This window comes from Maribacter flavus (assembly GCF_008386635.1).
Classification (GTDB): Bacteria; Bacteroidota; Bacteroidia; order Flavobacteriales; family Flavobacteriaceae; genus Maribacter; species Maribacter flavus.
Genome location: NZ_VUOE01000001.1, coordinates 1,785,588 through 1,843,258 on the forward strand (window position 1 = coordinate 1,785,588; position 57,671 = coordinate 1,843,258).

Below are 57,671 nucleotides of genomic sequence, written 5' to 3' on the forward strand. Positions count from 1 at the left end.
GATTATTATGACCATGAGGCAAATAACCTTAGAAGGGCATTTCTTAAAATGCCCGTTGAATTTGGGAGATTATCATCCAGATACAATCTTAAACGAAGAATTCGCTACTATGGTTATAAGGTAAGGCCACATAAGGGAACGGATTATGCCGCTCCTATTGGAACTCCCATCCTTGCCACCGCTGACGGTACCGTAACGGAATCCACCAGGAGGGGCGGTAACGGTAAATATGTGAAAATCAGACATAACGAGACCTATTCGACCCAATATCTTCACATGAAAAATCAGAACGTGAAAAAGGGTCAGTTTGTACGTCAGGGCGATGTAATTGGCTGGGTGGGCATGACCGGTAATACCGGAGGCCCCCATGTTTGCTATCGCTTCTGGAAAAACGGGAGGCAAGTAGACCCCTTGCAGGAAGAACTTCCATTGGCGGAACCGTTGGCCGATTCCCTTCGACCGGATTATTTCGCCCATATAGAACCGATAAAGGAACAACTGGACTGTATAGTCTACCCAGAGAGGATTGAAGAAGATGATTTGTTAACACTTAATGAACTAAATGGCACTAAATAACATTGACCCAACTACCACCAATGCTTGGAACAAACTAAAAGAACATTATAAAACTTCGAATAACCTTCATATGAAGGAACTGTTCGGTGGGGATGAAAGTCGGGCCGAGCGATTCAGCGTCAGCTGGAACGATTTTCTCTTGGATTTTTCCAAGAACCGAATAACTACAGAAACGTTACAGTTGCTTTTGGATTTGGCAGATGAGGTAGAATTAAAAGACGCCATCGCCAAGTATTTCAACGGAGACGAAATCAATCAAACCGAAGGAAGGGCCGTATTGCATACAGCTTTGAGAGCCAAGAAAACCGATGCTGTCTACGTGGATGGTGTCAATGTGGTTCCCGAAGTATTCGAAGTGAAGCAACATATCAAGGAATTTACGGAGTCCATAATAAACGGTACCAGTAAAGGTTACACGGGAAAGAATTTTACCGATGTGGTAAATATTGGTATAGGAGGTTCGGATCTAGGACCGGCGATGGTGACCGAAGCCTTGAAATTCTATAAAAATCACTTGAACGTACATTTTGTTAGCAATGTAGATGGAGATCACGTTCATGAAATTTTGAAAACTTTACATCCTGAAACCACCTTATTTGTAGTGGTTTCCAAAACCTTCACCACACAGGAAACATTAAGCAACGCCACTACCATTAAGAAGTGGTTTTTGCAGCACGCTACCCAAGAGGATATTGCAAAACATTTTGCCGCCGTTTCTACCAATACCGAAAAAATTGCGGAATTTGGAATTTCAGAAGCGAATGTATTTCCTATGTGGGACTGGGTTGGAGGTAGATTCTCGTTATGGAGCGCCGTAGGTCTTTCCATCGCCCTGGCGGTTGGATACGAAAACTTTGATTCCATGTTACTTGGAGCCAACGAAATGGATGTTCATTTCAGGGAAGCGGAATTCAGGGAAAACTTACCGGTTATAATGGCACTTTTAAGTGTTTGGTACAATAATTTCCATCAAGCAGAAACAGAAGCCATAATTCCATATACGCAGTATTTAAGCAGATTCTCCGCCTATCTGCAACAGGGAATTATGGAAAGCAATGGTAAGAGTGTGGGAAGAAATGGAAAGCGCGTCGGGTATGGGACGGGGACCATTATCTGGGGGGAGCCGGGAACCAATTCCCAGCACGCTTTCTTTCAGTTGATCCATCAGGGGACCAAATTGATACCAACCGATTTTATCGGCTTCAAGCATTCTTTATATGGAGATACCGATCACCATAATAAATTGATGGCCAATTTTTTTGCCCAAACGGAAGCCTTGATGAACGGGAAGACCCTTCAAGAAGCAATATCGGAACTGAAGGATAAAGGAGTGCCTGAAAAAGAAATTGAACAATTGGTGCCATTCAAGGTGTTTGAAGGCAATAAGCCCACGAATACCATTTTAATAAATAAATTGACCCCAAAAAGTCTGGGTGCTTTGATTGCCTTATACGAGCATAAGATCTTTGTACAGGGAATCATCTGGAATATCTTTAGTTACGACCAGTGGGGTGTTGAACTGGGAAAACAACTGGCCGGTACTATTTTAAAGGATATAGAGGGTGATGGAATCACCTCCCACGATAGCTCCACATTGCGATTATTGCAATATTTTAAGAGTTAACCTACATAAATCATATTTAAAGATATTACTTTGTAACTTCTTCATAATCAGCTATTTTTTTATTTTTTTTGATGTAAGTTTATGGAGGTGATTTAACGTTGTCTTAACGTTGGAAGTCTAAAAATGGAAGACTTTTGCACCGGTTAATAAAACTAACAAATACTAGAAAAATGAAAAAAATCTACTTTGCAATTGCGGCATTTCTATTGACCGTGACTGCGTTTTCACAAGGGGTAACTACCTCGAGTATGCAAGGTACTGTCTCAGATGAGTCAGGTGAGTCATTATTTGGTGCGAACATCGTTGCGACCCATACTCCTTCTGGAACCGTATATGGTGCCATATCAAATGAAGAGGGAAGGTTTTACCTGCCAAACATACGTGTAGGGGGGCCATACACAGTAAAAGTAACCTATGTTGGTTTTCAGGATAAGACTTTTGAAGGGATTACCCTTGGTTTGGGACAAAGTTATAACTTAAAGGTTACATTATCTGAAGGTGTTGAACTAGAGGAGGTTGTCGTAACTTCTCAAAGAGGGGAGATTATTGACCCGGACCGGACAGGACCGGCAACAAACCTTTCAAGGGATAGAATAGACGCCTTGCCTACTATTAGCAGGAGCATTGAGGATTTTACACGTTTAACACCACAGAGTAGTGGGAATTCTTTTGCAGGGACTTCAAGCCGTTTTAATAATTATACCATAGATGGTAACATTTACAACAACAACTTTGGTTTGGGAAGTGCCCAATTTGCAGGTGGCAACCCTATATCGTTGGATGCCATAGAGGAAGTTCAAGTGAACTTGGCACCTTACGACGTTCGTTTATCCGGTTTTACTGGCGCATCCGTAAATGCCGTTACCAAGTCTGGAACTAATGAATTTAGAGGTTCCGTTTATTACCTATTACGTAATGATCAGATGCAAGGAGATAAGTTACGGGATGTTCAATTGGAACTTGGAGATTCCCAAAACGATATTAAAGGTATTAGCCTAGGTGGCCCTATTATTAAGGACAAACTCTTTTTCTTTGTAAGTTATGAAGAAGAGGAGGAGGCAGTTCCCAGTTTTCAGAGGAGGGCTTTGCGACCCGGTTTGGTTCCTGATGCACAGACCATCTCCAGGGTGCCTGCTTCTGAGTTGGACTTCATTCGTGAGAGTATGCAGAACCTATATGGCTACGAAACAGGGCCTTATGAAAACTACCCTTTTGCATCTGAGCAGACAAGGTTCAATGCTAGATTGGATTACAATTTGAACCAAAACAACAAGTTTTCTTTGCGTTACAATAGATATGAATCTTCTGCTGATGTTAGTATCAATGGAAATTCAAACAGGTTTGTAGCGACTCGCTACAGAAATACCAACCGTTTTGGGGTTGAGGCCATGACCTTTGCCAATGCCAACTATACCAACGATCGTTTAGTGGAGTCCTTGGTAGGAGAATGGAACTCCAAAGTTTCTGATAACATGTCCAATCAGTTGAATATTGGTTATACGGCCATCAGCGACCCCAAAAGGGGGATTCCTGGGGGACAAGCGTTTCCGTTTATCGAGGTCTTGGAACCGGATCCTTCTGGCAACTTACTGTATTACACTGCCTTGGGTAATGAACTATTTACCGTTGGTAACCTTTTGGAGAACAATGTCTTTAACGTAACGAATAACTTCTCAATCTACTCAGGAGACCATACTTATACTATAGGTGCAAACTTTGAGTATATGACATTTAAAAATGCCTTTAACCCTGTTTTCAATGGATTCTACAGGTTTACCAGCTATGACAGTTTTGTAGAGACTGTTATTAACCGTACTCCTGGAGCCTACCCGGATGCCTTTGCCAAAAGTTTTGCTTTGGACGGCTCAACTACACCGCCTGTGGATGAGGTTAAATTTGGGCAGTTTGGTATTTATTTCCAAGATGAGTATCAAGTAAATGATAATTTCAAATTAACGGGAGGCTTGCGCATAGATTTTCCTTTCTATGCAACCGATATTCCTAGGAATGACCTTTTGGATGACTTGAACAAGACCTTTACAGATCAAGATGGTAATACTTTTACTCCAGATGTAAGCCAGTTTCCTAAAGTTAGACCATTATGGTCTCCAAGAGTCGGCTTTAACTGGGACGTAAACGGTGAAGGGAAGACCCAAGTACGCGGTGGAACAGGTATATTTTCGGGCCGTATTCCTTTCGTATGGTTGAGCAACCAGGTAAACGGATCGGGCGTGGTACGTGGTGGTCTTGGCTTTGAAGGCCAGGATGCCGTAGACTTTTTGGGTCCTAACTATCAATTTAACCCAGATGTTACCTTTGGCAATCCTGCCAATCCTGGTCAAACGTTGTCAAATGAATTGAACTTGACGGATCCAGAGTTCAAGTTGCCACAAGTTTGGCGTACCAATATTGGTGTAGACCAACAACTGCCTTGGGGCATTACCGGAACCTTGGACTTTATTTATTCTAGGGATGTTGCAACACCTATCGTATATAATCCTGTTTTAAGGGAGCCCGATGGTAATTTGGCCGGTCCTGATCAACGCCCTTATTGGGACGGAGGCTACAGCAACGATGCTGATTTCCGAAACGTGTTCTATTTGACCAACGCATCTGAAAAGGCATTCTCTTATTCCTTGACAGCCCAATTGCAGAAGCAGTTTGATAATGGTTTTTATGCCAGTATAGCGTATACCGCTTCAAGAGCTAGAGATTTAGATACTGGCGGTGGATCTCAGGCAGGTTCTTTATGGCAAGCGCAAGTAAAAGAAGATAGAAACGATCCTGAACTTGGTTTTGCTCGTTTTGACCAACCCAACCGTTTTATTGCCAACCTAGCCTATCAAAAGGGAGGGACGACCATCAGTGTACTTTGGGATGGCGGTGAAAATGGACGTTATAGCTACACCTATTCTGGTAACTTTGGAGACAATGCGGATAGGTTGATGTACGTTCCAAATGATGCTTCGGAGCTTAATTTTGAGGAATATACTCTGGATGGACAGGTAATTACAGAACAAGCGCAAATCAATTTGTTGAACAATTATATTGATAATGATGAGTATTTGAGCGGTAAGCGTGGTGAAGTGACTGAGCGTAACGGTGCCAAATTGCCTTGGATTAATCGGTACGATATGCGCTTGACACAGGATATTGATTTGACAAAGAATGGCAAAAACAAGTTGCAGTTCTCCATGGACTTCTTGAACATAGGTAATATGTTCAACTCGGATTGGGGCGTGAGACAAACTTTCTTGCAAAGGAATATCTTGAACTATCGTGGTAGAAATGCTTCCAATGAGCCTATCTATAGATTCAACACTGTAGGAGGTACAACAGATTTCCCATCAGAAAGTTATAGGGTTCAAAACAATGTTCTGGACGCTTGGAGATTGCAAGTGGGCGTTAGGTACCTTTTCAACTAGTCTTTAATAAGTTAATTAAAACCCCGCTTTATGCGGGGTTTTTTATGCCCAAAAATCACTATTTTTAAAATTCATTTAAACCAACAGTATGTACGAAACCATTCAAATGCTGCATTCTTATCTGGCCTATGTAGCGTTGGCAATTTTATTAATTGCCGTAGTCAATGCCATAAGCGGATTAGTTAGCAAACGAGTTTTCACCATGAATAAAGATTTACGCTTAAGTCTCTTCACTTTGATAATCTGCCACATTCAATTATTGGTAGGCCTTATTCTGTACTTTATATCCCCTAGCGGATTGAACGCCATCCAGGAGTTTGGTATGGGCGGACTAACCTCCGCGGCTAGATTATTGGCCGTTGAACATCCCTTTATAAACATACTGGCCATTGCCGCCATAACCATAGGATGGTCCAGGCACAAGAAATTTGTTGAGGGCGATAAAAAGTTCAAGAGTATAGCCATTTTTTATGGAATAGGTCTGATATTGATTTTAAGTAGGATTCCATGGAGTCAATGGTTTTAAGAATTAGGGGCATGAAGAAATTAGTGGCTATCGTTTTATTGATTTTTTGTGGCAGTCTCCTTAAAGCCCAAAGTATTTCCTTGTTCAACGGTGAAAATTTGGATGGCTGGGAAGTTTTTGGAACCGAAAAATGGTATGTGGAAGACGGGCTTTTGATTTGCGAAAGCGGTCCGGATGCAGGCTATGGATATTTGGGCACTGAAAAGGAATATAAAAACTTCATTCTCGATCTGGACTTTAAACAGGAAGCCGATGGCAACAGCGGTGTCTTTATCAGATCCAGTGTTGAAGGAACTACCGTCAGTGGTTGGCAAGTGGAGGTCGCACCACCGGGCAAATTTACGGGTGGTGTTTACGAGTCCTATGGAAGGCAATGGTTGAAGAAACCAAAGCCTGAAAAGGATGTGGCCTTAAAATTTGGAGACTGGAACCACATGACTATCAAGGTAGATGGCAAACAAATAACCTCGTGGCTCAACGGTACGGAAATGGTTTCCTTTAAGGACCGAATAATTGGTAAAGGGGAAGGTTCCGTTCTTCTTCAAATTCACGATGGAGGGGGTATCAAGGTGAAATGGAAAAATATTGAATTGACGCCTTTGGATTAATAGATTTTATTAGGATGCTTATTTAACTTGAGTTTACTATAGGAATCGTCATCTATTCTACATTCATGATTTTTGGGTAAATTTCAGGTCTTGCTGTCACATCGAGCGGAGACTAGATGCGAGACCTACTTGAGCCTTACGGTTTTTATAAGAATTTCTCGATTACATTTATAGAGGCATTAAATGTCCTATTTACATCCACCTACAAATAAAGGAATTATAGTTTTGAACTCATATTTATTTGACTTTCCGTATCAAATGCACATATACAGGAAAATGGTCACTATATCCCCCAATATAACTTCCGCCAGCGTAGGTACGTAAAGGATAGTCCTTGTAGATTCCTTTTGGGTCGATCAAGTAAGGTGGATTGAAAACATCGGCCTTCCAAAACCGGTATCCTTTTGGGTTGTTGAGCAAGTTGGCGGTCAGGTATATTTGATCAAAAAGGTTCCATTTGTCCCTATAGGCCAACGAACCGATGCCTTTTTTGAATAAATTTTCCATGGGCCCAAAGAGGCCCGTTGAATCCAATTGTTTCTCCTTTCCCTTTACTTTCAATATTTTTTTAAAGCTGGGACTTATAGGGTCGTCATTAAAATCTCCCATACTTACAATTTTTGCATTGGAATCCAAATATCGCAGAGAATCTATAATTCTCTTGTTCAATTCAGCGGCCTTCAATCGATAAGGCCTGCTTCTAAGTTCTCCGCCACTTCTAGAGGGCCAATGGTTTACGATTACATAGATTTTTTCATTGTCCAAAAGCCCTTCTACTACCAATTGGTCCCGGGTATAGTCCCTAAAGCCTTCTTCATTAGTCAAAAGCAATCTTCTGCTTACAAAGGATATAGGGATAAAAGAGGACTTCGTATAGAGAAGCCCTACATCTATTCCGCGTTCATCGGGGGAATCAAAATGTACTATTCCATATTGCTTTTTTTGAAGGGCTGGATGGTTGATCAAATCCTCGAGTACCTTTCGATTTTCCGCCTCGCAGACACCAAGTATATCGGGACCCGATGGGTTATTATCGGAACCAATATCGAATATGACCTTGGAAAGATTTTCAATCTTTTTCCAATAGCGCTCTTCGGTCCAATTATCCTTTCCCGTGGGTGTTCTATCATCGTCATACACCAAACTGTCATTTATGGTGTCGAACAGGTTTTCTAGATTGTAGAAGGCAATGGTTCGTAATTGATAATTCTTTTGCATTTGTCCGAAGCTGAACAAAGTGTACAAGAGGGTTAAAAGTAAGCCGACCTTCTTCATGAGTTTCTTACTAATTTATTCAATCAAGTTTTAAAAATTTCAAAGTAAGGTATTTAGGTTACGATAATAAATGCCTCAATAAGGTGTCATTAGTACCGAAATATATGGTTTTTATACAAAAAATCGACTTAAGCAATTGTTTTTAAATATATTAGGGTTTGCACTAACCAACCATAATGTACAAGGGCATATTTCTTATACCGATTTTTGTCTTAATGAATACTGTTTTCGGACAAACCAGTTATTCCGTGTCTGGAACCGTCCTTACTTCTTATAACAATGTGGCAATTGAAGGCGCAAGCATCCGTATTGAGGGGAAATCCATAGAAGTTAGGACCAATGTGGATGGACAGTTCGCCCTTGAGACGGACCTTATGGGCGATTATATTCTAAGAATTACCTTTCAGGATTACGAATCCAAACGAATCCCAATAGTGCTTGACGGAAAGTCGCTTAATCTTGGCAGCATACTCCTTAAAAGGGATATTTCTGTTGAACAACAGGACAATCTAATCACCCTTACCGATGCAGAACTGCTGGACGATGAATCCACATCCAACACTTTAGGACTTTTGCAGGCAACCCGGGATGTTTTTCTAAGTAGGGCCGCATTTGATTTTGGTCAGGCTTTTTTTAGGGTTCGAGGGTACGATGCCCAAGAAGGGGAGGTGCTGTTGAACGGTGTCCCCATGAACAAATTGTTCGATGGTCGCCCCCAGTGGAATAATTGGGGCGGGCTGAACGATATTACCAGGAACCAGGAATACTCGAATGGGCTGGATGCTTCGGACTATACCTTTGGGGGTATTTTGGGCAATACCAATATCGATTTGAGACCCTCCGGATTACGACCGGGAACACGTATTTCAACATCGGCCTCCAATAGAACCTACGCGGGAAGATTGATGGCGACGTATAATTCCGGAATGAAGGAAAATGGATTTGCCTATGTACTGTCCGGTTCCAGAAGATGGGCGAAAGAAGGCTTCATTGACGGAACCCTGTACGATGCTTATTCATTAAGCGGTCAGTTGGAATATGAGCTCGATGACAACCACAGTTTTCTCTTATCCGGCATATTTACAAGTAATAGAAGGGGCCGGTCGTCCGCCATTACGGAAGAGGTGTTCAGTTTGATGGGTAACAAATACAATCCGTATTGGGGGCTACAGGATGGTAAAATAAGGAACTCTCGGGAACGCTTCATTTCAGAACCTATGGTGTTGTTCAATTATTTTTATAATGCCGATAAACTGGACCTATCCCTTGGGTTGGTCTACCAAAATGGAACCCATAAACGAAGCAGGCTGGGGTATTACAATGCCCCAAATCCAGACCCAACATACTACAGGTACCTGCCCAGCTTTTATGTCAACAGTCCTATTGGTGCGAACTTCATTAGTGCAGAAATGGCCAAGAATAGTTTTCTAAAAGATCCGCAATTGGATTGGCAAAACGTATACAGCGCCAATGCGAACTCGTCCCTGGGCGGCGAAGCTGTTTATGTACTCTATGACGATGTGGTTTCTGATGCCCAGTTTACGGCCAATTTGAACGGTAATTTCCAATGGGACCCAAACATAAAGGTCGATTTTGGTATCATGAACCGATATTTAAAATCCAAAAACTTCGCCGAAGTGGATGATCTGTTGGGGGCCGAATTTCACAGGGATATCGACCCTTTTTCCAATACCAGAAATGACATCGATTCCAATTTGGAAAAAAGGGAAGGGGATTTCTTTGGGTATAATTACGAATTTCAGGCTAATGAACTTAGGGCCTATTCGCAGATTTCGGCCGACTTGAACAAGTGGAAGTTCTTTTTGGCTGGACAATTCAATCGGAAAGCATATCAAAGAACAGGTAAATTTCAGAATGAACGGTTTCTGGAAAATTCTTTGGGCGCAAGCAGGAACATAACTTTTTCAAATTTTGGGGTCAAAGGAGGTCTTACCCACGCAATAACCGGAAGACATTGGGTCACTATGCAAGGGGCCTTCATCAAAAGGGCACCGTTGCTTCAAAATGTTTTCGTTAACCCAAGGGAGTCCAATGCCTTGGTACCCAACATGCGGACCGAAACCGTTTCCACTTTGGATATCAACTATTTCCTTCGTTTGCCCAATCTTACGGGTCGGATAACCGGTTATTACACCCGATTTCAAAACATTACCGATATCAACTTTTTCTTTGTGGACTCGGGTGTTGGATCGGATTTTGTCCAAGAGGTTTTGACGGGTTTGGACAAATTGCACCTTGGAACGGAATTGGGGCTGGAATACCAGGTATCCTCAACGGTAAAACTGTCATTGGTTTCCTCCATCGGAAAATATGTGTATGCCAGTGATCCTTTGGTGACCATTAATTTTGACACGGCATCGGCGGAGGAAGAACTGATCAATGTCCAGGGATTCCAGGATTTGGGGCCTGCAAAGCTAAAGGGCTATAAATTGGGTCAGGGACCACAACAGGCCTTTGCCTTCGGTATGGAATATAGAGATCCCAAGTACTGGTGGGTAGGTGTCACCGCCAATTACCTTGCGAATAACTATGCCAATATTTCCACAATAACGAGAACGGATAGCTTTGTTTTGAACCCTGAGACGGGGCAACGTTTTCCCGATGCAACAGAAGAAAATGTGGACGCGCTTTTGGAACAGAAATCCTTGGACAACTTTTATCTTTTGAATCTTGTGGGAGGAAAATCGTGGTTGAAAAACGGGAAGTACCTAGGTGTTTTCGCCAGTTTGAACAATTTGTTCGATACCACTTTTAGAACCGGTGGCTATGAACAAAGCCGCAATGGCAACTTTGGTCAGTTACGACAGGACAATTTGAGCGGTACCCCTTCTTTTGCCCCAAAATATTGGTATGGCTACGGAAGGACCTTCTTTTTAAACATAGCCCTAAGTTTTTGATGACACATCTTTCTAAAACATACTACCGGCTCATTGTAAAGACCATATTTTTACTTATGGTAGGTATGCTTTTTGCCTGCGTAAAGAACAAGGATTTTGAGCAATTGGAGCCTGCCTGTGAATCAAATCTGGTCGCGAACATCAGTATCGAGGAACTTAAGGAATACTATCAGGACGAAACGCTTCAAATCCAGGAGGATTGGGTCATCGAAGGATATGTGATTTCTTCCGATGCCCAAAACAACTTTTTCAGCGTACTGTATTTTCAGAACAGCACCAATAACCCCACCGATGGACTTCAGATAGAAATAGAAATGCTGGATTCCCATCTATTTTTTGAGGTTGGGAACAAGATTTTGATCAAGCTGAAAGGATTGTACTTGGGACGTACTAGAAATCAGTTTAAAATTGGCGGAGTATTTACCTCCTTTGGGAATGTTTCCGTTGGGCGATTGCCTTACAACCAAATCTTTGAGCATATCTTTGTAGCCTGTGGTGAAGGAGCCATTTTGCAACCGGATGTACTCACAATTCCGGACTTGCAGGATAACAATGCAGGCACGTTGGTGCAATTTCAAAATTTGGAGTTTTCAGCAGCGGAATTGGGCAACTTATTTGCCGAAACGGAGGCCGAAACGGAACGTCTACTTGTAGATTGTGAGGATAATGAGTTGATTTTGTTAAATAGTGGTTTTGCGGATTTTCAATCCATTTTGCTTCCCGAAGGTCGTGGAAGTATCACCGGGGTCCTCGTTAAGGACGGAAGTGACTTTAAGTTGGTTATAAGGGATTTGACCGATATTGAATTTGACCAAGAAAGGTGCGAGGATTTCGTGGACGAATTTACTTCCAACACTATTTTCTTTTCGGAATTGGCGGACCCTGATAACGATCCGGAAGCCAGATTTGTGGAAATATACAATTCAGATACGGCCCCATTATCCCTAAAAGGTTGGCAAATCCTTCGGTATACCAATGATAGTGAAACGGTGAGCTCCTCAACGGAATTAACGGGACATGTTATTGATGGGGAAAGTACGTTATTGATATCGCCCAATCCATTGGTTTTTGAACAAGTTTATGGATTTTTACCTGATGTGGATGCGGGAACCAACTCACCCGCGGATTCCAATGGTGACGACAACCTCGTCTTGGTCGATCCCTTTGGAACGGTGATAGATATTTTTGGCGTAATAGGCCAAGATGGTACGGGAACCGATCATGAGTTTGAGGACGGTCGAGCGGTACGAAATTTGGAAGTTAATGCAGGGAGTCCGGTATATATGTTCTCTGAATGGCAAATATTCAACGATTCCGGAGAGGCGGGTACGGTCAATTTGCCTCAACTGGCCCCAGACGATTTTTCACCAGGAATACGCTAACTTACGCTACCTTCTCTAAGGATTCGGCCGTTAAGGGTTTGACCAAATAGGCAGTTACGGAAGCATAGTTATGTGCCTTTGCCATATTCTCAGGGCTTACAAAGGAGCTAACAATATATACCTTAACATTTTCACGTTGGTGTTTGGGAATGTTTTGAAACTCTTCCAAAAAGGCCCATCCATCCTTGTTGGGCATGTTCAGGTCTAAAAATATGATTTGTGGAAGTGGAATGTTTTCAATCAAAAGTCCAATAAGACTATCTATGGCTTCCTGTCCATCTGCATACCAGAGAACGTTTTCACAAAACCCTATTTGCTTCATGAGTTTTTTTGTGTTGAAGGCAAAAAACTCATCATCATCAATTATACAACAGCTATCAATCCTACTCATGAAAATCGAAACTCAAAATCCAAGGAACCATATCAGGGAAAAATTATCCCTATTAAAGTATGGTTTGTTTTGTTCTAAAAATTGGCGTAAAACTAAGAATTATAACCACACCTTCACTGATAAAAATCAGGTTTTGAATGCTTTTAGTTAAATTGACAAAAATCATAAGCCTAGATTATAGAATAAAGTAGGCGACTTGTTAATTTTAATATGATATTTGAATATATGAGCTTTAAATCAGCGTTTATAATTAATATATTAAAAAGTATTTTTTGACAAAACCCTATTTTTTACCATACTAATGGAACACAATATTTACAATTATATCAGGAACGGAAATTTGGAAGGTGTACAAGATGCTTTAAACGATAATCCAGGGCTTGTTAGCTACAAAGATGAAAGGGGCTCCACTCCGCTGTTATTGGCTACCTATTACGACCGTTTAGAAATAACCAAATTGTTACTTGATTACGGGGCGGATATTAATGCGCAGGATGCTGCCGGAAACACCCCATTAATGGGGGTCTGTTTTAAAGGATATTTGGAAATTGCCAAACTTCTGATCGATAACGGGGCAAAATTGGATGTACAGAACACCATGGGGGCCACGGCTCTTGTTTATGCAGCCATGTTCGATAAATATGAGATTGCCAAGCTTTTAGTTAAAAATGGTGCCGACCAAAGTACAAAGGATCAGAGAGGTAATACGGCATTGAACCATGCGAAAACAAAAGGCAACCTTAAATTAATCGATTTACTGCAAGGGTAATTGAATGGGCAACTTCCTTAAAGTATAGTGTGAAGACTTGATACAACATGAAAAACGAACTTAAGATTACCCTAATACAATCTCCCATTATTTGGGAGCAGCCTGCCTTGAACAGGAATTCATTTGCCGCCAAGATCGATACTATAAATGATGTGGATCTAATCGTTCTTCCAGAAATGTTTACTACCGGATTTACCATGTCTCCCGAAAATTTGGATGTTGAAGAAGGAGGAATCACGGTAAATTGGATGAAGGAAATGGCCAAAAAAACAAAGGCCGCCATTGTAGGTAGCATCGTTTATACTGAAAACGGACTTCATTATAACCGACTTTTTTTTGTTACCCCAATGGGTGAGGTTTGGCAGTATGATAAACGACATACCTTTACATTGGCAGGAGAAAATGAAAAATATCAGGCCGGTAAGCAACATTTGATTATTAACTATAAAGGTTTCAAATTGAACTTTATGATCTGTTACGACCTAAGGTTTCCTGTTTGGAGTAGAAATACGTTGGATTACGATGTTCTATTGTATGTAGCGAATTGGCCCAAACCGCGGATTGAAGCCTGGGATACCTTGTTAAAGGCAAGAGCTATTGAGAATATGAGCTATTGTATAGGGGTGAATAGGATAGGTAGCGATGAAAAGGGATTGGAGTATGTTGGACATTCAGCGGCCTATGATGCACTTGGTCAACAATTGGTTTTTTCGGAGAAGGAAGAAATTCTTCAAGTGACAATTGATAAAAGACACATATCCAAAACCAGGGACAATTTAAAATTCCTTCAGGACAGGGATATGTTCCGGCTACTGTGAGTTAAGTATTGAAAATAACTTAATCAAGTCTTCCTCTTTTCTAGCGGATAATTTTTCTTTTTTAAGAATTTCCATAATGCTGGAAGGCAACTCTGATTTCATGGTTCGTTTGTTTGTGGGTAGTTCTGCCACCTGTCCTTCCTCTCTATTAAAATAGAATTGATGAACTATTTCGACTTTATCTACACTTTCAATATTTAAAAGTTTGGCGTCTGATGGTGCTTTGTTAATCTTAATATCGAAAACCTTATAAAGATTGTATTTTCCTTGAGCAAGGATTTCAGCAAAAATTGGCTTATTTCTTTTTCCTAGGTGAAGGGGGACTAAATTCTTTCCATTTAATTGAACTTTTATTCCTTTTGTGGGATACAACGCCGAAATTTCCTTATCCTTTAAAATTTCTATTTCACCGTGATAGACATTAAAGCGCGCTAGTATTTTTATTCTTTTTTTATTTGATAAATCTATAATGGTACCTTGTTCCCATTCTTCACTTATGTAGATACTACCCACAATCTTATTACCGCTTATTTCAGAAACTCTTAAAAAAGGAACGTCTAAATTTCCTGTTTGAAAGGTTCCTCCTTCTTCATTTACTAAATTAGGTTGCGACCATGTAGAGACAATGGTAAATAAAAAATGGATTAAAAAGAAAATTCTATTCATTTGATAAGTAATTAATTAAGAATTGTAAAAGTAATGTTCTCTATCCAGTTGGCGCGCATCTCAATGGTAGTAGGGTAATAGGACACCTTTTCTGGCTGAATTCTTTTGAGGTAGTTTCCCGTATCCCATTGTCCATTATTGTTTGTATCGAAAATGGCTCGGATTAAATATTTTCCGGGACTTATATGATTAAACTCAAAAACCTTAGGTTCTGTTGCAATCTGCGTCCTTTGCACCTCGCCTTTTTCGTTGGTCAGTTCAAGTATTACTGGGTATTCTATAGATTCACCAGTTAAATTAACAGATAGGTTTCCGTAGTCCGCATAACTCTTGGTGTTCAGGTTAAAATTGATGGAATCGTTTGTTGTACCGAAAAAGTCCACAATAGCACCAGGAATCATCTGAACTTTATATTTTTCATTCGCATCCACCTTGAACTCAATATTAACCTGATTTTCCAAAGAGTCCAGGACCGCGGTGTGGATTACTTGTAAAGTATCCTGCTTGAACACCTCAATTTTTGTAGTGTCTAAGGATTCTATGGGCGTGTTCGCCAGTAGTGAAAAGCGTTCCCCAAAGTTCAATGTACCAGTACGGCTGGGAGTCAATTTAAGGGAATCAATGCCCACCTTCCTACTTTTCACCTTAAACGTATCTATAAGTTTTAGGCGCTCGTTCTTCACTGTAAACAACAGGGAATCCATATCATACGGTGTAAACCAAAAGTTCAGGGTATCCTTATCCCTTTCTTTTAGGATTTTTGTTTTCACGGTATCCGGAATAGGGGAAATGGTATTCAGTTCTATATCCTTCCCATCCCCGTAATATCCAAAGCTGATTTTATTTTTTGCCGCATAAGTGGGAACGGCAATACCGTAGTCCGGGACTTCCCTAAAAAGATTTATAAGGTAAATGGAATCCGTTGGTAGCCGGACGGTATCCTTAATAAACCCGATTTTATCCGTATTCTGGTCAAAAACGTTGTTTTTGGTCTGGTCCTTTATCGCAAAAAGGGCATAGATTCCTTCCTTTAAGTTTTTCAAATTAAAGATGATCGTACTGTCCAAGGTGTTGGTAATGTAATTGGGAGGTCTTTTGTAAACGGTAGAATCTGTATAACTGGAATCGATACTGTAAAGCATTACACTGATAAAATCATCGGCCTCTTTGTTGAAAGCGTCCTTCACAACACCTTGTAGTTCCAAGGAGTCAATGTAGTCGCCCGTGGAAAAAACATAGGTTAAGAATGGGTTTGGATTTCCTTCGTTATTGTCTACGATACTTTGCCCAAAATTTATGGTATAGGTCGTATTTTCCTTTAATGTATCCTGTACGACAATTTCAACAAATTTGTTGGCACCACCCTGAGGGCTTAACAATGGCTGATATTTTAAGGGAGGTGAAACAATCAATTGCTCCTGTACTTTCTCCAATTTTACAAGCTCATCAAAATAGAGACGTATTTTTTTTCCTTCAAAGTTGGTACTCATGTTCTCAGGTTCGGCACGTAATAGAACAGGGGGAGTAACATCTTTTGGCCCACCTGTGGGCGTTCCTTTTCTTGCACATTGATAGAATGCCGTAATTGAAAGTAAAATGAATATGTAACCTAGGATTCTACGGAACATGGAACAAAATTATAGGACAAAGAAACAATATATTCCCCAGATATTACTCCACGACCGCAATGCTCGCTATAAATAGGGTGGTACCTTCTATTTTTAATAGCGCTTCACCACATAGTTCCATGGTAGCTCCTGTGGTAATCACATCATCGACCAATAAAATGGTCTTGTTCTTTAAAATTTCGGTATCGGTTACGGTGTAAAGGGATTTATTGTCGTACCATCTGGCCAATCTGTTTTTCTTGGTCTGTGTCCTTGTGTTTGCAGTTTTGGTCAGAACTTGGTCTAAATATTCAGATCCAATATGTGCTGCCAATCGTTTTGCGAATAAGGCCGTTTGGTTATAGCCTCTTTTTTTAAGTCTTTTCCTGTGTAAGGGAACAGGGATTACAAAATCTATTTTTGGAAGGTAGTCGTTTTCCTTTAGGAGTTGTCCGTACCAATCCCCCAAAAACGCCCCAATGTGCTCTTGATTTTTATATTTTAGGTTATGAATAAGGTTTTTTACGATGCCATAATCCGAAAAATGAAGGAAGGAACTCGCTTTTTTTATGTTAATTCTACCATAAAAGATACGATCTACAGGATTTTCTTCGTTAAAGGTGTAATCGGTGAGTGGCAATTGGTGTCGACAAACGGTACACAATAGCTTCTCTCCTCTAATTAATCTGTCATTACATCCAAAACATGCGTGAGGGAATAGGAGGGTGTTTATATCATTTGCTATATTTGACAGCTTGGCGAGAAACATTTCTTGCTTCATTATTTAACCTACTAAATGCCCATTTATTGGATGGACAATCAAGATACTAAATTCAATTATAAAATAATACTTGCCGCTATGGCCGCTGTTATAATTGGTATCCTAATTGCCTTTTACTACAGTCATGCACAATCCAAATCTGAAATAAGTTTCCTAGAACAACAAAAGGATGTTCTGGTGAAGGACCTTACATTGATGAAGGCCGACTTGGACCGACTTTCTGCGTTGAACGAAATGAACGATATAGAGCTTCAAGATGCGAAGTTCCAAGTGCAACAACTTAAGGATTCAGTAGGGAGGCTAAATTTTACTATCGACAGGCTTAGGGAATTTAAGTCGGAACTACGAAGACTGGAAGCCAAAAACGATAGTCTAAAGCTTAAGAACAATTTTCTTAGGTATAACAATTTGCTGTTGACGGACAAATACGACGAGGCCAGAAAGCAAATTGAGCTTTTGCAGGCGAACAGCAACAGTCTGGCAGAGGCAGAGGCCCTACAGCGAAGAAAAATCATGGAACTCAATCAGCAGCTAAAGGTCAAGAACTACCTAAACATGGACTATTCAGAAGGTAGCGGTTTCAGGTTGAGGGGGTCCCGTCCCGTTGGTACCAATAAGGCATCTACCATTGAAAAACTTCGTGGTTGTGTTACCGTGTTGGCAGATCCGGACGTAGCCCGATCCGAGAAAGTTATCTATCTCCAATTCTTGGATCCTAACAAACAGATTGTAGAGGACAATGCCAATACGATTACGGTAAATGGTAATGTTTATAGTAAAAGGGTTGAATTTCAATATTTTGGAGAAGAAACCTCCATCTGTGATTACGTAACCGTTCCGGAAGGCTCCTTAAAGGAAGGAACCTACACATTAAACGTTTTTGAGGACGAACGCCTAATTACCTCCTCAGAATTTCAATTAAAATAAATTCCCTTCTTTTTGGCTAATATTCTATTTTTGCCGCATGGCAAATCAAGAAGATATTTTTAAGAAGGTAATTTCCCATGCAAAGGAATATGGTTATGTATTCCAATCCAGTGAAATTTATGATGGTTTAAGCGCCGTATACGACTATGGCCATAACGGTGTAGAGCTTAAGAACAATATACGTCAGTATTGGTGGAAGGCCATGGTTCAATTGAACGAGAATATTGTGGGCATCGATGCAGCCATATTCATGCACCCAACTACATGGAAGGCATCTGGGCACGTAGATGCCTTTAATGACCCGTTGATAGACAATAAGGACTCCAAAAAACGATACCGGGCAGATGTCCTCATTGAGGATTACGTAGGTAAAATCGATGCTAAAATAGAAAAGGAGGTCGCCAAGGCCGAAAAACGTTTTGGTGAAAACTTCAACAAACAGAAATTTTTGGAGACCAACCCTAGGGTAGTCGAATATTTGGAACAGGGGAAAAGTATCTTAAGCCGAATGGCAAAGTCCCTGGAGAAAGAAGATTTGGCCGATGTTAAGGCCTTGATCGAGGAATTGGATATTGCATGCCCAATGTCTGGATCCAAGAATTGGACGGACGTAAAACAGTTCAACCTCATGTTCGGGACCAAGTTGGGCGCTAGTGCGGAAAATGCCATGGACCTATACTTGCGACCTGAAACGGCCCAAGGAATTTTTGTAAACTTTTTGAACGTACAAAAGGCGGGAAGAATGAAGATTCCGTTTGGAATTGCCCAAACAGGAAAGGCCTTTAGGAACGAGATTGTCGCAAGACAGTTTATCTTCCGTATGCGGGAGTTCGAGCAGATGGAAATGCAGTTCTTTATACAACCCGGAACCCAACAGGAATGGTACGAACATTGGAAGGAACATCGAATGAAATGGCACCTTTCCCTAGGTATGGGAGAAGACAACTATAGGTTCCATGACCATGAAAAATTAGCCCACTATGCGGATGCGGCTGCGGATATTGAATTCCGTTTCCCTTTTGGGTTCAAGGAATTGGAAGGTATCCATTCCAGAACCGATTTCGATTTGGGAAGCCATGAAAAATACTCAGGAAAGAAACTACAGTACTTTGACCATGAGACCAATCGAAACTATGTTCCATACGTACTGGAAACGTCCATTGGTCTAGATCGAATGTTCTTGGCGGTCTTCTCCAATTCGCTTCAAGAGGAGGAATTGGAAAACGGTACTTCTAGGACCGTTTTAAAACTTCCGGCAGTTCTGGCACCTACCAAAGCCGCTATTTTGCCGTTGGTAAAAAAGGATGGATTACCGAAGGTAGCGCAACAGATTATGGATGAACTTAAATGGGACTTCAATGTAACGTACGATGAAAAAGATGCCGTGGGCAGACGCTACAGAAGGCAGGATGCGAATGGCACCCCATTTTGTATCACTGTGGACCATCAGACTTTGGAAGACCAAACGGTTACCATTCGTCATAGGGATTCCATGGATCAGGAACGCGTTGCCATTTCAGCATTGAAAGGGATCATTCACGAGGCCGTGGATATGCGTACCTGGCTTCAAAAAATGGAGGCCTAAAGGGCGTAGGCCACATTAAGTGCGCCGTAATAGTTCCGGCCGTCTCCCGGATAATAATAGCGAGGTTCCGCACCGCCAAATCCCTGTGTGTTTATCAGCACCGAACGTGCATAGAGTACATCGAATGCATTATTGACGCCAAAGTCCACGCCCAAGGTGAATTTTGGCGTTAGTTTTTTCCGATATCCGGCTCGGAAATTCACCAAATTGAAGGCATCGCTATAAACATCGTTGGCATCCGTTAAGGGAATACTACCTACGTGTTGGTAGATAAGGTTGAGGTAAAAATGGGTAAAGAAGCGATTTTGGAGGCCCATGGTCAACCGATGTTTTGGCACACCGGTCAACTCGTTACGGGAATAGTCAATGCCGCCGTCCACAAAATCCGTGAACCTATGGTGGTTTAGATTGTAGTTGACAAACGGATTTACCTGAACTACAGAGGTGGATGAAAAAAGCGAGTAGTCCACTCCAAGCTCCACGCCTTGGTGCTTGGACGACCCGGCATTTTTTTCAATAAATTGGTCGTCCCCTACCTGTTCCCTGATCAATAAATTATTGATATCCATTTGATAGAGGGTCAGGTTGATACGCAGTCGGTTTTGATCAAAAAGAAGATTGGTTCCAATTTCGTAGTTTGTGCCGGTTTCCTGTTTGATATCTGGATTGATGATGCCTTCCGGGGTCAAGGTACGTTCAAGGCTAGGATTCGTAAAACCCCTACTAATGTTGGCATACAATTCCTGATTAGTGCCTAAGGAATAGTTTAGGGTTAGACTCGGTAGCAGGATAGGGTCAAAATCCCTGCTTCCACTATTGTTTGCGTTCCCAACATTGAACCTGTCCTGAAGATCGAAGGCCGTTTTGTTGAGGTTGAGGCCCAATTGCGCCGAGAATGCATTTGTAAATGGATATTGTAATGAAGTAAAAACGTTCCATTGTCCCCTAAATTCCTTATTTCGGGCAAACTGCGCGCCTTTTAAACTGCCGTTCCCATCGTTTTCCTGATATAGATTTTCAAACTCGTCCCAATCATATTCATCCTTGTAAAGTTCCGCTCCAAAGGAAAAATCGGCATTTTTTTCAAAGAGGGTTAAATCCCCTGAAAACAGGGTTCTAAACCCAAATCCATTGGTAATTTCCTCCAAGATGCCAAAAGGTCGCGCTTCTGTCTTATCCAAATAACTGTAAAAGAAACTGGTGGTATTATTAAATCGGGCCGAAAATTCATGGTTTAGGGATACCCCCAAAAGTGTCTGGTTGTTCGTTTCGTAACCGCGGGAGGCCCTCCAGGTAAACGTGGCCTGCGTAGGGTCTTCGTTGAATGCCGTAATTCCCAAGGAACTAGGTATTTGGGCCGTGTAGTCGATATGGTTCACCAATAGTGAGAGCTTGTTTTTGGGATTCAGTTGATAGGATGTATTAAGGAGGAATCCGTCGCGCTCAAAGTTGTTGTTTTCGCGGTATCCATCGGTTTCCAAATGGCCGTATTGCAGGTTCAAACGAAGTTTCCCATCGAAATGGTTAAAGGCCAGATTATTTTTTAAAAGGTTAAAGGAACCTAGGGTAAAGTTGTTACTAAAATTCGTGGACCTTCCCAAAGCTTCCTTTGGAGTGAGGATAATGGCACCCCCAAGATTGGTCCCAAATTCCGTTCCCTTAGGTCCTTTCACTACTTCTATTTGGCCCAAATTCTCCAGGTCATAAGCCTCAATGGTGGACGAACCCGTTCCGTTGGTCACGGGAATCTCGTTGTAGTAAAGCCTGAGTTTATCCGTGCCGAACAACGTTCTGGCGCCTATGCCCCTAATGGTAATCCTGTTGGTGTTCAAGGCACCGGAAAGTACATAGACCCCGGGGATTTGGTTCATGGAGGATACAATGTCTACCGGACTATAATTTTGAAAGGTTTTGGCCGATATTACTTCCGATGGCGTAATACCCATCACCTTTTTGTTCTTCAAAGCATCAATAAGGATCACTTCTTCCAGTTGGGTGATACTGTCCTTGTTTATGGGATCTTGGGCCTTTGCAAACAGTGTGGTTAATAGAACTAAGAAGGGTAGGTATTTCATCAATCTTCGCATAAAATGCGAAGTTATGGTTTAAAATCTAAAACCAATAGAGAGTCCGCCCCTAAACATAAATGCATTTTGAAAATCTTCCGGGTTTATATTTCGGCCCATACCTCCATGGATTTCCAAGGTAAAACGGTCGCTTCGGGTGACCCACTTATTACCTATTCCTAGACCTAGGGCGGTAGTGCCATAGTCGTTGTTTCTAGCTCCCAAGGTTGTACTATCCACATCATTTTTACCGGTGTAATACAGTCCAAATACTTCGGCAAAAAAACCGCTTCGGGGTATATAGCCAAAATAAGCGCGAAGGTTAGGTCCAATGCCAAAGTTACCGTTGTAATCGGTCGCATCGCCATTAAAATAAAGGGTTCCCCCAATACTCGTATCCTCGGTAAAAAAATATTCATACGAACCTTCCACCGTGGAGGTGGCCAAAAATTGACCAATATTGAATTTTATTTCGTGATTCTTTTCAAATCTGGGATAGGCCTGTGCCATTATAGAGCTGGTAAAACCTAGACTCATAATCAGGCATAAAAAATATCTCATGACGTATGTTTTCTAATTCTTAGAGTGGTAATCAAAGGTCGTTCCAAAGAGGACAAAGTTAGGATTTAGGTAGCCATACTTGGGAATATTTGGGTAGGCTTTTCTATTTTTGGCCCAAAGGCACTTATGATGAAGATCGTTTCCTACAATGTAAATGGTATCAGGGCGGCATTGCGAAAGGATTTTTTACCGTGGTTGAAAGCGGTGGATCCAGATGTGGTCTGTCTTCAGGAAACAAAGGCGAACAAGGAACAGTTGGATTTATCGCTTTTTGAATTGGCCGGATATCCGTACCATTATTGGTTCAGTGCACAGAAAAAGGGCTATAGCGGGGTTGCCATCCTGTCCAAACAAAAACCGGATGAAGTGCTCTACGGTACGGGTATAGACTATATGGATTTTGAGGGCCGAAATATTACCGCCCATTTTGGGGATGTTGCCGTAATGAGCATGTACCTGCCATCGGGTACCAACTTAGCCCGTCTGGAACACAAACTGACCTATATGTCAGACTTTCAAAAGTTTGCGGACGAGTTTCGGAAAAAACATCCAAATTTTATTGTTTTGGGGGATTACAACATTTGCCACAAGGCCATCGATATTCATAATCCTGTGGGTCTCCAGAACGTGTCGGGTTTTTTGCCGGTGGAAAGGGAATGGATTGGAAATTTTATCAAGAGCGGTTTTATAGACAGTTTTAGGCATTTCAATAAGGAACCTGAAAATTATACTTGGTGGAGCTACAGGGCGAACGCCAGAAATAATAACAAGGGATGGCGTTTGGACTACGGAATGGTTTCTGAACCCCTAACCGAAAAATTAGAACGTTCCGTTATTTTATCCGAAGCCAAACACAGCGATCATTGTCCCATTTTACTGGAACTTAACGTTTGATTTAAACAACTTCAAGGCGAGTACCGTTCCTATTTCGTAATTTTAAGATTTTAAATCGATAACCTGCCGCATTTAATATGAAATATACCCACCTTCCCCATACCGATATCGAAGTCAGTAAAATATGCCTAGGCACCATGACCTGGGGCAACCAAAATACCGAAGCCGAAGGGCATGAACAAATGGATTATGCCCTTGACCAGGGAATCAACTTTTTTGATACCGCCGAACTCTACCCTATTCCGGCACATCCGGATAGACATTCGTTGACCGAAAAAATCATTGGAACCTGGTTCAAGAAAAACGGTAATAGGGACAAGGTCATCCTGGCCAGTAAAATTGCCGGAAAGGCGGATTTTACCAAATTTATAAGAACGACTGGTTTTACCCGTGCATCCATCATCGAAGCCTTGGAGGGAAGTTTAAAACGACTCCAGACGGATTATATAGACCTATACCAATTGCACTGGCCGGAAAGAAACACGAACTATTTTGGTCAACGGGGCTATACCCACCAGGTAACCGATTATTGGGAGGACAATATCCACCAAGTTTTGGAAACCTTACGGGATTTGATGCGCGAGGGGAAAATACGCCATGTAGGCATTTCCAATGAAACACCCTGGGGCACCATGCGCTTTTTGGAAGAAAGCAAAGTCCATGCCTCCCTGCCTAGGACCATTACCATTCAAAACCCATATAGTTTGCTTAACCGTTTGTTCGAAGTTGGCTTGGCCGAAATTTCCATGCGTGAAAACATTGGCCTACTGTCTTATTCCCCATTGGGCTTTGGGGTGCTTAGTGGAAAGTATCTAGGCGATAGGTTGCCGGAAGGATCCCGAATCGCCTTATTTCCCAACTACAAAAGATACAGCTCCGATACTGCAGTAAAGGCTACCCAGAAATATTATGAACTGGCACAGGAACACAATATTTCCTTGGCCCAAATGGCTCTGGCCTACGTGAACACCAGACCCTTTCTGACAAGTAATATTATTGGTGCCACCACCATGAAACAGTTAAAGGAAAATATTGGAAGTATCGATATTACCTTGACTTCCGAAATCATGGAGGGCATCGAAAAAATTCATAACGAACATCCTAACCCGGCACCATAATGATAGACTTATTGATATTTCTTCGAGTAGGCTTTTGGCAAGTGGCCTTGATCATCGTGGTCATAATTATCATATTGACCCTTTCTAGGATTATGAGGGATAAGAGGTAGTATTTTGTTCTGAGGAATTGAATATCATAATTTTTTTTAGCATTCATTTAATAAAATAGATGTGGTATAGAAGCAAAGATTTTATAGTAGGTAGTATTTTTTTGATGTTGACTATCGTCTTTATTATGATTTCAATGAATAATACGCTCTTTTTTGATTGGGTTTTTGAACGACATCATAATCAATGGAGTTGGTATTTGCGGCCTTTATTTTTGCTTCCATTTTGTTATTTCGCCTACAAGAAAAGCTTCACAGGTATGATGATTTCCATCTTTGCCCTGTTCACAAGTATGTTTTGGTTCCCTAAACCTGAAATTGTAAGTGAAGATGTGATTGCTTTTTTAGAATTTGAGAAAGAGTATCTGTATGGTGATTGGAGTGTAAGTAAACAGCTCCTGGCATTGACCATTCCCATTTCCCTTATTGCATTAGGAATGGCTTTTTGGAAGCGAAGTATAGTAATGGGTATTGGTGTAGTCGTTCTTATGGCAACCGGAAAAATGGTATGGAGTATTCAAAATGCTGGCGAATCTGGAAAATCCATTTTTATACCCGCCATACTTGGTCTTTTAATTTGTTGTGTTCTGATTTATTATGGATTCAAAAGGCTGGAAAAGAAATAACGTACTTCTGGAACATCAAAATATTATTTGGTAAAAGGATTCTTCACCTTTAAACCAAACCTTCTTTTTTCTCATCCAAACAAATTACGTACCACATCCTCAATCTTGGCTGTCAACTGCACCTTGATTTTGGTGTTTTTTAATCCAATTTTATTGTTTTTGGAAACGAAGATGTTGGTGTAGCCCAGTTTTTCGGCTTCCAAAATGCGCTGCTCCACCCGTTGTACAGGTCGGATTTCCCCGGCCAGTCCCACTTCCGCGGCAAAACAAATACCCTTTTCAATGGGAATGTCCTCGTTGCTGGATAGTATGGCGGCAATGACCGCAAGGTCAATGGCGGGGTCGTCTACTGAAATTCCTCCTGTAATGTTCAGGAAGACATCCTTCGCACCCAATTTAAATCCGGCCCTTTTTTCCAACACGGCCAAAAGCATGTTCAAGCGTTTGGCGTTATATCCCGTGGTGGAACGTTGTGGGGTTCCATAGACCGCCGTACTTACAAGCGCCTGTATTTCAATCAACAAAGGTCGCATACCCTCTACCGTGGAGGCAATGGCGGTGCCGCTCAGGCCTTCATCGTTCTTGGAGACCAATACTTCGGAGGGATTGTTCACTTCCCGGAGTCCGCTGCCCTGCATTTCATAGATGCCCAATTCTGCCGTAGATCCGAATCGGTTTTTTAGGGAACGAAGTATTCGGTATACATAGTTTCGGTCGCCTTCAAACTGCAGGACGGTATCTACCATGTGTTCCAAAATTTTGGGTCCCGCAATGGAACCGTCCTTGGTAATATGGCCGATCAAAATAACGGGCGTATTGGTTTCCTTGGCAAATTTGATAAGCTCCGCTGTACATTCCCTGATCTGCGAAATACTCCCCGCGGCCGATTCAATATAATCCGAATGTAAGGTCTGAATGGAATCGACGACCACAATATCGGGTTCCGTAGCCTCAATTTGCTTAAAGATATTCTGGGTCTTGGTTTCCGTGAGGATATAACAGGTTTCGCTATTGGGATGGATGCGATCCGCCCGCATCTTGATCTGTTTCTGGCTTTCCTCACCGGAAACATACAGGGTTCTGTACGGCAGTTTCAGGGCAATCTGTAAAAGGAGCGTACTTTTTCCCACGCCCGGTTCTCCGCCCAAAAGTACCAAGGCCCCTGGTACGAGACCACCCCCAAGCACTCTGTTGAATTCTTGGTCGAACGTGTTGAGTCGGAGTTCCTTTTCAACACTTATTTCATGTACCAACAAGGGTTTGGAGGCCCTTTTGGCTGTGGAATTGCTAGGTTTCCAACTGGTTTTCTCATCTTTTTGAACCACTTCCTCAACGACCGTATTCCATTCCTTGCAAGCGGAACACTGTCCCACCCATTTTGCATATTGCGTGCCGCAATTCTGACAAAAGAAAGCGGTTTTAGTTTTGGCCATTGGTAACTTCCTTGATTCGCGCTAAGGTACCAATACCATTTCCAATTTAAAAATGAGCCAATTTACTTTTTCATTTTCCCTATGCCTTCATTGTGAAAATTGCAAAGAACCTTGGCTATTAGCAATATCCATGGCTTCGACAATGAAAATAGCAACCGCGTAAATTTTGGCACATTCCTCAACAACAATTGGTATGTGAAGTTTAAAAAGGAGAATCCGTTATTCCTCTTCGGATTGTTTTTTCTTGAATTCCCAGATGGCCATAAAAAAGGAGGCCCATGCCAAGAATAGGGAAAGAATGCTCAACACCAATAGTTTATCGCCTTTAAGGCCATAGTAGGTAAAATACACGCCAGCACAGGCGTAGTATTTAAAGATGCCTTTAAACATAATTGTAGGTTGTAGGTTAGATTTGGGATCTAAGTTTATATTTGGGTTTGCGGTTTTTGGTGTAGGTTAGAAACCAAAATCCGCTTTTAATGCGTCCATTTTTTCCAATGCCATTTCTTTAGTTAAAAAATCGATTTCATCCATCTGAAAAGCCTTTTCAAAGGTCTTCAATGCTTTTTTGGGCTCTCCCAATTGCTCGTAATATTCTCCTTCAAAATAAAAGCCCAACATGGTATCTGGATATTCCTTTTTGCATAATTCCGAAAGCGATTTTAAGGATTCCAAATCTTCTTTCTTTCGGGTGGCGGCATAGATGGCCATGATGTCGTTCAGTTCCACCGGCTTACTAAAGCCGAACAAATCCACAATGCCCTGATACTTGTTTTCAAGATATTGGTATACGGGTTCATCCGAAGTCAAAATTTGGGTTTTATATTCCTTTGGGCTTATCGGCTTGAACATGCCAAATACATTATCGAAGGCCTTTCCAATGCCGTAGGTAGCGACGGAAATATGGTCTGCTTTATCGTATTTGTCAAAGAAATAATGGAGGGTTTCCTTGTTCAAGGCCCTTATCCCGGTATCCAATGCCATAATTTTTTGAGTATCGTCAGTTTGCTCGCCTTCAACGATCAATTGATAGAACATTTGTTTATCAAAGGTGTTTAAACGCGATGGCACCCTGCTTTCCATTTCTGGGGCCAAGGTAGGGGAGATGCTTACATAGGCATCAAAGACCGAGTTGTCCTTGAAAAGCCAATAATTCTGAAAGTTTGCTGAAATATCGTACCCGAATATCATTTTAAAAGGCGCGGTGCTGTAATTTAAATCCAAATAGGGAATCAGCTCCATTCCTATGAACTCATAGAATTTTTTTCCTTTTTCGCTGGGAAGTCCGTTTTCTGGATCAAAGGCACAATCCTCCAAACGGATGCCGTTTTCACTTTGGTTTACGCCAACAACGATACTTTCTGGCATGCCGTGAAACCGACTGTAATATTTTGAAGTGGCCACTACCTGATCAAACAGGTAATTGGCATCCAAGACGACAATTAAAGGATATTTCTTGTTTTCATCCATATTTGGAGGAAAGTAGTATTGAACATCCCTTCTTTCCTGAAGTTTGAAGGATTCAAAAATTTCTTGGGTGGTTTGGGCCTGGGCAAAAGACACCAATAGAAGTGTCAGAGTAGGAATAAAATGACGCATAATAGGTTATTGGACAGAAGATTTGGTTATTTATTTCTGTTCAATAACGGTAATAGGATAAAAGATATTGCACCAAAGACGATGTTCATGAGGGTTTGTGCGATCCACATAATCCACCCAAAGGCGTCCCCGGATACGGAGCTTATTCCAAAGAGCCCCAAAGCCTTGCTCACCAATATGGGGAAAAGTCCCACACCGCCATTTGTGGTAGCCATGGCGAAAGCTCCAAAGACAAAGGCGACCATGATTTCATTAAGGGACAGATGGGCGGTTTCCGGCACTGTAAATTTTATGACCCACATCATACCAATGTAGCACGCCCAAATGAGGATAGTATGAAAAACGAAAGCCCATTTTTTCCTCATTTTAAAAATGCTGAAGACACCATCCAACAATCCTTTTATAAACATCTTGATTTTTTTGGCGATTGCGTTTTTTGATTTTTTGATGAACAAAAAGAAAATCAGGACTGCCGCGAATCCTGCAATTCCAAGGATTATCAGTCCGCTGGCATTGAATCCGCGTTGTTCAAAAAAGGTGATGATAATATCAGTCTGTAAAAAGAGCGTGATTATGACCACGATCAATAGCATGATCAAATCGATAACACGTTCCGTAACGATGGTTCCAAAGCCTTTTTCAAAGGGAACGCCTTCATAAGTGGTTAAGGCCGTTGCCCTTAAAATTTCACCGGTGCGCGGCACCCCTAAATTGGCCAGATAGGCCATAAAGATCATTAAAATATTGTTGATCAACTTTGGTCTGTAACCCAAAGGTTCCAACAAATAGTTCCATCGAATGGCCCTTGAAACATGACCTATGATACCCAAAAGCAATGAAATGGAAACCCAGAAAACATCGGCTTCCTTGATGTAAAAAAGAATCTGCTCCCTGTTTTCCGGTGAAGTCTTTAAATACCAATACAGTACTAAAAACACCCCAATAAGTATAGGCACGATCAGTTTAAGGGTCTTTTTCAAGGATGGGTTCACAATGTTTGGGTATGGACGTCTAAAGTAAGCAAGTATTCTTCATTGAAATGACACTTGAACGAAAAATGTAGAAAATGGTCCTGGCAAACCTATTTTAAAAGGTTGGTCTTTTCATCCGGGAATACAAGGCTAGGATTAAAGGTTTTGGCTTCCTCTAAGGGCATCCAGGCATAGGTAATCAGAATTAAGACGTCCCCAACCGCTACTTTTCTGGCCGCGGCTCCGTTCAAAGTAATTTCGCCACTGTTTCTGGGTCCAGGTATGACGTAGGTTTCCAAACGCTCCCCGTTGTCGTTGTTTACGATCTGAACTTTTTCTCCTTGTATAATATTGGCAGCATCCATCAAGTCTTCGTCAATGGTAATGCTCCCTATATAATTTAGGTCGGCTCCGGTTACCTTTACACGATGAATCTTGGACTTTACTACTTGTACTTGCATGGGACAAAATTAGTCAATTGAGTGCTATATTGTCAATTAGCCTTATATCTTCGGCATAAACGGCAATAAACGCCCTATATTTTTTATTCTTTACTTTTCTTTTTAACGGGCTCAGTGTTTCCACATCGGCAATCTCAAAATATTCCATTTCAAAATCCTCCTCTTTAAGAAACTGGTTTTTTACCCATTCCTTCACTTTTAAAGCACTTTTCGTGCCAAATTTTTCCTTGGCAGTTTGCAATGTCTTAAAGATGAACCCGGCCTTTAGTCGTATGTTTTCGCTTAACCTTTCATTTCTGGAACTCATGGCCAAACCGTGGTCTTCTCTTACAATTGGACAGGGGATAATATTCACGGGTATTTTCTGTATTTCCACGAGTTTTTTAATGATGCGGAGTTGTTGAAAGTCCTTCTCGCCAAAATAGGCATTGTTTGGTTGGATCAAACTGAACAACTGTTCCACGATGGTGCCCACACCATTAAAATGGTCGTCCCTAAATTCCCCTTCCATCACGTTGTCCAATCCTTGGAAATCATATTTTTTAGGCCTAACGGATTGCGCATAGATTTCTTCCACCGATGGAGCAAAGACGATAATATCCGGATCAACACTTTCTATAAGTTCTAGGTCCTTGGAGAGGTCTTTGGGATAATTTACAAGGTCTTCCTTATTATTGAATTGTGTTGGGTTGACAAAAATACTAACTACTACCCGGTCATTTTCCTGTACGGCCTTTTTGACCAGGGCAAGATGACCTTTATGTAGTGCACCCATGGTAGGAACAAGTCCCAATGTGTTTGAAGAAGGGGTGCGATTTAAAATTTTATCAAGTTCCTTTTTTGTCTCGATAGGGCGCATGCGAAATCGTGATTAGCGAGCAAACTTACTATAAATACTGGTAATCTCTATATTTTTTGTAATTTTGCACCTGCGTTTCCGTGAAAAATAAAATATAGTTTTTATGAATGGTAAAAAGGTATTGTTTGTATCTTCTGAATTAGTCCCTTACCTCCCCGAAAATGAAGTTTCACATATGTCCTATGAGGCACCCAGAATGGTAAACAGTAACGGGGGCCAAATTAGGATTTTTATGCCCAGGTACGGTAACATTAACGAAAGAAGGCATCAATTACACGAAGTTATCAGATTGTCCGGCATGAACCTGGTCATAAACGATATGGACATGCCATTGATAATTAAGGTAGCTTCCATACCTAGGGAGCGCATACAGGTGTATTTCATAGATAACGAGGAATATTTTAAAAGAAAGGCAACCTTTGCCGATAAAAAGGGCGAGTTGTTTCCGGATAATGATCAGCGGGCCATATTTTTTGCAAAAGGAGTGATGGAAACTGTTAAAAAACTGAATTGGTCTCCAGATATCATTCACGTGCATGGATGGATGGCTAGTTTGTTGCCGCTTTATCTTAAAAAGTATTATGCGGATGAGCCTCTTTTCGCGGATAGTAAAATCGTACTCTCCGTTTATGGTAAGACTTTTGAAGGTGAGCTGGATAAGGACATGATCAAGAGAATTGCTTTTGATGGAATTCCAGAGGAAGAAATCGCCTCCTTGGAAAGCCCCTCCTATAATAATTTGTTAAAAGTTGCCGTCGATTATTCCGATGCCATTATTTTAGCCTCGGAAGAAATTCCAGAAGACCTAACAACACATATTTCCAATCAAGAAAAACCTGTGTTAGAATATGTTCCAATCCAAGAATTTGAGGAAGCATATGCTAATTTTTACAACACGGAAGTTTTAAAATAATCTGAATGAACATTTTTCATAAGCGGGCTTTACCCCTATTATTTGGGGTTTTCATAATATGTACGATATTTTTTTCCTGCGAACAAGACCTCACTACCATAGGTGCAGGAGTAACAGGTGAAAACCCATTTTCAACAGGAAAAGAGGTGTACGATGTCTTTGCATATAACCGCAATATTGAAGCGGTAAGAACAAATAAACTGCCGATTTACCAACTTGGAATCTACAATGATCCCGTTTATGGCAAGACAACAGCTACTATTACATCGCAGCTAAATTTACCAACTACCAACCCCACATTTGGGGTGCTTTCCCAAAGAATCGAGGATGATGCTGAAAATGACGACTCGGCGACTACCATTAATGAACAGGAAACCGTGAAGGAAGTCTACCTTTATATCCCGTATTTAACCAAGGCGATTTCAAGGGACACTGATAATGATGGTGTAGCCGATGAGTTTGATGATCTTCCTGAGGATCCAACGAATGATAGTGATGGTGATGGAGCCACAAATGCTGAAGAAAGAACGGCCAATACAGATCCCTTGGATGACCAAAGTGTGGATTTGGATTTGGATGGACTCAACGACACTGATGATTCCCAAATATTTGCAAATAATTTTCCCACTACGGTAGATTTGGACAGCATTTATGTGAATGCAAAGAATTATGATGATGTGGTCAAACCTGTAGCCATAGGTTTAAAAGTTCAGCGTTCTACATATTTTCTAAGGGATTTGGATCCTAACACCAATTTTCAAGAAGCGCAACAATATTATTCTAGCCAACAATTTGCACCAACCTTCGTTTCAGACGTATTGTACGACTCGGATATGGATGGAGAAATTACTGTAGATAACAGGGAAATATTAATACCTGGCGAGGATGATGAAGATACGGAAGATACGGATGAGTCTTTAATCTTTACGAAATTGGACCCTGGTATTCGCGTGCCTTTGGATACCGAATTTTTTCAGGATAACATTTTGGATATGGAAGGTAAGCCTGAGCTTTTGAGTCAGTCGAATTTTTCGGAATTTATTAGAGGTATCCATTTATCATTATTGGAATCGATTGGCGATCCAACACTATTGCTGTTGGACTTGACACAAGCCAATATTACCATCAACTACTCTTATCTAGCTTACGACTCTGAACTGGGCGAGGCGGAAGAACGTGAGGGCACATTTACCTTAAACCTATTGACGGGCACTGCTGCAGCTGGTTTTTCAGGAAATGCCGTGAATACTTTTATGAACGAAAATTATCCACAAGATGTTTTAGATTCCTTTGATTCCAAAATGAATGCATCCAGAATATTCTTGAAGGGGGGTGCAGGTATCACGTCTGAAATAGAACTTTTTGAGCCAGACAACGCCGAAAATATATTGGAGCAAATACGGGCCAACAATTGGATAATTAACGAAGCCAATCTTGTATTTTATGTGGATAGGAGTTATCCAGGTATGGGTGCTGAACCTGCAGAACCACCCCGTCTCTATTTGTATAATTCAGAAACTAATAGTCCTTTGTACAATGTGAACACAGAACCACTACCAAGTTCCCTAAATCCACTTGCAACATACCCAAATTATGATGGGGTCCTTGTGGAGGAAAATGGCCTTGGGGTAAAATATACGGTTAGAATCACGGACCATATAAATAACCTTATCGTTAGGGATTCTGTAAATAGTACATTGGGTTTAACGCTTACTACGAATATTCAAATATCAAATGTCACAAATGCCATTTTTGCCAATGGTGTTGAAGAGGATATTCCCGTGACCTCCAATCTAACACCCTTAGGTACTGTTTTGTTCGGGAGTAATATCCCGGAATCCGACCCAAATTATGATAAAAGATTAAGGTTGGAAATAAGTTATACTAGAACGGAGTAGGTACTTTATAAGAGCCTATCAGATTTTTTTCATTTAATGTATACACTTTAAAGGATTTATTCGTTCAATAAACTGATAACTTATTGAACTTTTGTTCGTTGGATTAAATTTGAACTACTTTTATAATTTAATAATATAATATGTGCGGAATAGTCGGCTACATTGGACATAGGGATGCCTTCCCAATAATCATAAAAGGATTACAGCGCTTGGAGTATCGGGGATATGATAGTGCTGGGATTGCCTTATTTGATGGCAGTCAAATCAATTTGGTAAAGACTAAGGGCAAGGTCGAGGATTTAAAGCAGAAGGCTAACAGTATTTCCCAAGAAGGTTCTATAGGTATCGGTCATACAAGATGGGCAACGCATGGGGTACCCAACGACGTGAATTCCCATCCACACTACTCCAATTCCGGTGATTTGGTCATCATACACAATGGAATTATCGAGAACTATGAATCCATTAAAAAGGAGTTGACCAAAAGGGGATATACTTTTGCCTCGGATACGGATACGGAGGTTTTGGTAAATCTTATTGAGGAAGTGAAGAAAACAGAGGATGTCAAATTGGGCCAGGCCGTCCAAATAGCTTTGAACCAAGTAGTTGGGGCATATGCCATCGCAGTTTTCGATAGAAGGAAGCCAGATGAAATCGTAGTTGCGAAATTGGGAAGTCCTTTGGCTATCGGAATAGGGGAGAATGAATTCTTTATAGCTTCCGATGCGTCCCCTTTTATCGAATTCACAAATAACGCCGTCTATTTGGAAGATGAAGAGATGGCCATAGTACGACTCGGTAAGGAGATAAAACTTAGAAAGATCAAAAATGATGCCGTTGCCTATCCACGGATTTTAGAACTTCAAATGAATTTGGAGGAAATTGAAAAAGGAGGCTACGATCATTTCATGTTGAAGGAAATATATGAACAGCCAAGGGCCATAAAGGATACCTATAGGGGAAGACTCTTGGCCGATCAAGGAATCATTCGCATGGCAGGAATCGACCAGAACTTGGAAAAGTTCATGAATGCCAATAGAATCATTATTGTAGCCTGCGGTACCTCTTGGCATGCCGGTCTTGTGGCAGAATATATTTTTGAGGATTTGGCCAGGATTCCCGTTGAAGTAGAGTACGCTTCGGAATTTAGATACCGAAATCCTGTTATTACGGAAAAGGATGTGTTAATTGCCATTTCCCAATCCGGTGAAACTGCAGATACCTTGGCAGCCATAAAGTTGGCCAAGGAGAAAGGAGCCTTTGTTTTTGGGGTATGTAACGTTGTAGGTTCCTCCATAGCGCGCGAATCAGATGCCGGAGCCTATACGCATGCCGGTCCAGAAATCGGGGTGGCATCCACAAAAGCCTTTACTACCCAGATTACGGTATTGACTTTGTTGGCCCTAAAACTGGCCAAGGAGAAAGGAACTTTTTCGGAAACAAAGTTCCACGAATTCCTTACCGAGCTCGAGACCATCCCTAATAAGGTTGAAAAAGCACTGGAGGCGAATCCTTTGATCGAGGTTATTTCAGATGTATACAAGGACTCTTCCAATTGTCTTTATTTAGGTAGGGGGTACAATTTTCCGGTTGCCTTGGAAGGTGCTTTGAAACTTAAGGAAATCAGCTATATTCACGCGGAAGGCTATCCTGCTGCAGAAATGAAGCACGGTCCTATTGCCTTGATAGACGAACAAATGCCCGTTTTTGTTATTGCAACAAAAAAGGGACATTATGAAAAAGTGGTCAGTAACATCCAGGAAATAAAATCCAGAAAGGGAAAAATCATAGCGATCGTTACCGAAGGTGATGAGCAAGTAAAGGAATTGGCGGACCATGTTATTGAGGTTCCAGAAACCTTGGAAAGTCTTTCACCTTTATTGACTACCATACCCTTACAATTACTTTCATACCATATAGCGGTCATGCGAGGTTGTAATGTAGACCAACCAAGAAACTTGGCCAAGTCAGTTACTGTAGAGTAAAATCGAATTTAATAAAATCTAAAGGACGCAATTTTGCGTCCTTTTTTTATTGGTGGAATACTAAAACCATCAAAATCGGCATCGTAAATTATCAAAATAATACTATGCATGCATAATTTTTTTCAAATTCCTATTTTTCATATAAAATTATCTGTATCTTCATCACACTAAAATTCTAACTCAAATTAAGAATGAGAACAATACTACTGTTAGCATTGGTTTTGTTTGGGGCATCAGGCTATGCACAAACAACGATCAATGGAAATGTCGTTGACCAAAACGGCGAACCGATTCCAGGTGCCAATATCGTAATTGTAGGCAAGGCAATTGGGACCACAACCGATTTTGATGGTAATTTTATATTGCAGACATCAGAAGAGCCCCCCTTTCAGTTAAGTATTACCAGTATTGGTTATACTGATGGACTCGAAAACATTACTTCCAACAATCAAACACTTCGGGTAGTTCTTTCCGAAGCACAGACGTTTTTGGACGAGGTGGTAATTTCCGCTTCGCGAACCCCGGAACGGATTTTTGAATCTCCGGTAACCGTAGAAAGAATGGGTATCGAAACCATAAAAAATACGGCTTCGGCCGATTTTTACAGTGGGCTTGAAAACCTAAAGGGTGTAGACGTGAACACCAATAGTTTAACATTTAAATCGGTCAACACTAGAGGTTTCGCAACATTCGCCAACACCCGTTTTATGCAGTTGGTGGATGGAATGGACAATTCCACGCCCGCCTTGAACTTTCCTATTGGAAACTTGGTGGGTATGATTGAGACCGATGTGTTAAGTGTGGAACTATTGCCAGGAGCTGCATCGGCTTTATATGGAGCCAATGCTTTCAATGGGATTCTCTTTATGAGAAGTAAAAGTCCCTTTGATTATCAAGGGATTAGCGTATCGGTAAAACAAGGGGTCACTTCCCAGGAAGCCGCTGGAACAAACTCCTACACGGATGTTGGGGTACGTGCCGCCCATAAGTTTAGCGATAAGTTTGCCATTAAATGGAATTTTGGGTATTTGGACGGTACCGACTGGGCAGCGACCAGTACGGTCGACAAGTTTGTTCCGGGCCGTACAAGGGATGCCTTAAATTATGACGGTATCAACGTATATGGGGATGAGGTTTCTACGGATATAAAGGACGTGGCCGTAACCTTGGAGGGATTGGGAATTCTTCCTAACGGTGCGAACGCCTTGGTGCCTTCCGTGGAGGTAAGCCGTACAGGGTATAACGAAAGCGATTTGACAAACTATACTGCCCGAAGTATTAAATCCGATTGGGGACTTTATTATAGACCGATAGAGGGCAACAACCTGGAACTTTCCTATGTTGGTAAAATTGGCACGGGAAATACCATATACCAAGGTACCAACCGATATAATATTGCGAACTTTTTCCAGGAGCAGCACAAGTTGGAACTTAGAAACGATAATTTCTTCCTTAGAGGTTATTTAGTTTCGGATAAAGCTGGCGATTCCTATGATATGGTTTTTACAGGAATCAACATAAACCGATCTTGGAAGGATGACAACACATGGTTTGGCGAATATACAGGTACTTTTGTCCAAGCGACCTTAGCCGGTGCCACCGAGGAACAGGCCCATGCCGCCGCAAGGGCACAGGCAGAATCCGGGAGATATTTACCCGGTACCCCAGAATTTCAAGCGGCCTTTGATCGAGTAATAAGAAATCCTGATCTTTCCAGAGGTTCTCAGTTTAGGGACGCCTCAAAGTACTATCACTCAGATGCGAACTATAACTTTGGTCATTTATGGGACTGGGCAGAAGTTCAAATCGGTGGTTCATACAGGCAATACAGTTTAAATTCTTTTGGAACTATTTATACGGACGCTGATGGCCCCATCGATTATTCGGAATTTGGTTTGTACACCCAAGTTCAAAAGAAAATTGAAATGGCCAATGAAAAAAGCTTAAAATTGACTGCCTCCGTCCGATATGATAAGAACGAATTCTTTGATGGATTTTTCTCGCCTAGGTTTTCTGCGGGTTATTCCTTAAATAGAGACCATAACATTAGGGCTTCTATCCAAACAGGTTTCAGAAACCCAACGACCCAAGACCTTTTTATTGGCTTGGATGCTGGTAGAGCCATTTTGGTGGGTGCCGCACCTGATAATTTGGACAGGTATCAAAGAACTTTTGAAGTAAGTGGAGGTGGACAATTGTTGGGCCAGCCATCAAGTATCGTCCAAACTGGTAGGGCCGCTTATGAAAATTCATATTCAGCGGAATCGGTTATAAGATTGTCCGAAACTGGAAATCCTGCGGTTTTGGAAATAGCCAATCCTGATGTGGTACAGCCCGAACAAGTTACCTCGGTAGAAATAGGATATCGAGGCAAGGTAAAAAAATTGGTTATAGATTTTAGTGCTTATTACAATAGCTACAGTAACTTCTTGGCACCAGAAAATGTTATCGCACCTTATTACGGTACCGTAGGTGATGGCGCGTTGTCCGTAGCCGCTATTTCTAATGGTGACTTTCAGACCTATCAGGCCTATACCAATTCAGATGTGGATATCAATTCTTATGGGGCGTCTTTAGGACTAACGGCCAAAGTCTTAGGAGACTTTGACCTTAGCGGAAGTTATACCTATGCCAAATTGGATTTTGATAGGGTCGCTAATCCTGACTTTCAAGTAGGCTTTAACACACCAGAGCATCAGTTTAAGGCCTCTTTTGGTAACGCGGAACTGTTCAAAAATTTTGGTTTCAATGTTAACTACAGGTTCAGCGATGATTACTACTGGGAGGCCACTTTTGGTAATGGGGTCGTTCCGGAATTCCATGTGGTGGATGCACAGATTAATTACACTGTACCTAGCATAAAATCTACCTTTAAGATTGGTGGTAACAACTTGTTGGGCGATGAATACTTTACTGCCTTCGGAACCGGATTTATCGGGTCCATGTATTATCTGTCATGGACAATCAACAACTAAAAATGAAATTTAAATTCCGTTTAGAAATGAAAAGAATAACCTATATATTTTTATCCTCCCTTCTATTGGTCTTTACCAATTGTAACGACCCGGAGGATGTATATCTGGACCCAATTATTGAACCTGAAGCCAAACCGGAACTTACGGCAGGCTCAGCTGATTTTTCAAATTATGTTTCTTTGGGAAATTCCCTAACGGCCGGTTTTACGGATGGAGCCTTGTTCCAAGCAGGCCAAAATTTCTCAACGCCCAATATTCTATCCCAAAAGTTTGCCATGGTAGGTGGTGGTGATTTTGTACAGCCACTAACCAGCGATAACTTTGGTGGGTTGGCCGCAGGCGGTAATCGAATTCAAGGACCAAGATTGGTGTTTGGTGGGGCCGGACCTGTACCGCTGGAGTCGGTTATTGGTCCTGTTACCGTAGGGACTGATATAGCATTGAACAATCCAACCGGGCCTTTCAATAATCTAGGTGTACCTGGGGCAAAAAGTTTTCATTTGTTGGCTCCCGGATATGGGAATTTGGGCAATGTATCCCTTGGACTTGCCAATCCTTACTTTGTGAGGATGACCGGTTCAAATCCAAATATCAGTGTTTTGGAAATGGCGGCAAGTCAGTCCCCAACATTCTTTTCCTTATGGATCGGGAACAATGACGTTCTTGGCTATGCCACTACGGGAGGTGATGGCACTGACCCAATAACCCCGATCGATGGCCCACCGGGGGTTGGTTTTGCAAATACCTATGGCGCCCTGATCCAGACATTGGCAGCTACTGGCGCTCAAGGTGTGGTTGCAAATATTCCAGATGTTACAAGTATACCTCATTTTACTACGGTACCGTTCAACGCATTAGATCCATCCAATCCTGATTTCGCGGCCCAAATCCCGACATTGAACACCATTTTTGGTGCCTTAAATCAGATTTTTACAGCTTTGGGCGCTACGGAGAGGATTATAAGCTTCTCTACAACAGAGGCAAATGCCGTGGTAATACGGGATGAAAGCCTTACCGATTTTTCGGCCCAGATAACAGGGGCTTTAAATGCCAACCCAGGTTTCCCTATTTTCGTACAACAGTTTGGCTTGCCTGCACAGGCGGCTCCTCTGGTTGCAGGTCTGTTGGGTACTACCTATGGTCAGGCGAGGCAGGCCACTGCGGATGATCTTTTTGTGCTGCCCAGCAGTACGGTTATTGGAACGGTCAACATGGAGGCGGCAGGTGCCTTGGTGGCCCAGGGTCTATCGGCTACTTTGGCCGGCCAGTTCTCCGTTGAGGGAGTAAGTTTGCCTTTGGCGGATAAATGGGTGTTGACTCCGGAGGAACAGACTGAAATTGCGAATGCGACCGACGCTTTTAACGCGATTATATCGGCAGCGGCCAGTCAGGCAGGCTTGGCATTCGTGGATGCCAATGCTTTGTTGAACCAACTGGCAAATGGAGGCATCACGAGCGGGCAATATACCTTGACCGCAAGTTTGGTAACTGGAGGCGCGTTTTCCTTGGATGGTATCCATCCAACGGCCAGGGGATATGCCTTGATCGCCAATGAGTTTATGAAGGCCATTGATGCTACCTATGGTTCCAACTTTGAGGATTCAGGAAACTTGGTAAATGTTGGGGAGTATCCTACCAATTTTTCGCCTACGCTTCAATAAGTATTGGGTTTAAAAAAGTAACAAAAAGATGCATTTAAGTGCATCTTTTTTGTTTTGTAAAAAACCCAAAAAAACAATTTTTGTTTAAAATTGAAAGACATATCTTTGCAGCCTGAAAATCAGAGCATTTTTTAAGTAATATATAAACAGATTAGTAATGTCAAAAGTTACAGGCAAAGTTTCGCAAATCATTGGGCCCGTGGTGGATGTAGAATTTCAGTCGGGAGAAGATCTTCCTAAAATCTACGATTCCTTGGAGATAACCAATAAGGACAATTCAAAATTGGTTTTGGAAGTTCAATCACATGTTGGGGAAAACACCGTTAGGACAATTTCCATGGATTCTACCGATGGACTTAGCAGGGGGACTGAGGTGGTTGCAACAGGAGCCGCGATTCAAATGCCCATTGGGGACGATGTTTACGGACGTCTGTTCAATGTTATTGGAGATGCTATTGATGGTTTGGGCAATTTGCCAAAAGAAGGAAAAAATGGTCTTCCCATTCACAGGGAAGCACCAAAATTTGAAGACCTTTCAACCTCTACAGAGGTTTTGTTCACGGGTATTAAGGTGATCGACTTGATCGAACCTTATGCGAAAGGTGGTAAAATTGGTCTTTTTGGAGGTGCCGGTGTAGGTAAAACCGTTTTGATCCAGGAATTGATAAACAATATCGCAAAGGGACACGGTGGGCTTTCCGTGTTCGCTGGAGTTGGTGAAAGAACCCGTGAAGGAAATGATTTGCTTCGTGAGATGCTGGAATCAGGCATTATCAAATATGGTGAGGACTTCATGCACTCCATGGAAGATGGTGGATGGGACTTGTCCAAAGTGGATAAGAAGGCCATGAAGGATTCCAAAGCAACGTTTGTTTTCGGTCAGATGAACGAACCACCGGGAGCACGTGCACGTGTGGCGCTTTCCGGGTTGACAATTGCCGAATATTTCCGAGATGGTTCAGGGGAAGGACAAGGGAAAGATGTATTGTTCTTTGTAGATAATATCTTCCGATTTACACAAGCTGGTTCTGAGGTATCTGCACTATTAGGCCGTATGCCCTCAGCGGTAGGTTACCAACCAACTTTGGCCACCGAGATGGGTGCTATGCAAGAGCGTATTACTTCAACCAAAAGGGGTTCCATTACTTCTGTTCAGGCGGTATACGTACCTGCGGATGACTTAACGGATCCCGCTCCTGCTACGACATTTGCACACTTGGATGCAAATACCGTACTTTCCAGAAAAATTGCGGAGTTGGGTATCTACCCTGCCGTGGATCCCTTGGATTCTACGTCCAGGATTTTGACACCTGAAATTTTGGGTAAGGATCATTATGCATGTGCGCAACGTGTTAAAGAGTTGTTACAGCGTTATAAGGAATTACAGGATATCATCGCCATTTTGGGTATGGAGGAATTGTCCGAAGAGGATAAATTGGCCGTAGGTAGGGCCAGACGTGTACAGCGTTTCCTTTCCCAGCCGTTCCATGTGGCGGAACAGTTTACGGGTATCCCAGGAGTTTTGGTAGATATAAAGGATGCTATCAAAGGTTTCAATATGATTATGGATGGTGAATTGGACCACTTGCCAGAATCGGCATTTAACTTGAAGGGAACTATCGAGGATGCTATTGAAGCAGGAGAAAAAATGCTTGCCGAAGCGTAGATTGTTAATAGTTTAAAGTTTTTGGTTCATAGATTTTGATACTTGAGCTTTTAACTTAAAACTTAGAACTAGAGAAGTATGTATTTAGAAATAGTATCGCCCGAAGCAACTTTATTTTCCGGAGAAGTAATATCCGTAACCGTACCGGGAATCAACGGCGAGTTTCAGATGTTGCAGAACCACGCCCCTATTGTATCCCTTTTACAGGAGGGAAAAGTGAAGGTAAAGGGCACTATGCATATCGAGGAGGACTATGCTTCCAAGTTCACTAAGGACCAAGATGGGAATACGGTTTTGGAGATTTCCAGTGGTACCGTGGAACTTAAGGACAATAAAGTAATCGTATTGGCGGATTAATCCTCCCCTAACCCCTCCAAAGGAGGGGAACTGGAAATAAAAAAACCAACTCGAAAGAGTTGGTTTTTTTATATTACGATATTAAATTGTTTAATTCTGACTAACAAGGACAAACTGGAAATAATTGAAGGCAGGCCACCTGTATTACAATTGATCATGGGTGCTTTGGCCTTTAGCCTTTTAATTTTTTTCCTAAGTATTTTTATAACGGGACATAATTTGTTACGACCTGGATTTGTTTATCAAAAATTTCAGGTAGGGAATTTGTACATGGCTATAGTTATGGCCGGAATGGGTGTACTTTTAAGTAAAAGTACCAGCATAGTTTTGGATAAAGCAAACAAAAGGCTTCAAACGCGTTGGCATATAGGTCGGTTTGGATTTGGAAAATGGGAGGAATTGCCCCCTGTTGACTATATTTCTGTTTTTAAAGCGCATAAAACACGTTCCATCAACTTTGACAGAAAGGCTCCTGTAAGATATGAAGTGAATTTATGGTTACAAAGAGGAGGCCGAAAACGTGTCTATTTTAGCTATGATGATGAGGTTGCATTAAATATGTGCGATGAAATCGCAAAATTTTTAAAAGTGGATCTTTGGGATGCATCTGACCCGCATGATAAGAGGAAGGTCTTGACGGAAGGCCTTTAAGATTAGAAAGATACCTGGCTAATTGTTTTTTTTTGCAACATCTGGATTCCCTTTATTCACCTCCAATCCCAAAAGACCAATTCCCAGGAAATATCTTCGGATACGTGGGTTTGTAAAATTTCAAAGCCTACACTCAAATGGGCGTTCAAGGAACGTTGGTTGTTGGTGGCAACTTCGGTAAGGAGGCCATCGTAGTCTTTCTCAAGTGCTTGGCGGTAATAGGTATACATACCCCTAAAAACCCCTTGTGCCCTATATTCCTTAGCAACACAGATTTGTCCCATGGCCAAATACTTTTTTCCGGGTAAGAGGGTATCCGCCGTTTCGAACATCGGGGCCAGTAGCAGAATATCGGTACCGAAGTTCCGTGTCATGCATAAGGCGTAACCTATGACTTTATCATTGACTTTTGCAATGATATGTGGACAATCCGTATTCATCCGCTTTAACAAATCAAATGTATGGATGACGGTTACAAAGCCCTCTTGTTGCTTTTCCTCATCGGTTAGTGAATCCAAAGCATTTTTCTGTTGAAGCAATAATATGCCCCGCAATTCCTCGTCCGCAGTGGCACGACAGTAATTTATATCCATTTATGGCAGTTTCAACCATTCTTTTCTAGCATTGCTTTGTTTTTTGGTAAGTGCTTCGTCTTCCTTGGCAACTATCGTGTACATGGAACTTGGTCGCAAGGTTACATTTGTACTTTTTGGAAGGCCAAATCTTTCAAAATCAACTTTTAGAACGTCTTCAGGCTTGAACTGTGATATAAAGGCATCGAACTGCATGCCATCGGGGAATTTTTCCCCGTTGATGGCCATAATGACATCCCCTTTGTCCAAACCGGCTTCGTAAGCGGGACTTCCCATTTTGGGGTTTGTGGTAATCTCGCCATTTCCATCTCCGTTCAATCGTGCCGAGATACCCAGATATGGGATATTGGGATTAGTGGTAAGATCAACCCCAACCCTGTCAAAAAGGGATTCGTAATCCGGCATTTCACTCTTATAGATATAGGAACCAAAAAAGGCTTCCCCAAACTCCTTTCCGGCATATTCGTTTAATGTATTCTGTAAGTCTTCAATTGTATACGGTGTTTGTGTCTTGCCATATTTATTCCAGACAAGCTTCATAAAATCATCCAGGTTCAGCCCTCTTTCCCGAAGCGATAGATCCAGAGCCAATCCAAGAACGCTTCCGTACGAGTAGTAAGAAATAAACGTGTTTTCCCTATTTACGGGGTCTACTGAAGTAGCAGCGTCCACAAACGGAGCCTGATAGCTCATTTCAATGGGATTGAAGAATTGGGTGGCGGGCGATTTCCAAACGTAGTTAAAGGTTCCCGTTAAACCTTCTATATATTCCTTTGGCGAAATCAATCCGGCCCGGCACAATATAAGATTCGTGTAATAGCTGGTAAAACCTTCGGCAAACCAAAGGGCCCCGCTCATATTCGCTTCTTCAAAATCAAAGGGTTCCAGCGATTGGGGCCGAATCCTTTCCACGTTCCAAGCATGGAAAAACTCGTGGGAAACGGTTCCAATGTTGCCTTCCATACCACCGTTGGCCAATCCTCTTGTGCTGGTTAGAATGGTCGAATTTCGATGCTCCATGCCATCGCCCGAAGCATTTGGAATGTAACAGGCAAGAAAGGTATATCGGCCGTAATCGAAATCAGGCAATTCCCCATAGACTTCTTTCTCGGCAAGGACTACTTTCTTGACTTTTTCAAAATAGGTCTCGAGCTCTTCCTCGGTGCCATGATGGTGTAGTGCCAATTGTATGGTTTGCCCATCGACCTGAAATTCCTTTAAACCAAAATTGCTGATTTCCACAGGGCTGTCCATAAAATACTGTACGTTGGGTGCGGCATAGGTTGTACCGGACACCAAGGGCAATTGCGTAGCCACCTTCCAATTCAGGTCTTTTCTTATAATAAAGCTTACTTCAATGTCCCGAAGTTCCAAGCTTGGCGCATACATGAATGTGGCCGGAATATTCAAATGGGCATGGGTTTCATCCACTTGGGAATACGTGCCGTCCCCACGATTGGCGAATAATAGATACTCGATTTTAACGGTACCGTCATGACCCATAACTTGCCACTGATATGGATCCGGTCTATGTACTTTGAGCAAATTTCCTTTACCGTCATACGCCTTAAACCCATAGATATTCTTGGCAAACTCATGCAAGGCATATCTACCCGGGGAAGTTCTACTCATACGCACCGTGAGGGTATCTGTAGTGATGTTTGGAAAAGTGGCCGTTATGAAGGCTTCATGGTGCACGGCGTTCTCAAAAGAAATGGTATAGCGATTGGTCTGGGAATTTAATTCAATCAGACAAAAAATTGAAAGCAGAATTAAAATTGGATTGCGCATAGATATCTTTTCAGCTAATATACTGAAGCTAACCCTTATCTATTTTGCCCATTAATAAAATGTTTAAATTCTGACCTTATTAGAATACAACACTATATATACTTTAAATAGTTTTTGTATTTAAATGGCCTTCTTAGGCTTTAAATGAATCTGAGGAAGAATTGACTTTTGATCTATCCGAAACTAAAATTTCCAAGACAATTTTTAGTATGAGGTTTGCCAAGGACCAAAGAAAATTAGTGGGAATTTACTTAATAATCATCTTTTGTTATGGAATTATTCGATTTGATATTATAGAACGAATTCTCAACTATATCCTTAATTATGGAATCAATTTCTTGTGCAGACTTAACAATGAAATCCAGAATCTCCTCCTTCTCCTTTAAAGTAAGATCATGGTCTTTTATTAATTCTATCAACCCCATTATTCTTGCCACTGGGGCCCTAAAAATATGTGATTGCGTCCATGCAATTTCCTTTAACCGCTTATTCTGTTCCTCTATGGCCTTTAGATATAAGACACGTTCCGTTACATCCCTTGAATTTGCCACAATCCCATTTAAGGCGGGCTCGTCCATTTGATTGGTAGCTATAGTCTCAACCCATCGCCACTCATTATTCTTATTTTTAAAACGAAAGGGGTCAATAGTGACTTGAGATTTTTCTAAAATTTCTTTGAACCTATTGTAAACAGAGGCTTGGTCATCTGGATGAATGAAATCAAAGGCATTTTTTCCGATAAATTCCTCAGGAGTAATTTGTAGGATTTTTGTGGAAGTTGGACTTACATATTTATAATTAGCTTCATTGTCCAGGATTGCAATTAGGTCGCTTCCTTCCTGAACCAAGGTCTTGAATCTACGCTCACTATGTTCAAGATGTTCACTTACCTTTTTCTTTTCCGTTATATCCCTTGCGATGCAGTACATGGTTTTGTCCTGCTCGTCCCAGTTTGCAGACCATAATACGGACACCAATGAGCCATTCTTATGCACATATCTGTTTTCAAAATTTAAGGTCTCCTTCCCGGAAAAGGTTGCTTTAGAAGATATTTCTGTTTTCTGTCTATCCTTCTCATAAACAAAATCCATGTAATTTCTTCCAATTAGTTCACTAGGACAATATCCCCAAATATTTTTAGAAGCATTGTTAACACTTAAAAAAGTGCCATTTCTGTCGATGGTGCATATAATATCCAAGGACGAATTCAGAATTTTCTCAAGCTCTCCTTTTTTCTTGTCAACGTCCTTCTTTGCTTGGCGCAATTCCAATAAATGGATAACCTGCTGGGCCAAGGTTTCCAATCCTTTTATTTGTTGATCGCTCAGTTTTTTGGGTTCTGGGTCCAAAACGCATAAAGAACCTAATCGCGTACCATTGGACCATTTAAGGGAGATTCCTGCATAGAATGAAATATAGGGACTATTTACAACGAGAGTATTGTTTGAAAACCTCGCGTCCTTTTTTGCGTCCTCAACTATCAATTGATCAACATCTTCAGTAATTAAATATTTACAAAAGGAAACCTCTAATTGTGTTTCTTTAATATCTACCCTATGACGTGATTTAAAAAATTGTTTTTTATCGTCTAATAAGGTTATTAAGCTAATTTCTGAGTTACATATTGATGCCGCTAGGGCGGTAATGTCATCGTATATTTTTTCTGGATCGGAACCCATAATTTCTAGCGCCTCCAAAATCTCCAATCTATTATAAATTATTTCGCTGGACTTCATACCATGAATTTAATATCGAATTACCTTTAATTAAGCTTATGAAAATTCTTCATAAAAAAGGCGGCAAAAGTAAGTTTATTCTTTATAAAAGTATATTTAAAGCTAAATTTTAATTTAAGTTTATGATTTTTGACATTTAATTAAGTAATTAAAAATCAGTTTTTTACATTAAATTGGTGTAAAATGGGTATGTCTGGTAAGCGTTTCTTAAATGATTTGCACTTTTTAGTGAAAATCAATAACAAATTCTGTAATTATGCGTCTATAATAGGATAAAGCTATTTTTACCATATGACTGAATTTCCTGCAAATCTTATGAGTCTATTAGAAAAGAGAAAAAAGGAGCATACCTTTAGGACGCTACCATCCTTAAATGGTTCCATTGATCTCTCATCAAACGATTACTTGGGTTTTGCCAAGAGCGAAAGCCTTTTCTCCAAGACTTTTCAGTTATTGTTAAAGCATAATATCAGTGAGAACGGAGCTACAGGCTCCAGGTTATTGACCGGGAACCATGTCCTGTTCCAGGAATTGGAATCCGTATTGGCGCAGACCCATAATGTTGAAAATGCATTGGTGTTTAACTCGGGGTACGATGCCAACATCGGTTTTTTTGGATGTGTTCCACAACGGGGCGACTTTGTTTTTTACGATGAACTTATTCATGCCAGTATCCGGGACGGATTACAACTGAGCCATGCCAAGAGCTATAAATATGGGCATAACGATCTGTCGGATTTAAAGGAAAAAATAAAAAAGACTATTTCTGACAATGGTGATTCCGATGTTTATGTGGTCACGGAATCCGTATTCTCCATGGATGGTGATTCTCCAGATCTAAAACAATTGGCCAGTTTTTGTACCTCGGAAGGATATCATCTGATCGTGGACGAGGCGCATGCCGTTGGCGTTATGGGTAAAAAAGGTCTTGGGTTGGTACAGGAGTTGGGATTGGAAAAGGCCCTCTTCGCAAGGATCGTTACGTTTGGAAAAGCCTTGGGCACCCATGGTGCGGCCATACTTGGCAGCAATGCCCTTAGGGACTTTCTCATAAATTTTTCACGGAGTTTTATATATACTACGGCATTGCCTCCACATCATATCGTCGGTATTTTATCTTCCTATGAATTTCTTACTTTTGAGGGAGGGACGCAGCGCGACCAGCTTATTGAAAATATTTCCTATTTCAAGAGTCAAGCGAGGAAGCAGAAGTGGTCCAGTAATCTAATCGGCAGTGATACGGCTATTCAATCCGTTATAATTCCGGGCAATGAAAAAATCCGGAAGATTTCCAAAAAATTGAACGACGACGGTTTTGATGTGAAGGCCATACTTTCTCCTACGGTTCCCGAAGGGAAAGAGCGGTTACGGTTTTGCCTACATAGTTTCAACTCTAAAGAAGAGATTGGTTTGGTGCTGCAATTATTGTCAAATTATATTTAATGCATGACGGACAAATTTTATCATGTTGCTTCTTTTGAATATGTGGCCGATGTGCAAATTTTAAAAGGAAAATTGGAATCAGAAGATATTCCGGTTTTTCTGAGGGATGAGAACACCTTGAATTCCGATCCTCTGATAAGTAATGCCATTGGAGGGGTAAAGTTGCTAGTCTATGCCCAAGATAAGGAGCAGGCCTTGGAAATTTACAATGAAGTTAGGGCATACGCTTTGGACGATTTTGGCAATCCGGTAACCTGTCCCAATTGCAAGGCTAGAAAATCTGAAGTATATTATAACAGGAAGGGGATTTTTTATAAACTTTTTCCTTTTTTTGAGAAAAGAAAATATAAGTGCCTAAATTGTGGCATGATTACTCGATAATTACAATTATTCCATTGCGAATAGCTTTCGGGTTATCTGACATAGCGTTTTAAAAAACACAGTGAACCTTCATTAAGGTAGCAAGACAAAGTTATAAGGTATGCAAAAGATTTTTGTTACAGGTATTTCTACGGGAGTAGGTAAAACGGTGGCTTCGGCCATCATAACCGAAGCCCTAATGGCCGATTATTGGAAGCCCATACAGTCCGGTGATCTGGACCACACGGATAGCGATACGGTAAAAAATCTAATATCGAACGACAAGACACGTATTTTGCCAAGCAGCTATGAGCTTACAGCCGCCATGAGTCCGCATGCCGCTGCCGAAATAGACGGGGTGAAAATAGATCGTTTCCACATCAACGAACCTAAGACGGACAACAATTTGGTAATAGAAGGTGCTGGCGGACTTTTGGTTCCGCTAAACGATGAAGATACCATGTTCGACATCATCATGCCAGAGTATAAGGTCGTGGTGGTTTCCAAACATTATTTGGGAAGTATCAACCATACCCTATTAACGATAGGTTGGTTACAGAACAAAGGCTATGATGTTTCTGTATTGTTCAATGGAAAGGAGAATCCCCAAACGGAAAGAATCATACTTCATAAGACAGGAGTTCCTTTGATCGGTAGAATCGATGAGGAGCCCAGACTGGACAAAACTGTTATAGCTCGCTATGCCGGAGCGTTCAAGCACATTTTGGAGAGCCTATAAGATTGTTCATGGTTTTTGGTTGTTCGTTAATGGTTCTAGTTCAACAACTATCCCACTATCCCACTAACTAACTTTTTCACCAGTCAACTGATTCATTTTTGTTATCAGTTTCTAATTTGGCTAAAGGCTAAAGGCTAAAGGCTAAAGGCTAAAGGCTGAACGCTAATTGCTCCCTGTTTTCTGGTATCTGAAAACTGTTAACCGCCAACTGATCACTGTTTACTGATTTCCTTTCTCTGAAGTATCTCTGCCTTTTCCACGGTAGCCGCTACGGTATAATGTTTGGCCAAATAGGCGTCTATATATTCATTCTCCTCAAATTCATCCCTGTCAAAAACAAGTCGGCCCTTTCGTACCACCACGGTTTTCGGTTTGATTTCTTCCATGATATATTTGAGTTCTTCCAAAGAATTTTTTCGCGGATTATCAAAGAACGGATAAAGTTCATCCCTACAGATATTGCTGGGATGTGTGGCGGCCAAAGTTGGGGGCAAAACTCCAAGGTTCCAATACCCAATATGGTACCCTAAGAAAAAAATGGTATCGGTTTCCAGTTTGTTTTCCAAAATGTATTTCGGAACCGTAAACCCTTCACCGTTGAAAAATGTGCCCCGCTCTATTTTGTTCTTTACGATATTTACGTATTCCATGTAACTTTCCGCCGGTATCAAAAGTAATAAGAAGAGGAGTTTGCGGGATATTTTTAGTCGGTTTCGAAGGAACAAACGATTTAAGAAGATTCCGAGGAATATGACCAGCATTGGGTGTATTTGAATCAGATAATGACCATTGATTCTTCCTCCTTTAAAGAAGGAGAAAAGTACACCGCAGATGGCCATGAACAGGATTAGTGAAGTCCTGTCCTTGACCGAAATGATGGCATTCTTCCAACAATAGAAGAGAAAAACACCGATTACAATAAAGGTCGGGGCCAATTTTAAGAGTGAAAATCTTCTTGCTTCACTGTATTCCAAGGGGGCCAAGATAACGGACTTCCACCAAACCTCCAATTGACCGCTCATGTAGTAAGGGAGAATCGTCAAAAGGATTACAAGTAAAACGCCTGTGCCAAAAGCCAAGACGTTCCAAAGGGTGCTTTTTTTTTGCTTATTGAAAAGTTCTATGACCAAAAAGAGGCCCAATAAAAGTACGGGGTAGGCCATGTTCAATTTCACCATAACCGCAATCCCCATAAGCAGACCTGCCAGTAGCAACCATATGGGGCCTTTTTTCGATATAATTAGGTACATTGAAGGAACAAAAAATGCCATACATAGGTGTTCAGACATTACCCCTTGTAAGCTTCCGAAAAGACTAAGCAATACAATACAAAATATCCCACACCATAGAGCTACCTGAGTAGTGGTCATTTTCGAAGTGATTTTATAAGTAAAAAATGCGGTTGTGGCAACCAGTAACGCGCCTAGAAGCCTTATGGCTACAAAGCTTTTTCCAAATAGGAAGATAATAGACGCAAAGAATGCAAAAGTCAAAGGGGGTTTTAAATCCCAAAGTTGTGTGTAGGGTAAATAGCCGTCTACCCAGGACTGTCCCAAGAGAATAAAGGTACTCTCGTCCCGATCTATATAATCCCTAAAGAAAAAAGGAAACCGAATGAAAAATGTAATCCCTGTCAATAGAAGAAATACGGTTTTACTTTTTAGCTGGGAATTGCCCAATAAGGATTCCTTTAGGATGCTTGGATTCATCAAAAATTTGACTTTATTGGCTCCTCCCAGGGGATTATACCCTTGGGTTTACCTCGAAATTTATCATTGGTTTTATGTAATTACCTCGAGTACTTGCCCCGTAGTAGTTTACATCCCATCTTTGCAAGATAGATAAATTGTGGATTCTTAAATTCTATGAACGGGGAAAATCTATCGGAACGGGATAAAAAATACCTTTGGCATCCGTTGACACAGCACCAAACGGCGGTAGCTCGAATTGGTATTGTGAAGGCCGAGGGTGCCTTGTTTTGGGACGAGAGGGGCAATTCTTATATTGATGGTATTGCCTCCTGGTATACGGCCATATATGGTCATGGTAATAAACATATTACAAAGGCCATATCGGAACAAATGAGCCAATTGGACTTTGTCATGTTCAGTGGCTTTACGCATGAGCCTGCCGTAAAACTCTCCGAAAAACTTATGGCCATTTTACCCAGCAATCAGGCCAAGATATTTTTTAACGATAACGGCTCCACGGCCGTGGAGGCGGCCATAAAAATGGCCTTGCAGTACCATCACAACCGGAACGACATAAGGGACACCCTGGTCGCTTTCGAGGACGGTTTTCATGGTGACACCTTTGGGGCGATGAGTGCTTCCGGGCTATCGTCCTATAACGGTCCTTTTGAGGATTTTTTATTGAAGGTAAAGCGGGTTCCGGTACCCCAAAAGGAAAATATGGAGGAGGTGATGGCGCAATTGGAGACCATACTTGCTAATGAGAAATGTGCTGCCTTCGTATTCGAACCCTTGGTCCAAGGTGCTGCGGGCATGAAGTTTCATTCTGCCGAAGGCTTGGACAGGCTCATTGAAAAATGTCAGGAACACGATGTTCTATGTATAGCCGATGAGGTCATGACGGGTTTTGGCAAAACCGGGAAAGACTTTGCTTCGGATAACCTACAAAATAAGCCTGATATCCTGTGCCTAAGCAAGGCCCTCACTGCCGGGATGTTTCCCCTTAGCATTACCAGTTGTACCCAAAAAGTGTTCGATGCCTTTTTGAGCGACGAGGTTGCAAAAGGGTTTTTCCATGCCCATACGTATAGTGCCCATCCACTGGGTTGTGCCGCTGCCCTTGCGGGACTCCAACTCCTGAATTCTTCAGAAATTTTGGAGCTCAGGAACTACATTGCATCGGCACATAAAACCTTCGTTGCCAAGGTTGCGAACCATCCAAACGTACGTAATGCCCGTTCTATGGGCGTGATTTTGGCCCTCGATTTGAATACGGAAACGGAACGCTATGGCAATCTACGGGACCGATTGTACAACTTTTTTATGGCCCGTGGCGTCCTTTTAAGACCGTTGGGGAATACCATCTATGTGTTGCCGCCCTATGTAATTACCAATGACCAGTTGCAACGGATTTATGAAGTGATTTACGAACTGTTGGATAGCTTATAACATGGGATTACCGATAGATAAAATATCCATAACCGCAATAGCCTCCATTTCTCCCTTGGGCGACACCATGGACGATGTTTGGCGAAACTATCAAAACGATGACCATTTGCTCAGTCTTGCCAATTTTGAAGGGAATGCCACTTGGGTAGGACGGTTGCCCGAAACTATTTCGGAAAAAATCGAGCAATTACGACACTCGGATTCCAAATACCAACATTTGGACAAAAGCGTTTTGTATGCCCTTAATGCATCAAGAAAGGCAGTGGCATCTGCCGGATGGTCCAAAAAAGTTGAAACCTCAAAGTTTGGAATCAATATCGGGTCTTCCCGTGGCGCTACAGGTCTCCTTGAGCATTACCATGAAGATTTTTTGAAGCACGGTAAACTAAGTTCCTTGGCTTCACCTACGACCACCTTGGGCAATATATCTTCATGGGTGGCCCACGATCTGGGAAACCAGGGTCCGGAATTTTCCCATTCCATCACCTGTTCCACAGCGCTGCATGCACTGTTGAACGGCGTAGCCTGGTTGCAAGGCGGTATGGCCGATCGGTTTTTGGTAGGCGGGAGTGAGGCGCCTTTGACGCCTTTTACCATTGCACAGATGAAAGCTTTAAAAATATATGCTTCTTCGGTCGATTCTGAAAATTCCTTGGTAGCTGAGCGTAGTCGAAGCTATCCTTGTAGGGCGCTGGATTTGGACAAAAAAAGGAATAGCATGGTAATGGGAGAAGGAGCTTCCGTGGCCTGTTTGGAAAAGGGTATTTCAAATGGGGCTTTGGCGGTAATCGAGGGAATTGGCTATGCGACGGAGCTTTTGGAACACAACGTATCCATTTCTACCAATGCCAAATGCTTCCAAAAATCCATGGAAATGGCCTTAAAGGATACTCGCAAGGAAGAGGTAGATGTTATTGTTATGCATGCACCGGGCACGCTAAAGGGTGATGCATCGGAAATGAACGCGATACAAAAAGTATTCTGTAACCATCTTCCTTTTTTGACTACCAATAAATGGAAAATAGGACACTCCTTTGGCGCATCCGGAATGTTGAATATTGAAATGGCCCTGCTTATGTTACAGCATCAAAAGGTTATTGCGGTTCCTTTTCACCAAAGTGAATCCAAACCTAAATCGATAAAAAAGGTTTTGGTCAATGCCGTAGGGTTCGGCGGGAATGCGGTAAGCATATTACTTTCCAAAGTTTAGAATCCAATTATATTTTCTGAACTTATTCCGCTATTTTTGAATTCTACATATAACTATGATTTTATGAGCGAAGTAAGACATGATTGGACCAAGGAGGAAATTTTAGCCATTTACAATAGACCACTAATGGAACTTTTATATGAGGCGGCTACGGTACATAGGATGCACCACGACCCCAATACGGTCCAAGTTTCCACCTTACTTTCCATAAAAACGGGAGGTTGCCCGGAGGACTGCGGATACTGTCCCCAGGCCGCGCGCTACCATACCAATATAGAAGGCAACGATTTGATGTCCGTATCCCAGGTAAAGGCCCAAGCGTTGCGGGCCAAGGCTTCTGGAAGCTCCAGGGTCTGTATGGGCGCTGCATGGCGAAATGTAAAGGACGGACCGGAATTTGACCAAGTCCTTGAAATGGTCAGGACCATCAATAAACTGGATATGGAGGTGTGCTGTACCTTGGGCATGCTTACGGAAAATCAGGCCAAGCGATTGGCGGAAGCGGGATTGTATGCCTATAATCATAACTTGGACACGTCTGAGGATTATTACAAGGACGTAATTTCAACCCGTACTTTTCAGGACCGCTTGGACACTATAGAAAATGTTCGCAAGAGTAATGTGACCGTTTGTAGCGGAGGTATCATTGGGATGGGGGAAAAATTGGAGGACAGGGCCGGAATGTTGGTCGCGTTGGCCTCTTTGAACCCTCAACCAGAGTCGGTTCCCATCAATGCCTTGGTCGCTGTGGAAGGAACCCCCATGGAAGATATAGAACCTATTGCAATTTGGGACATGATACGTATGGTCGCTACCACGAGAATCGTAATGCCCGAAACCCAGGTTAGACTTTCCGCCGGTCGCACACAGATGAGTAGGGAGGGCCAGGCCATGTGTTTTTTTGCAGGTGCCAATTCCATATTTGCAGGGGACAAACTGTTAACTACACCAAACCCAGATGTAAACGAGGATATGGACATGTTCAGGCTTTTGGGACTTAACCCACAAAAACCGTTCACAAAGATTTCCCAGCCTACTACCGTGGAAGCGTCTGATTCGCAATTTAAACCCTTGAACGAAAAGCCCAAATGGTCCCGACCCGGACATAAAATAGAGCGAAACGAAGCTGCAAAACAAAAGGCGAAAATGACGGACTAGTCCTACATTATCAAAATTTTAATATCGTATTTTGCTTGTGTTGCCTAAATTTGCGGTTTATTGGCACCGCCAAAGGATTTAATACTCGGAGGCTTGCCTTGAAATTAAAAGTTCGTTTTCTAAGAATGCCTCGTGGGCTTGCCCTGAGGTAGTTTACTAAAACCCAAATTACGTTGAAGTTAACTGAAATTCCAAGGGTAGAAACCATTACCAAGGAGGACTTTCTAACCCATTATTTCAAGCCGCAAAAACCTGTGGTCATAGAGCGGTTTATTGAGAATTGGCCTGCATTTGAAAAATGGAATTTGGACTATATCAAGGGTATTGCGGGAGACAAGTTCGTGCCGCTGTACGACGATCGGCCCGTACAGCATAAGGACGGTTTTAATGAGCCCCATGCGAGGATGCAGTTATCAAAATATATTGATTTGCTCAAGGCCAAGCCTACAAAATACCGGATATTTCTTTGGAACATTTTAAAGGAGGTACCTGAATTACAGAAGGATTTCTCCTTTCCGGATTTTGGCATCAAACTCATGAAAGGGCTGCCCATGCTGTTTTTTGGAGGCACGGATTCACATACCTTCATGCATTACGATATCGACTTGGGCAATATTTTTCACTTTCATTTTGAAGGGGAGAAGGAGTGTATCCTTTTTCCACAATCGGAAACCAGGTATTTATACAAAGTTCCTCACTCTTTGATAACCCATGAGAGTATCGACTTTTCAAACCCCGATTATGACAGGTGGCCGGTCTTAAAACAGGCAAACGGTTATAGGACGAGCTTAAGGCATGGAGAGGTTTTGTATATGCCGGAAGGATATTGGCATTACATGAAATACATTACCCCCGGTTTTTCCATGAGTTTAAGGGCCATCGCACGAAATCCTAAAAATTTGGCGAAAGCGCTCTACAATGTCCTTGTCATGCGACATTTTGATGTGTTGATGCGGAAGATTAAAGGGCAGAAATGGATTGATCAAAAGAACGAAAAAGCGATTTCCAGAACCAATCTTTTAAAAACAGGTTAAAAAAGTATCAGGAAATGAGTTCATTGACCTTATCATAAACTAAATTGGGTTCCCAACCTCGATAAAGGAGGTAATCGGCTAGTTTTTTCTTTTTCTTCTGTATGTCCTTGTCCTTGATTAGTTCCAGTCTTTTTTTGGCCAGTGCTTCGAAAGTTTTCAAATACTGATTGTCATCGATTTCATTTAGGGCAGATTGAATATTGTATTTGGAAATGTCCCGAACCTTCAATTCCGCAACGATTCTTTTTTTCCCCCACTTTTTTATATTGAACTTGCCCCTGGCAAAACTCTTGGCGAACCGTTCTTCGTTCAAATAGTTTTCCTTGATCAAGTGAGATACAATGGTATCAATGGCCAGAGGAATCATTCCCATGCCCTGTAGTTTCGTGACTACCTCTTGATGGCATCGCTCTTGGTAGGCGCAGTATCCTTCCAATTTTCGGGTAGCTTCCTCTAGGGTGAATGATTCTTTGGGCATCAGGAATTCTTTGCTATTCTTTTCATTCTCTTGGGCCCGTACCAGAGCCAAAATCCCGTTATGGTAAATACCAACAGTGCCAGTCCCATTACAGTGGTGTAAAAAAGCTTGATTTGACCGTCCGATGTTCCTAAGTATCGGTCCAAAATGGAACCATCATGCACTTGTTCTATAAAGTCTGACCGCCTTCTTTCTATTTTTAACAAGTTTCCGGTAGCACCATCCAATTGGATTCCGTAATAGTTGTCCACAAACTTGAACTTTAGGATACCCTTATCCGGGCGTACATCGATCCTATCAATTTCAGGAGAAAGTTCGGTGGAAATGGAATCCCTAAATATTTTCTGGGCATTTTGTTTTAGAGTTTCCAAAGGAAGCCAATCCATTAGTTCCGTTGAGGTGCCTTTTTCCGTTTTTGCCAGAATGAGTCCGTTGCTGTTTTTTTTCCAGCCTAAAAGAAGGCCGGTAATGGATATAAATAGAAAAAAAAAGAATAGAAGGGCTCCGGTGGTACGATGTATTTTTCTAAAAATACGGATAACTTTCGCCTGTTGTTGTCTTCTATTGTTTTTTGTCATTAAGGGTTTACTTTAAAATAGGCCCTAAAGGTAAGTTAAGCTGGGATGTCTTAAAACACTTTAAGAATTATTTAGAAAAACGGGTCTTTGCCGGGGCGGACAAGGTATTCCAATCAGATTCCAATATCCTTGGTACAAACAAAAAAAGCGACCCCTTTTGGAAGTCGCTTTTCTTATTTAATATATTGTTTTGCCGTCCTTATTCTTAAAACGGTATTCGAGATACGTATACGCATCCCTGGGTTGAATTTTTATCCATCGTTTGTGTTCCAAGAACCACTTGGTACGGATGGATGGGAATCCTTTTGTGATGTAAGCGGCAATGAAAGGATGTATGTTCAAGGTTATGTTATTGTCCTTGGCAGGTCCTTTTAAGAGTCGCTCCAGATCCACGTTGATTTTGTTTATCAAAACGATGGGAGCTTCGATCTCCTGTCCGTTTTTGTTTGGATTCTCTTCGGTTGTTTTAATGTTCATTTCTGGCCTAACACGCTGTCTTGTAATCTGTATGAGGCCAAATTTACTGGGAGGTAAAATCTTATGCTTTGCCCGGTCGTCCTTCATCTCATCCCTAAGATGGTCAAAAAGTTTCTTTCTATGTTGGGATTTTACCATATCGATAAAATCGACTACAATGATACCGCCCATATCCCGTAAGCGAAGTTGTCTTGCAATCTCTGAGGCGGCCAACAGGTTTACCTCAAGCGCAGTGTCTTCTTGGTTCTTGGCCTT

At 41.6% G+C, this 57,671-nt stretch carries 49 protein-coding genes (2 of these 49 cut by a window edge); 29 read left to right on the top strand and 20 right to left on the bottom strand.

The features are described 5' to 3' along the window. The 5 genes from F0361_RS07780 to F0361_RS07800 all read left to right on the top strand — a co-directional run. Window positions 1-576: the 3' end of a peptidoglycan DD-metalloendopeptidase family protein gene (locus F0361_RS07780; protein WP_154917914.1), read on the top strand. The gene continues 711 nt to the left of window position 1, outside the view; the window shows 576 of its 1,287 coding nt (coding positions 712-1,287); its start codon lies beyond the left edge, outside the window; it ends in the stop codon at window positions 574-576. Further along, complete coding sequence (gene pgi, locus F0361_RS07785) at window positions 563-2,200, top strand: glucose-6-phosphate isomerase (protein WP_154917915.1); 1,638 nt, start codon at window positions 563-565, stop codon at window positions 2,198-2,200. The genes F0361_RS07780 and pgi overlap by 14 nt, the downstream gene beginning before the upstream one ends. A 170-nt stretch (window positions 2,201-2,370) precedes the next feature. Next, window positions 2,371-5,625, top strand: coding sequence for a TonB-dependent receptor (locus F0361_RS07790; protein WP_154917916.1), 3,255 nt, complete (start codon window positions 2,371-2,373; stop codon window positions 5,623-5,625). Window positions 5,626-5,713: 88 nt separating this feature from the next. Further along, window positions 5,714-6,151 carry a hypothetical protein gene (locus F0361_RS07795; RefSeq protein WP_154917917.1) on the top strand — a complete coding sequence of 146 codons (438 nt, stop codon included), beginning with the start codon at window positions 5,714-5,716 and terminating at the stop codon, window positions 6,149-6,151. A gap of 11 nt (window positions 6,152-6,162) precedes the next feature. Then, complete coding sequence (locus tag F0361_RS07800; protein WP_154917918.1) at window positions 6,163-6,759, top strand: 3-keto-disaccharide hydrolase; 597 nt, start codon at window positions 6,163-6,165, stop codon at window positions 6,757-6,759. 237 nt (window positions 6,760-6,996) lie between these two features. On the opposite strand, the gene F0361_RS07805 is transcribed toward F0361_RS07800, so the two are convergent. Continuing rightward, the gene (locus tag F0361_RS07805; protein ID WP_154917919.1) at window positions 6,997-8,034 is read right to left on the bottom strand and encodes an endonuclease/exonuclease/phosphatase family protein; all 1,038 of its coding nucleotides are present in this window, start codon (window positions 8,032-8,034) and stop codon (window positions 6,997-6,999) included. A gap of 215 nt (window positions 8,035-8,249) precedes the next feature. On the opposite strand from F0361_RS07805, the gene F0361_RS07810 reads away from it, so the two are divergent. Beyond that, window positions 8,250-10,952 carry a carboxypeptidase-like regulatory domain-containing protein gene (locus F0361_RS07810; protein ID WP_246160832.1) on the top strand — a complete coding sequence of 901 codons (2,703 nt, stop codon included), beginning with the start codon at window positions 8,250-8,252 and terminating at the stop codon, window positions 10,950-10,952. After that, on the top strand, window positions 10,952-12,334 hold the full coding sequence (locus tag F0361_RS07815) for a DUF5689 domain-containing protein (protein ID WP_154918527.1): 1,383 nt from the start codon (window positions 10,952-10,954) through the stop codon (window positions 12,332-12,334). Before F0361_RS07810 ends, F0361_RS07815 begins: the two co-directional genes overlap by 1 nt. Window position 12,335: 1 nt before the next feature. Here F0361_RS07815 and F0361_RS07820 read toward each other — a convergent pair whose 3' ends face one another. Then, window positions 12,336-12,725 carry a response regulator gene (locus F0361_RS07820; RefSeq protein ID WP_154917921.1) on the bottom strand — a complete coding sequence of 130 codons (390 nt, stop codon included), beginning with the start codon at window positions 12,723-12,725 and terminating at the stop codon, window positions 12,336-12,338. 301 nt (window positions 12,726-13,026) lie between these two features. Here F0361_RS07820 and F0361_RS07825 point away from each other — a divergent pair, with 301 nt between their 5' ends. Next, window positions 13,027-13,494: an ankyrin repeat domain-containing protein gene (locus F0361_RS07825; RefSeq protein ID WP_154917922.1), complete on the top strand. Its 468-nt coding sequence runs from the start codon at window positions 13,027-13,029 to the stop codon at window positions 13,492-13,494. A 47-nt stretch (window positions 13,495-13,541) separates the two neighbouring features. Beyond that, the gene (locus F0361_RS07830; protein WP_154917923.1) at window positions 13,542-14,312 is read left to right on the top strand and encodes an amidohydrolase; all 771 of its coding nucleotides are present in this window, start codon (window positions 13,542-13,544) and stop codon (window positions 14,310-14,312) included. Here the strand turns inward: F0361_RS07830 and F0361_RS07835 are convergent. From F0361_RS07835 to F0361_RS07845, 3 genes are read right to left on the bottom strand one after another with little or no spacing between them, the layout of a single operon-like run. Then, complete coding sequence (locus tag F0361_RS07835; RefSeq protein WP_154917924.1) at window positions 14,304-14,978, bottom strand: hypothetical protein; 675 nt, start codon at window positions 14,976-14,978, stop codon at window positions 14,304-14,306. The genes F0361_RS07830 and F0361_RS07835 overlap by 9 nt on opposite strands. 11 nt (window positions 14,979-14,989) lie before the next feature. Beyond that, window positions 14,990-16,606, bottom strand: a complete 1,617-nt coding sequence (locus tag F0361_RS07840; protein WP_154917925.1) for an Ig-like domain-containing protein — start codon at window positions 16,604-16,606, stop codon at window positions 14,990-14,992. 43 nt (window positions 16,607-16,649) lie between these two features. After that, window positions 16,650-17,225 (bottom strand): ComF family protein, encoded by a 576-nt coding sequence (locus F0361_RS07845; RefSeq protein WP_246160834.1) that lies wholly within the window; start codon window positions 17,223-17,225, stop codon window positions 16,650-16,652. A 156-nt stretch (window positions 17,226-17,381) separates the two neighbouring features. Between F0361_RS07845 and F0361_RS07850 the strand changes: the two genes are divergently transcribed. Together F0361_RS07850 and F0361_RS07855 are read left to right on the top strand one after the other, a co-directional pair. After that, window positions 17,382-18,293, top strand: a complete 912-nt coding sequence (locus tag F0361_RS07850) for a hypothetical protein (RefSeq protein WP_317129161.1) — start codon at window positions 17,382-17,384, stop codon at window positions 18,291-18,293. 37 nt (window positions 18,294-18,330) lie between these two features. Continuing rightward, on the top strand, window positions 18,331-19,878 hold the full coding sequence (locus F0361_RS07855; protein ID WP_154917926.1) for a glycine--tRNA ligase: 1,548 nt from the start codon (window positions 18,331-18,333) through the stop codon (window positions 19,876-19,878). Here the strand turns inward: F0361_RS07855 and F0361_RS07860 are convergent. Together F0361_RS07860 and F0361_RS07865 are read right to left on the bottom strand one after the other, a co-directional pair. Beyond that, on the bottom strand, window positions 19,875-21,965 hold the full coding sequence (locus F0361_RS07860; protein ID WP_246160835.1) for a TonB-dependent receptor family protein: 2,091 nt from the start codon (window positions 21,963-21,965) through the stop codon (window positions 19,875-19,877). The genes F0361_RS07855 and F0361_RS07860 overlap by 4 nt on opposite strands. A gap of 18 nt (window positions 21,966-21,983) precedes the next feature. After that, complete coding sequence (locus tag F0361_RS07865; protein WP_246160836.1) at window positions 21,984-22,505, bottom strand: hypothetical protein; 522 nt, start codon at window positions 22,503-22,505, stop codon at window positions 21,984-21,986. Between the two features lie 129 nt (window positions 22,506-22,634). Between F0361_RS07865 and F0361_RS07870 the strand changes: the two genes are divergently transcribed. From F0361_RS07870 to F0361_RS18830, 3 genes are all read left to right on the top strand, one after another. Beyond that, the gene (locus tag F0361_RS07870; RefSeq protein ID WP_154918531.1) at window positions 22,635-23,399 is read left to right on the top strand and encodes an exodeoxyribonuclease III; all 765 of its coding nucleotides are present in this window, start codon (window positions 22,635-22,637) and stop codon (window positions 23,397-23,399) included. Between the two features lie 77 nt (window positions 23,400-23,476). Next, a complete protein-coding gene (locus tag F0361_RS07875) occupies window positions 23,477-24,517 on the top strand; it encodes an NADP(H)-dependent aldo-keto reductase (protein ID WP_154917927.1) in 1,041 nt (346 codons plus the stop codon). A gap of 367 nt (window positions 24,518-24,884) precedes the next feature. Continuing rightward, window positions 24,885-25,250 carry a hypothetical protein gene (locus tag F0361_RS18830; protein ID WP_211361146.1) on the top strand — a complete coding sequence of 122 codons (366 nt, stop codon included), beginning with the start codon at window positions 24,885-24,887 and terminating at the stop codon, window positions 25,248-25,250. Window positions 25,251-25,321: 71 nt separating this feature from the next. Here F0361_RS18830 and radA read toward each other — a convergent pair whose 3' ends face one another. The 6 genes from radA to panC all read right to left on the bottom strand — a co-directional run bounded on the left by radA (window position 25,322) and on the right by panC (window position 30,573). Further along, window positions 25,322-26,683 (bottom strand): DNA repair protein RadA, encoded by a 1,362-nt coding sequence (gene radA, locus F0361_RS07885; RefSeq protein ID WP_154917929.1) that lies wholly within the window; start codon window positions 26,681-26,683, stop codon window positions 25,322-25,324. A 219-nt stretch (window positions 26,684-26,902) separates the two neighbouring features. Continuing rightward, the gene (locus tag F0361_RS18690; protein WP_161598219.1) at window positions 26,903-27,073 is read right to left on the bottom strand and encodes a hypothetical protein; all 171 of its coding nucleotides are present in this window, start codon (window positions 27,071-27,073) and stop codon (window positions 26,903-26,905) included. A 66-nt stretch (window positions 27,074-27,139) separates the two neighbouring features. Then, entirely contained in the window at window positions 27,140-28,282 is a 1,143-nt protein-coding gene (locus F0361_RS07890; RefSeq protein WP_154917930.1) for an alpha/beta hydrolase, read from the bottom strand. A 26-nt stretch (window positions 28,283-28,308) separates the two neighbouring features. Next, on the bottom strand, window positions 28,309-29,274 hold the full coding sequence (locus tag F0361_RS07895; RefSeq protein ID WP_154917931.1) for a lysylphosphatidylglycerol synthase transmembrane domain-containing protein: 966 nt from the start codon (window positions 29,272-29,274) through the stop codon (window positions 28,309-28,311). A gap of 89 nt (window positions 29,275-29,363) precedes the next feature. Beyond that, complete coding sequence (gene panD / locus F0361_RS07900; RefSeq protein ID WP_099545342.1) at window positions 29,364-29,714, bottom strand: aspartate 1-decarboxylase; 351 nt, start codon at window positions 29,712-29,714, stop codon at window positions 29,364-29,366. Between the two features lie 13 nt (window positions 29,715-29,727). Then, complete coding sequence (gene panC, locus F0361_RS07905) at window positions 29,728-30,573, bottom strand: pantoate--beta-alanine ligase (protein ID WP_154917932.1); 846 nt, start codon at window positions 30,571-30,573, stop codon at window positions 29,728-29,730. A 103-nt stretch (window positions 30,574-30,676) separates the two neighbouring features. Between panC and F0361_RS07910 the strand changes: the two genes are divergently transcribed. From F0361_RS07910 to F0361_RS07945, 8 genes are all read left to right on the top strand, one after another. Then, window positions 30,677-31,486, top strand: a complete 810-nt coding sequence (locus F0361_RS07910; protein ID WP_154917933.1) for a glycogen/starch synthase — start codon at window positions 30,677-30,679, stop codon at window positions 31,484-31,486. Between the two features lie 5 nt (window positions 31,487-31,491). Beyond that, on the top strand, window positions 31,492-33,384 hold the full coding sequence (locus tag F0361_RS07915; protein WP_154917934.1) for a DUF4270 family protein: 1,893 nt from the start codon (window positions 31,492-31,494) through the stop codon (window positions 33,382-33,384). Window positions 33,385-33,524: 140 nt separating this feature from the next. Continuing rightward, window positions 33,525-35,369 (top strand): glutamine--fructose-6-phosphate transaminase (isomerizing), encoded by a 1,845-nt coding sequence (gene glmS / locus F0361_RS07920; RefSeq protein ID WP_154917935.1) that lies wholly within the window; start codon window positions 33,525-33,527, stop codon window positions 35,367-35,369. A 191-nt stretch (window positions 35,370-35,560) separates the two neighbouring features. Next, on the top strand, window positions 35,561-38,344 hold the full coding sequence (locus tag F0361_RS07925) for a TonB-dependent receptor (RefSeq protein WP_154917936.1): 2,784 nt from the start codon (window positions 35,561-35,563) through the stop codon (window positions 38,342-38,344). 26 nt (window positions 38,345-38,370) lie between these two features. Beyond that, on the top strand, window positions 38,371-40,005 hold the full coding sequence (locus F0361_RS07930) for an SGNH/GDSL hydrolase family protein (protein ID WP_154917937.1): 1,635 nt from the start codon (window positions 38,371-38,373) through the stop codon (window positions 40,003-40,005). A gap of 157 nt (window positions 40,006-40,162) precedes the next feature. After that, window positions 40,163-41,671: a F0F1 ATP synthase subunit beta gene (gene atpD / locus F0361_RS07935; RefSeq protein ID WP_138256885.1), complete on the top strand. Its 1,509-nt coding sequence runs from the start codon at window positions 40,163-40,165 to the stop codon at window positions 41,669-41,671. A 78-nt stretch (window positions 41,672-41,749) separates the two neighbouring features. Further along, entirely contained in the window at window positions 41,750-42,028 is a 279-nt protein-coding gene (locus F0361_RS07940; protein WP_138256886.1) for a F0F1 ATP synthase subunit epsilon, read from the top strand. A gap of 270 nt (window positions 42,029-42,298) precedes the next feature. Next, window positions 42,299-42,679, top strand: a complete 381-nt coding sequence (locus F0361_RS07945) for a hypothetical protein (protein WP_154917938.1) — start codon at window positions 42,299-42,301, stop codon at window positions 42,677-42,679. Window positions 42,680-42,735: 56 nt separating this feature from the next. Here the strand turns inward: F0361_RS07945 and F0361_RS07950 are convergent, their stop codons facing one another. From F0361_RS07950 to F0361_RS07960, 3 genes are all read right to left on the bottom strand, one after another. Continuing rightward, complete coding sequence (locus F0361_RS07950) at window positions 42,736-43,272, bottom strand: GNAT family N-acetyltransferase (protein ID WP_154917939.1); 537 nt, start codon at window positions 43,270-43,272, stop codon at window positions 42,736-42,738. After that, a complete protein-coding gene (locus tag F0361_RS07955; RefSeq protein ID WP_154917940.1) occupies window positions 43,273-45,063 on the bottom strand; it encodes a M61 family metallopeptidase in 1,791 nt (596 codons plus the stop codon). Window positions 45,064-45,314: 251 nt separating this feature from the next. Further along, window positions 45,315-46,799: a PAS domain S-box protein gene (locus F0361_RS07960; protein ID WP_154917941.1), complete on the bottom strand. Its 1,485-nt coding sequence runs from the start codon at window positions 46,797-46,799 to the stop codon at window positions 45,315-45,317. A gap of 315 nt (window positions 46,800-47,114) precedes the next feature. On the opposite strand from F0361_RS07960, the gene F0361_RS07965 reads away from it, so the two are divergent. The 3 genes from F0361_RS07965 (at window position 47,115) to bioD (ending at window position 49,341) form a co-directional block, all read left to right on the top strand. Then, window positions 47,115-48,242 (top strand): aminotransferase class I/II-fold pyridoxal phosphate-dependent enzyme, encoded by a 1,128-nt coding sequence (locus tag F0361_RS07965; protein WP_246160837.1) that lies wholly within the window; start codon window positions 47,115-47,117, stop codon window positions 48,240-48,242. Window positions 48,243-48,245: 3 nt separating this feature from the next. Beyond that, window positions 48,246-48,623 carry a putative signal transducing protein gene (locus F0361_RS07970; RefSeq protein ID WP_154917943.1) on the top strand — a complete coding sequence of 126 codons (378 nt, stop codon included), beginning with the start codon at window positions 48,246-48,248 and terminating at the stop codon, window positions 48,621-48,623. A 100-nt stretch (window positions 48,624-48,723) separates the two neighbouring features. Further along, window positions 48,724-49,341: a dethiobiotin synthase gene (gene bioD, locus F0361_RS07975; protein ID WP_154917944.1), complete on the top strand. Its 618-nt coding sequence runs from the start codon at window positions 48,724-48,726 to the stop codon at window positions 49,339-49,341. Between the two features lie 212 nt (window positions 49,342-49,553). Here bioD and F0361_RS07980 read toward each other — a convergent pair whose 3' ends face one another. Then, on the bottom strand, window positions 49,554-51,050 hold the full coding sequence (locus F0361_RS07980) for an ArnT family glycosyltransferase (RefSeq protein WP_154917945.1): 1,497 nt from the start codon (window positions 51,048-51,050) through the stop codon (window positions 49,554-49,556). A 156-nt stretch (window positions 51,051-51,206) separates the two neighbouring features. Between F0361_RS07980 and bioA the strand changes: the two genes are divergently transcribed. The 4 genes from bioA to F0361_RS08000 all read left to right on the top strand — a co-directional run bounded on the left by bioA (window position 51,207) and on the right by F0361_RS08000 (window position 55,883). After that, window positions 51,207-52,481: an adenosylmethionine--8-amino-7-oxononanoate transaminase gene (gene bioA, locus F0361_RS07985; protein WP_154917946.1), complete on the top strand. Its 1,275-nt coding sequence runs from the start codon at window positions 51,207-51,209 to the stop codon at window positions 52,479-52,481. A gap of 1 nt (window position 52,482) precedes the next feature. Then, a complete protein-coding gene (locus tag F0361_RS07990) occupies window positions 52,483-53,691 on the top strand; it encodes a beta-ketoacyl synthase N-terminal-like domain-containing protein (protein WP_154917947.1) in 1,209 nt (402 codons plus the stop codon). Between the two features lie 63 nt (window positions 53,692-53,754). Continuing rightward, window positions 53,755-54,849, top strand: a complete 1,095-nt coding sequence (gene bioB, locus F0361_RS07995; protein ID WP_154917948.1) for a biotin synthase BioB — start codon at window positions 53,755-53,757, stop codon at window positions 54,847-54,849. Between the two features lie 173 nt (window positions 54,850-55,022). Beyond that, window positions 55,023-55,883 carry a cupin-like domain-containing protein gene (locus tag F0361_RS08000; RefSeq protein WP_394349867.1) on the top strand — a complete coding sequence of 287 codons (861 nt, stop codon included), beginning with the start codon at window positions 55,023-55,025 and terminating at the stop codon, window positions 55,881-55,883. Between the two features lie 7 nt (window positions 55,884-55,890). Here F0361_RS08000 and F0361_RS08005 read toward each other — a convergent pair whose 3' ends face one another. The 3 genes from F0361_RS08005 to F0361_RS08015 form a co-directional block, all read right to left on the bottom strand. Next, complete coding sequence (locus F0361_RS08005; RefSeq protein ID WP_154917950.1) at window positions 55,891-56,361, bottom strand: regulatory protein RecX; 471 nt, start codon at window positions 56,359-56,361, stop codon at window positions 55,891-55,893. After that, entirely contained in the window at window positions 56,361-56,939 is a 579-nt protein-coding gene (locus tag F0361_RS08010) for a PepSY domain-containing protein (protein WP_154917951.1), read from the bottom strand. The genes F0361_RS08005 and F0361_RS08010 overlap by 1 nt, the downstream gene beginning before the upstream one ends. Before the next feature lie 177 nt (window positions 56,940-57,116). Continuing rightward, window positions 57,117-57,671, bottom strand: the end of a protein-coding gene (locus F0361_RS08015; protein ID WP_138256901.1) for an Rne/Rng family ribonuclease. 993 nt of this gene lie beyond the right edge of the window; the window shows 555 of its 1,548 coding nt (coding positions 994-1,548); its start codon lies off the right edge, out of view; it ends in the stop codon at window positions 57,117-57,119.

Bases quoted from the DNA above. Each gene is read 5' to 3' on its own strand.
- pgi (WP_154917915.1), top strand. From the start codon at position 563: ATGGCACTAAATAACATTGACCCAACTACCACCAATGCTTGGAACAAA.
- F0361_RS07790 (WP_154917916.1), top strand. From the start codon at position 2,371: ATGAAAAAAATCTACTTTGCAATTGCGGCATTTCTATTGACCGTGACT.
- F0361_RS07795 (WP_154917917.1), top strand. From the start codon at position 5,714: ATGTACGAAACCATTCAAATGCTGCATTCTTATCTGGCCTATGTAGCG.
- F0361_RS07800 (WP_154917918.1), top strand. From the start codon at position 6,163: ATGAAGAAATTAGTGGCTATCGTTTTATTGATTTTTTGTGGCAGTCTC.
- F0361_RS07805 (WP_154917919.1), bottom strand. From the start codon at position 8,034: ATGAAGAAGGTCGGCTTACTTTTAACCCTCTTGTACACTTTGTTCAGC.
- F0361_RS07810 (WP_246160832.1), top strand. From the start codon at position 8,250: ATGAATACTGTTTTCGGACAAACCAGTTATTCCGTGTCTGGAACCGTC.
- F0361_RS07815 (WP_154918527.1), top strand. From the start codon at position 10,952: ATGACACATCTTTCTAAAACATACTACCGGCTCATTGTAAAGACCATA.
- F0361_RS07820 (WP_154917921.1), bottom strand. From the start codon at position 12,725: ATGAGTAGGATTGATAGCTGTTGTATAATTGATGATGATGAGTTTTTT.
- F0361_RS07825 (WP_154917922.1), top strand. From the start codon at position 13,027: ATGGAACACAATATTTACAATTATATCAGGAACGGAAATTTGGAAGGT.
- F0361_RS07830 (WP_154917923.1), top strand. From the start codon at position 13,542: ATGAAAAACGAACTTAAGATTACCCTAATACAATCTCCCATTATTTGG.
- F0361_RS07835 (WP_154917924.1), bottom strand. From the start codon at position 14,978: ATGAATAGAATTTTCTTTTTAATCCATTTTTTATTTACCATTGTCTCT.
- F0361_RS07840 (WP_154917925.1), bottom strand. From the start codon at position 16,606: ATGTTCCGTAGAATCCTAGGTTACATATTCATTTTACTTTCAATTACG.
- F0361_RS07850 (WP_317129161.1), top strand. From the start codon at position 17,382: ATGCCCATTTATTGGATGGACAATCAAGATACTAAATTCAATTATAAA.
- F0361_RS07855 (WP_154917926.1), top strand. From the start codon at position 18,331: ATGGCAAATCAAGAAGATATTTTTAAGAAGGTAATTTCCCATGCAAAG.
- F0361_RS07860 (WP_246160835.1), bottom strand. From the start codon at position 21,965: ATGCGAAGATTGATGAAATACCTACCCTTCTTAGTTCTATTAACCACA.
- F0361_RS07865 (WP_246160836.1), bottom strand. From the start codon at position 22,505: ATGAGATATTTTTTATGCCTGATTATGAGTCTAGGTTTTACCAGCTCT.
- F0361_RS07870 (WP_154918531.1), top strand. From the start codon at position 22,635: ATGAAGATCGTTTCCTACAATGTAAATGGTATCAGGGCGGCATTGCGA.
- F0361_RS07875 (WP_154917927.1), top strand. From the start codon at position 23,477: ATGAAATATACCCACCTTCCCCATACCGATATCGAAGTCAGTAAAATA.
- F0361_RS18830 (WP_211361146.1), top strand. From the start codon at position 24,885: ATGATGATTTCCATCTTTGCCCTGTTCACAAGTATGTTTTGGTTCCCT.
- radA (WP_154917929.1), bottom strand. From the start codon at position 26,683: ATGGCCAAAACTAAAACCGCTTTCTTTTGTCAGAATTGCGGCACGCAA.
- F0361_RS18690 (WP_161598219.1), bottom strand. From the start codon at position 27,073: ATGTTTAAAGGCATCTTTAAATACTACGCCTGTGCTGGCGTGTATTTT.
- F0361_RS07890 (WP_154917930.1), bottom strand. From the start codon at position 28,282: ATGCGTCATTTTATTCCTACTCTGACACTTCTATTGGTGTCTTTTGCC.
- panD (WP_099545342.1), bottom strand. From the start codon at position 29,714: ATGCAAGTACAAGTAGTAAAGTCCAAGATTCATCGTGTAAAGGTAACC.
- panC (WP_154917932.1), bottom strand. From the start codon at position 30,573: ATGCGCCCTATCGAGACAAAAAAGGAACTTGATAAAATTTTAAATCGC.
- F0361_RS07910 (WP_154917933.1), top strand. From the start codon at position 30,677: ATGAATGGTAAAAAGGTATTGTTTGTATCTTCTGAATTAGTCCCTTAC.
- F0361_RS07915 (WP_154917934.1), top strand. From the start codon at position 31,492: ATGAACATTTTTCATAAGCGGGCTTTACCCCTATTATTTGGGGTTTTC.
- glmS (WP_154917935.1), top strand. From the start codon at position 33,525: ATGTGCGGAATAGTCGGCTACATTGGACATAGGGATGCCTTCCCAATA.
- F0361_RS07925 (WP_154917936.1), top strand. From the start codon at position 35,561: ATGAGAACAATACTACTGTTAGCATTGGTTTTGTTTGGGGCATCAGGC.
- F0361_RS07930 (WP_154917937.1), top strand. From the start codon at position 38,371: ATGAAAAGAATAACCTATATATTTTTATCCTCCCTTCTATTGGTCTTT.
- atpD (WP_138256885.1), top strand. From the start codon at position 40,163: ATGTCAAAAGTTACAGGCAAAGTTTCGCAAATCATTGGGCCCGTGGTG.
- F0361_RS07940 (WP_138256886.1), top strand. From the start codon at position 41,750: ATGTATTTAGAAATAGTATCGCCCGAAGCAACTTTATTTTCCGGAGAA.
- F0361_RS07945 (WP_154917938.1), top strand. From the start codon at position 42,299: ATGGCTATAGTTATGGCCGGAATGGGTGTACTTTTAAGTAAAAGTACC.
- F0361_RS07950 (WP_154917939.1), bottom strand. From the start codon at position 43,272: ATGGATATAAATTACTGTCGTGCCACTGCGGACGAGGAATTGCGGGGC.
- F0361_RS07955 (WP_154917940.1), bottom strand. From the start codon at position 45,063: ATGCGCAATCCAATTTTAATTCTGCTTTCAATTTTTTGTCTGATTGAA.
- F0361_RS07960 (WP_154917941.1), bottom strand. From the start codon at position 46,799: ATGAAGTCCAGCGAAATAATTTATAATAGATTGGAGATTTTGGAGGCG.
- F0361_RS07965 (WP_246160837.1), top strand. From the start codon at position 47,115: ATGAGTCTATTAGAAAAGAGAAAAAAGGAGCATACCTTTAGGACGCTA.
- F0361_RS07970 (WP_154917943.1), top strand. From the start codon at position 48,246: ATGACGGACAAATTTTATCATGTTGCTTCTTTTGAATATGTGGCCGAT.
- bioD (WP_154917944.1), top strand. From the start codon at position 48,724: ATGCAAAAGATTTTTGTTACAGGTATTTCTACGGGAGTAGGTAAAACG.
- F0361_RS07980 (WP_154917945.1), bottom strand. From the start codon at position 51,050: ATGAATCCAAGCATCCTAAAGGAATCCTTATTGGGCAATTCCCAGCTA.
- bioA (WP_154917946.1), top strand. From the start codon at position 51,207: ATGAACGGGGAAAATCTATCGGAACGGGATAAAAAATACCTTTGGCAT.
- F0361_RS07990 (WP_154917947.1), top strand. From the start codon at position 52,483: ATGGGATTACCGATAGATAAAATATCCATAACCGCAATAGCCTCCATT.
- bioB (WP_154917948.1), top strand. From the start codon at position 53,755: ATGAGCGAAGTAAGACATGATTGGACCAAGGAGGAAATTTTAGCCATT.
- F0361_RS08005 (WP_154917950.1), bottom strand. From the start codon at position 56,361: ATGCCCAAAGAATCATTCACCCTAGAGGAAGCTACCCGAAAATTGGAA.
- F0361_RS08010 (WP_154917951.1), bottom strand. From the start codon at position 56,939: ATGACAAAAAACAATAGAAGACAACAACAGGCGAAAGTTATCCGTATT.